This window comes from Sphingopyxis sp. (assembly GCF_016793825.1).
Classification (GTDB): domain Bacteria; phylum Pseudomonadota; class Alphaproteobacteria; order Sphingomonadales; family Sphingomonadaceae; genus Sphingopyxis.
Genome location: NZ_JAEULM010000014.1, coordinates 1 through 55,173, shown reverse-complemented (window position 1 = coordinate 55,173; position 55,173 = coordinate 1). Strand labels below are relative to the sequence as shown.

Sequence of the window (55,173 nt, the reverse complement as noted above, 5' to 3'; positions counted from 1 at the left end):
TATCTGACGATCGGTGCAGGCGCCCGCCGCCTGCGAAGGCCCGCCGTCAGCCCGCTTTCGCGAAGACGCGCTCCTTGGTGGCGGTGAAGCGGATCGCGGGGTGGCGCTGCGTCACATAGCCGACCTCCCAGACGTCCTTCGCCATAAAGACAGGTGCGCCGTCGCGGTCGGTCGCGGAGGCGCCGCGATGATCGGCCTGAAAGGCCTTCAGTGCCGCGGCATCGTCGCTCGCGATCCAGCGTGCGGTGTCCCACGGCGACGCTTCGAGCCTCGCCTCGACCTTATACTCGGCGTCGAGACGGCTGATCAGAACCTCGAGCTGGAGCTGGCCGACCACGCCGACGATCATGTTCGACCCGATTTCGGGATAAAAGACCTGGATGATGCCCTCTTCGGCCATGTCGTCGAGTGCCTTGCGGAGTTGCTTTGTCTTGGTCGGATCGACCAGCGCGACACGGCGCAGCAGTTCGGGCGCAAAGTTCGGTAGGCCCGTCACGGTAATGTCCGTGCGTTCGGACAGCGTATCGCCGACGCGCAATGTGCCGTGGTTGGGGATGCCGATGATATCGCCCGGGAACGCCTCTTCGGCCATCTCACGGTCCTGCGCCAGGAACAGCATCGGGCGGCTGATGGCGATCGCCTTGCCCGTCCCGCCCTGCATCAGGCGCATGCCGCGTTCGAATTTTCCCGAGCAGAGCCGCATGAAGGCGATGCGGTCGCGGTGCGCAGGGTTCATGTTCGCCTGCACCTTGAACACGAATCCGGTCACCGCATCGTCGGCGGGGTGCACCGGCGCGGGCTCGGCCGGCTGCGGCTGCGGCCCCGGCGCATGGTTCGCCAGTGCGGTCAGCAGGTCTACGACGCCGAATTCCTTCAGCGCCGAACCGAAATAGACCGGCGTCAGATCGCCATTGCGGTAAGCAGCAGCGTCGAAGGGGGCGTAACAGGCGGCCGCAAGCTCCGTCTCCTCCCTGAGGTGCGCGAGGCCATCGGCCGACAATTCCGCCGCCAATGCCGGATCGTCGAGGCCCGCGACGCCGACGCGATGTCCTTCATACATGCGCGACGCATCGCCGTCGGGCTTCATGATCGCGGGGTCGACGAGGTCATAGATACCTTCGAACTGCCCCCCCATGCCCGCGGGCCAGTTCATCGGACAGACGTCGAGCGCAAGCCTGTCGGCGACTTCGTCGAGCAGTTCGAACGGCGGCAAGCCTTCGCGGTCGACCTTGTTGACGAACGTGATGATCGGAACCGACCGCAGGCGGCACACCTCGAACAGCTTCAATGTCTGCGGCTCGATACCCTTGGCGGCATCGATCACCATCACGGCGCTGTCGACGGCGGTCAGCGTGCGATAGGTATCCTCGCTGAAGTCTTCGTGGCCCGGCGTATCAAGCAGGTTGAAGACAAGCCCCGCATGTTCGAAGGTCATCACCGACGAGGTGACCGAAATCCCGCGCTGCTGCTCGATCTTCATCCAGTCCGAGCGCGCACGCCGCGTCGCGCCGCGCGCCTTCACCTCTCCCGCCATGTGGATGGCCCCGCCCGCGACGAGCAGCTTTTCGGTCAGCGTCGTCTTGCCCGCGTCGGGGTGCGAAATGATGGCGAAGGTACGACGTTCGGGATGGATCTGGGGCATGGCGCGGGCGGTTAGCAGGAAGGGCGGATGGTGGAAAGGGGCTGGCGTCGGTTCCGTACCCGACGCATGATCGCCCGATGCGCATCCTGCTCCTCACTGCGGCCCTGATCGTCGCTCCCGCAAGCGCCCTGGCCGCCGCCGGTGATTCGCCCTTTGTTGGCGAATATGGCCTTGCCGAAGGTCCCGACGTCGGCGGCGGCCTGCTGATCCGCAACGACGGCCGCTTCCTCTACATGCTCGCCGCCGGGGCGCTGGATGAACGCGCCGAAGGGCGCTGGGAAATCCATGGCGACAGGGTCTGCCTGACGACCGACCCCAAACCCGTGCCGCCCACCCTCGAAAAAGGCACGCCCATGGCTGTTGAAGGCAGCATACCCACCGTGCTCGTCACCTGGCCCAACGGTCGGGGCATCCCGGGAGTCGATTTCACGATCGGTTTCGACAGTGGCGATCCGATCGAGGATTACACGCAGACCGACGGCTGGACGATGCCCGACGAGGACAAGCGCATCCCGCGCTGGATCGAAGTGCGCGAGCCGATCTATGACATCACCGCGCCGCGTTTCGAATTGACCGACGCGGACGGCGGCAAGCTGCGCGCGATCATCGTTCCGAACGATATCGGCGTCGTGGATTTCGATGGCGCCTGCGCAGAAAAGACCGAACGCGGCCTCACCCTCCACCGGACCGAGGGCGATATGCGGTTCGTGCGGCTGCGTGACGATCCGGAGTAGGATGAGTTCGACAGCTTTGGGGGGAGCGGACGTTTTCGGATCCTCCCCACTTGTGGGGAGGTGGCAGCGCGAAGCGCTGACGGAGGGGGGTGGCGTTCTCAAGCGACGTCGCACCCCCTCCACCACGCCCTGCGGGCGCAGTCCCTCTCCCCGCAAGCGGGGAGGATCGCATGGCCGCTATCGGTCGTAAGCCGCCGCCACTCCTCGCCCCCTTGCGCTAGCCGTCCAAATGGGTCACACCTTACGTGAACGTAAAGGTAAAGCAGCCGCGAGAGGATTCTTCCCCATGACCGATGCCCCCAGCTTTGACACGATCAAGCTCGAAGTCGCCGACAATGTCGCCACGATCAACCTCAATCGGCCCGATCGTCTGAATTCGATGCCGCCCGCGATGGCGGACGATATTCGCACGGCGCTCGACTACCTCCCCGTTCTGGGCGCGCGTTCGCTGCTGATCACCGGCGAAGGGCGCGGTTTCTGTTCGGGCGCCGATCTGGCGGGTGACCGCAGCGGGTCGGCGGTCGGCGGCGGCGCGAACAGCCGCAAGGCGCTACGCAACCATTATAACCCGATGCTCCTTGCGCTTGCCAACCTCGATATTCCGGTCGTCGTCGCAGTCAACGGTCCCGCCGCGGGCGTCGGTTGCAGCTTCGGCCTGTCGGGCGATTTCACCATCGCCGGCAAAAGCGCCTATTTCCTTCAGGCTTTCGTCAATATCGGGCTCGTCCCCGACGGCGGATCATCATGGCTGCTGCCGCGCCTGATCGGCCTGCCGCGCGCAACGCAGATGATGATGCTGGGTGAAAAGATCGGCGCCGAACAGGCTGCCGAATGGGGCCTCATCTATAAATGCGTCGAGGATGCCGACCTGATGACCGAAGCCAGGGCACTAGCCGCGCGCCTCGCCAAGGGTCCGACCGTCTCGCTCGGGACGATGCGCAAGGTGCTGCGCGACGGCCTGTCGCAAAGCTATTCGGAAACGCTCGACGCCGAAGCGAAGGGCCAGTTCATCGCCGGCAACAGCGCCGACGCGATGGAAGGCATTCTGGCCTTCCAGCAAAAGCGCAAGACCGAATTCCAGGGGAAGTAGGCGCGCCACGTCATCCCGGCGAAAACCGGGGTGACGCGCCCGCGCGGGTCGCTACGCCGCCGCTTCCTCCACCATCACCTTCTTGTAGATGCTCTGGCGCGGATAGGAGCAAAGCCGCATCACCATCGGCTCGAAAAATTCCAGCGGCAGCGTGTCGTAATCGGGATCGAAAGCCGGTGCGTCATACTTCTCGCAGAATTCGGCACACGCCGCAGCATAAGGGCTGTCGGCGAACTGATCGCGCATGTCGCGGTCGAGCCCGATATAATGGAAGAAATAGTGCCCCTGGAAGACTCCATGATGCTGGACGATCCAGAGATTCTCTTCCGACAAGAACGGTTTCAGGATCGCGGCGGCAACGTCGGGATGATTGAACGCGCCGAGCGTATCACCGATGTCGTGGAGCAGCGCCATCACGACATATTCCTCATCGCGGCCATCGCGGTGCGCGCGGGTCGCGGTCTGCAGGCAATGCTCGAGCCGATCGACCGGAAAGCCGCCATAGTCGCCGCCGAGCAGCTTCAGATGGTCGAGGATGCGCCGGCCATTGTTCGGAGCGAACTCCTTCTGCTCGCGCGCAATGATGTCCCAGTCTTCCTGCGTCCCGTCGATCATCGAGCGGAAGGTCGCATGCTCGTGCGTCATGTCATTCATGGCAGCCTCTCCTGATTTTGGAGAGAACCTATCCTATTCGTTGTTATTTGCAACGTTATAGGCTTTGACCTCGGCCTGCGTCAGGCAGCGGCGCGTCGACTTGTCCTCCGAATTGGCGAGCGCTTTCTGCTGGTACATCACTTCGGTCAGCAGCTTGCGCGACACGCCCATGCGGATCAGGAAATCATTGTCCTCGCTCGCCAGAAGAGCGGCATCCTGTTCGATATCGCCGATCAGTTCGCGCGTCGCGTCGGTCCCCATCGCGACGCTCATGTCGATCGACTGGCGGTCGCCGGTGCGCGTGAACATGTGGACGATGAACAGCCCGCCCGGATCAATCACGCGCGGCTGGCCGCCCATGAAGATGAAGTTGCAGGCGCTGAAACAGGCCCAGCCTGCGGGTATCCGCGTCATCAGCCCCATATTCTGGCGAATGACACGCCCCGCCGCGTTGCCCGCGCGCGCATCGCCGCCCGGCGAACGCAGCCACACCTCCGCAACATCCGGATTCGCCTCGAGCGCTTTCTTGAGCCGGTCGGGCACGCCCGCGTCGATCCGTCCTTCGGCCAGCAGAACCTTGGTGCCGTTCCGAACCACCGGGGTCAGTTGCATCGTCGTGTTCGCCGACCAGTCGGGGCTGAGCGGGCACGTCGGGTTCGCCGGGTCCATCTTGGCCTTCGCGGCGCCGGTCAGGCACGCAAGCGCCGCGCTGGCCAGCGCGATCCGGACCAGCCTATGCCGCGAGGACATAGCGCGACTGACCGGGGCCCCTGCACATCTTTTTGGAGACGCGCGTTTCTTCGCCCTCAACGATCACGATGTCGGTGACGTTCATGCAGCTCGTGCCGTCGGCGAGCTTGTTTTTCGACTGAACGGTCGATGATCCCGTGACATTCTCGCGCGTCTCGCTCGTCCAGTTCGCCGTCGCGCCAACCGCCTCGCCGCGCGTGACCTCCTCGGTCGCGGCCGCCGCCTGTACCTGTTCCGCCGGATCGAGCTTGCAGGCGATCGCATTCGTCAACGTTCCGCTGACCTCGGCGATCGGCACATAGCTGTACACCCCGGCGCGGCTCGCCGCGCTGCCGATCGCTTCGTCGAGGACTCCGCCCAGCACCTTGCGCCCGGCGCTGCTGCCCTTCTTACCCTTGGGACAGCCGCCATTATCGTCCTCGCTGGGTTTCGGCGTCGGCGTCGTCACCTTGCGCAAGAGGCTGCCGAACTGCGCCTCGGCGGGTGTTACCGCCAGCATGCAGGCGGCAAGAATCGCCGGGGCCCATAAAATCCTGTGCTTCATCATACCCACCCTAGTCGCGCCCGAATTCGGGCAGCCGCACGACCCCTGTACGGCGGGTTCATGCCACTCGCTGTGATTTTCATCAACTCTTGACGGAATCTCATGCACACAGGTTGAATTAAGTATGAATATGTCACACTAACCGCTTCATGCTGTCGCAAAAGACCCGCTACACGATCCGCGCTTTCCAGCACCTTGCCGACCATTGGGGCAAGGGGCAGGTCCAGCTCGCGGATATTGCGGACGCCCAGAATATTCCGCCCAAGTTCCTGACGGTGATTTTGTCGGAAATGGCGCGCGAGGGACTCCTGATATCGCAGCGCGGCCGCGACGGTGGATATCAGCTCGCGCTGCCGCCGATCGACATCAGCTATGGCGACCTGGTCCGGTTGACACGCGGTTCGCTCGCCCTTGTGCCCTGCGCCGCCCGCAACGCCCACGAACATTGCAAGAATTGCCTGCCCGAATCCGAATGCCGGCTCCGCAGCCTGATGCTGAAGGTACGCGACGACACCGCGTCGATCCTCGACCGGATCACGCTGGCCGACCCAATCGAGCTGGAACCCCTCTTCGAGAAGGAAGAAGCGGCCGCATAGCCACCCGCTTCGCCGGACACCATGATCGGACAACAAAAAGGCCCGCTTTCGCGGGCCCTGTGGGAAATGGTGGAGCCTAGCGGGATCGAACCGCTGACCTCTACAATGCCATTGTAGCGCTCTCCCAGCTGAGCTAAGGCCCCGTGCCATTTCATACGGCCGCGCTGGGGAGTGCGACCGGGACGCCGCCTTTACCAGCGCACGTCCGTTATGCAAGGGGCCAAATGCACCGCCAGGTGCTTTTTTGGCCCCCGTGGATGATCAGCTTTCTTCGTCGCTGTCGTCGCCGGTGTCGACGCCCAGATCGTCGTCGCCGCCAAGGTCGACGTCATTGTCCGGCGAATCGCTGTCCTCGTCGACATCGACGTCCAGATCCAGATCCTCGTCGACGCTCTCTTCCTTCGCGACCTTGCCGGGCTTTTCGAGCTGTTCGAACGGCATCGGCTGCTTCGATTTCAACACCGATTCCGGAAGCCAGGCGTAACCGCAGTTGATGCAACTAACTGGATCGTCCTTGGTCAAATCATAGAATCGGGTTGCGCATTTCGGGCAGCTACGCTTCGTGCCCCATTCAGCCTTTACCATATATGCCTCGTAACCCTTTAAAAGAAGGATATTAATCTAGGAAAAAAGACGCCACCGCATGGGGCATCCGTCAAATCGGCGTGCGCCTTGCCAGATTGTCGGGCCGCTGTCAAAAGCCGCACGCCATGACCCATCAGACCGCAACAACTCGCAGCTTTTCCGCTTCCGCTCCGCTCAAAGGTAGGATCGCGATTCCCGGCGACAAGAGCATTTCGCATCGTTCGTTGATGCTTTCGGCGCTTGCCGTGGGGACAAGCCGCGTGACCGGCCTGCTCGAAGGGCATGACGTTCTTGCCACCGCCGCCGCGATGCGCGCGATGGGCGCCACGATCGAACGCCGAGATGATGGAGAGTGGGTGATCGACGGCGTTGGCGTCGGCGGCCTGCTCCAGCCGCGCGAGGCGCTCGACATGGGCAACAGCGGCACGTCGACCCGACTGCTGATGGGCCTTGTCGCAAGTCATCCGATCACCGCGACCTTTGTCGGTGACGCCAGCCTTTCGGGCCGTCCGATGGGCCGCGTCATCGATCCGCTGGCGCAGATGGGCGCCGACATCACCGCCTCGCCCGGAGGCCGCCTACCGCTGATGGTCCGTGGGCTGGCGCCTGCCATCCCCCTCTCCTACCGCCTGCCGATGGCGTCGGCACAGGTGAAGAGCGCGGTCCTGCTCGCCGGCCTCAACACGCCGGGGATCACCGAAGTGATCGAGCCGGTGCCCACCCGCGATCATAGCGAACGAATGCTGCGGGGTTTCGGCGCCGACTTGTCCGTAGAAACCGACGGCGACGGCACGCGCCATATCCGTATCCGCGGCGAAGCCGAACTACGCCCACAGACGATTGTCGTCCCGGGGGATCCGTCGTCAGCCGCCTTTTTCATCGTCGCAGCGCTGATCGTCCCCGGATCGGATGTCACGATCGCCAACGTCGGCCTCAACCCCACGCGCGCCGGCCTTGTCGAGGTGCTGAAGCAAATGGGCGGCGACATCGAACTGCTCGACCAACGCACCGTCGGCGGCGAACCCGTCGCCGATCTTCGCGTCCGTCACAGCACCCTCAGGGGGATCGAGGTCGATCCTGCCATCGTCCCGAGCATGGTCGACGAATTCCCCATTCTCTTCATGGCCGCGGCGCTTGCCGAGGGGCGGACGACGACAACCGGCTTGGACGAACTGCGCGTCAAGGAAAGTGACCGTATCGCTGTTATGGCTACCGGCCTCGAAGCCATCGGTGTGCACGTGGAGGAAAGCGCGGACGGCCTCATCATCGATGGCACCGGCGGCGATCCGCTTGCCGGCGGCGCGACGATCGCAGGCCATCTCGACCACCGCATCTGCATGAGCTTTGCCATCGCCGGCCTCGTCAGCAGAGCGCCCGTCGAAATCGACGATATCGCGCCGATTGCCACGAGCTTCCCCAATTTCGAGGATCTGCTCGCAGGGCTGCAGCAATGATCATCGCCGTCGACGGTCCGACCGCATCGGGCAAGGGGACGATCGCGCGCGCGCTCGCCGACCATTTCGGCCTGCCGGTGCTCGACACCGGCATGCTCTATCGCGCGGTGGGCTATCAGACGCAGCTCAATCACGGCGATCCCGACGACAGCGCCGATGCGCTGGCCGCGTGCGACTTTCCCGACGGGCTGCTGCACGACCCCGCTCTCCGGTATGAAAGTACGGGCAGCCTGGCGAGCCGCGTGTCGATTCATCCCGCCGTGCGCAAGGCGCTTTTCCAACGGCAGGTCGATTTCGCGAACCAGCCGGGCGGAGCGGTGCTCGACGGCCGCGACATCGGTACCGTCATCGCGCCGCACGCCGATGCCAAGCTGTTCGTGACCGCATCTCCCGAAGAACGCGCGCGTCGCCGCCATGCGGAGATGCTGGGGCGCGGCGTCGACGTCACCTACGACGCGGTGCTCGCCGACATTCACGCCCGCGACGCGCGCGACACCGGCCGCGCCGACGCGCCGCTGCTCCGCGCCACGGACGCGCTGCTGCTCGACAACACGACGCTCGACCGCGACGCGGCGGTCGCAGCGGCGATCGCCTTCGTCGTGGGCAGGGTGGGCAAGCCCGGCTGAATCACAACTCCGCGCCTCAGCGCGGATCCAATCCGCCTGCTCCCCTATTCGAAGACTTCGAAAGCTCAACCGCCTCGACCGGCACGGCCTTTTTCCTTGCCGACTGCGGCTCTCACGCCTATACGCGCGCCGTCCGACGGGCTTTTTGCCGGTCGAGGCACGAGTGAACCGCCGCTTCTATTGGAGCGTCGGGCGTGACGGGGTGACCTCGTCGCGCCCTTTTTGTTTTGCCCGTGCGTCGTCCGCGATCCGCCTCGAGGATGTCTTGCCTCGCATTCGGCGGGCAGGACGGATCGGCCACAAGACCAGCGGAACCAACCGCTTGGCCGGAACAAATGAAGTAAGGAAACCATCCATGGCCACTACGGCTTTCCCGACGCGCGACGATTTCGCCGCGATGCTCGATGAATCGCTTGGTGGTGCCGACGGCGGCTTTGAAGGCCGCGTCGTCAAGGGCACCGTGACCGCGATCGAAAATGACCTGGCAGTGATCGACATCGGCCTGAAGAGCGAAGGCCGCGTGCCGCTTCGCGAATTCGCGATGCCGGGCCAGAAGGCCGACATCAAGGTCGGCGACGAAGTCGAAGTCTATGTCGACCGCGTCGAAAACGCCAATGGCGAAACCATGCTGTCGCGCGACCGTGCTCGCCGCGAAGCCGCGTGGGACCGCCTGGAAGAAGAATTCAACAAGGAAGCCCGCGTCGAAGGCGTTATCTTCGGCCGCGTCAAGGGCGGCTTCACCGTCGATCTCGGCGGCGCCGTGGCCTTCCTTCCGGGTTCACAGGTCGATATCCGCCCCGTGCGCGACGTCGGCCCGCTCATGGACCTGCCCCAGCCGTTCCAGATCCTGAAGATGGACCGTCGCCGCGGCAACATCGTCGTGTCGCGCCGCGCCATCCTCGAGGAAACGCGCGCCGAACAGCGTTCGGGCCTGATCCAGAACCTCGAAGAAGGCCAGATCATCGAAGGCGCGGTCAAGAACATCACCGATTATGGTGCGTTCGTCGACCTCGGCGGCATCGACGGCCTGCTCCATGTCACCGACATGAGCTACAAGCGCGTCAACCACCCGAGCGAAGTCATCAACATCGGTGACAATGTCCGCGTCCAGATCATCCGCATCAACCGCGACACGCAGCGCATCAGCCTCGGCATGAAGCAGCTCGAAAGCGATCCGTGGGAAGGCGTCGCCGCCAAGTATCCCGTCGGTGCGAAGCTGTCGGGTACGGTCACGAACATCACCGATTATGGTGCGTTCGTCGAACTGGAAGCCGGCATCGAAGGTCTGGTCCACGTCAGCGAAATGTCGTGGGTCAAGAAGAACGTCCACCCCGGCAAGATCGTTTCGACCAGCCAGGAAGTCGACGTCATCGTCCTCGAAGTCGACAGCGACAAGCGCCGCATCAGCCTCGGCCTCAAGCAGGCCCAGTCGAACCCCTGGGGTGCGTTTGCCGAAGCCCATCCGGTCGGTTCGGTCGTCGAAGGCGAAGTCAAGAACGCGACCGAATTCGGTCTGTTCGTCGGCCTGCCGGGCGACGTCGACGGCATGGTTCACATGTCGGACATCGCATGGGGCATCTCGGGCGAAGAAGCGCTGCACCTCCACCGCAAGGGCGAGGCCGTGCAGGTCGTCGTTCTCGACGTCGATGTCGAGAAGGAACGCATCAGCCTCGGCATCAAGCAGCTTGAAAAGGGTGCGCCGGCCGTTGGCGGCAGCGCCGCCGCAAGCGCGGGTTCGCTGAAGAAGAACGACATCGTGACCGTCTCGGTCCTCGAAGTCCGCGACAACGGCCTCGAAGTCCAGGCCGGCGAAGACGGCGCGACCGGCTTCATCAAGCGTGCCGACCTTGGCCGCGACCGCGACGAACAGCGCGCCGAGCGCTATCAGGTCGGTCAGAAGTTCGACGCGATGGTCATCGGCTTCGACCGTTCGAAGAAGCCCAGCTTCTCGGTCAAGGCGATGCAGATCGCCGAAGAGAAGGAAGCCGTCGCTCAGTACGGTTCGTCGGATTCGGGTGCGTCGCTTGGCGACATCCTCGGCGAAGCGCTGAAGGCCGGCAAGAAGGACTGATAGTTTCAGCCTTTCGCCGCAAGGCAATGCAAAAGGCCCGCAGAGTGTCCCTCTGCGGGCCTTTTTCTTTCAGTGATATATTTTGACCGAACAGTGATTCATGATAGTCTTCCCACCGCGTAGGGAGGGGTCCTCACGCATACCGAGCCGGCAAAGACCGGATGGCCTGCATCCTGCGGGGTGCGCGTGTTTATATTAGGGGAAGCCCATGATCCGGTCGGAACTGGTGCAAAAGATCGCGAGTGAAAACAGCGACTTGCGTCTTGAAGAGGTCGAAAGAATCGTCGATGCGTTTTTCGATTCCATCGTCGATCAGCTTGCTGCGGGAGGGCGCGTCGAATTGCGCGGCTTCGGAGCATTCTCGACCCGCGCGCGCGAGTCGCGCACCGGCCGCAACCCTCGCACCGGCACCCCCGTCGCCGTGAACGCGAAAAATGTTCCCTATTTCAAACCCGGTAAGGAAATGCGTGAACGCCTGAACGATTAAGTTCGGACGTCCGCCAACCTTTGTATTCCGTCCTTGCAGGCGGCGCAGGCGCGCCGCGATCCGGCGTGGAAAGGCCCGTGCCGGACCAGCGGACGTGCGTCCGCCGCATGCTCAATTCTTCAGGCGGTAACCCGTGCGGAACATCCAGAAGATCACCGTCAGACAGAGCAGAAGGAAAAGGGCCACCGCCCCCATGCTGACTTCGATCCCAACGTCGCCCTGCCCGAAAAAGGTCCAGCGAAAACCGCTGATCAGATAGACGACCGGATTGAAGAGCGTCACCACGCGCCAGGCCGCAGGCAGCATGTCGAGCGAATAGAAGGCGCCGCCGAGAAACGTCAGCGGATAGACGACAAGCATCGGGATCACCTGCAACTGCTCGAAACTCTGCGCCCAGATGCCGATAATGAACCCGAACAGGCAAAAGGTGACCGCCATCAGGATCATGAACCCGACCATCAGGACCGGATGGGCGACCTGGACATCGACGAACAGATGGGCGGTCGCGAAGATGATCGATCCGATGATGACCGACTTCGTCGCCGCCGCGCCGACATAGGCGATCAGCAGTTCCAGCGGCGACATCGGCGACGACAGCATCTCATAGATCGTGCCGGTCCATTTGGGCATGTAGATACCGAAGCTCGCGTTGCCGATGCTTTCGGTGAACATCGTCAGCATCATCAGTCCGGGCACGATGAACGCACCATAGGGCACCGTGCTGACGTCGCTCATCCGGCTGCCGATCGCCGAACCGAACACGACGAAATAGAGCGTCGTCGTGATCACCGGCAGCAGCAGACTGGTCCAGACCGTCCGCCCGAACCGCGCCATTTCGAACCGATAGATCGCCCGGATACCCCGGAAATTCGAAATCATGCCGCCTGCTCCGCCCTGGGTTCGTGGACCAGTCCGACGAAGATATCCTCCAGCGAACTCTGTTCGGTGTGGAGATCCTTGAACTGCACCCCGATGTCGCTCATCCGGCGGAGGAGCGATGGCACGCCCGTCGCCTCTGCCTGACTGTCGAATTCATAGACAAGCTCATACCCCTCGCCGCCCAGCCGCAGCTTCCATTCGGCAAGCGCTTCGGGGACCGCCGCAAGCGGCTCGGCCAGATTGAGCGTCAGCGTCTTGCGACCCAGTTTCTTGATCAGCGCGACCTTGTCTTCGACCAGGATCAGCCTGCCCTTGCTGATCACCCCGACCCGGTCCGCCATTTCCTCGGCCTCCTCGATATAATGGGTCGTGAGGATGATCGTCACGCCGCGTTCGCGCAGCGACCGGACCATGTTCCACATGTCGCGGCGCAGTTCGACGTCGACGCCCGCCGTCGGCTCGTCGAGAAAGAGGATCTCGGGCTCGTGCGACAGCGCCTTCGCGATCATGACGCGGCGCTTCATGCCGCCCGACAGTTCCATGATCTTGGAATTGCGCTTGTCCCAGAGCGACAGGTCGCTCAGCAACTGCTCGATGAACGCCGGATCCCTGGGCTTGCCGAACAGTCCGCGTGAAAAGCTGACCGTGGTGATGACCTTTTCAAAGGCATCGGTGTGCAATTCCTGCGGCACCAGCCCGATCATCGAACGCGCGGCGCGATAGCCTTGCCGGTGATCGTGCCCACCTACGACGACCGTCCCCACGCTCGGCGTCACGATCCCGCATACGATGCTGATCAGCGTGGTCTTGCCGGCGCCATTGGGCCCGAGCAGCGCGAAAATCTCCCCCTTGTTGATCGTGAGGTCGATGTCGCTGAGCGCCTGATGCCCGCTCTTGTACGTCTTTCCGAGGCCGGAAATCTCGAGGACTGGTTGCATGCATCCGGCTCTAGCCGAGCGATCGCGCAGGGTGAAGCCCGCAAAGGAGGCTTGACCTCTCTCCGGCCATCGGCTCTTGCCGGAAACGGCGCGGACGTGGCGAAATCGGTAGACGCAGCAGACTTAAAATCTGCCGGCCTAGTGTCATGCGGGTTCAAGTCCCGCCGTCCGCACCATCCATCCCCTTGCCCGGGCGCCGTCCTTCATCTTTTGTCCGGCCCGGCACACAAGGGCATGGCCTTGCGCGCAAGCGCGTCTTAAAGTGGCGGGAATGTACGCCCTCCGCCCCGCCGCCACCGTCCTGCTTGCCGCCACCGCCGCGCTTGCGTTGACAAACTGCGGTCTTTTCGGCGCGCGCGGCCCGGTGAGGGTTGCCGCGATCGGGCCGATCACGTCGGCCGCCGCGCCGCTCCGCGGCGAATTGTCGGCGGGCAACGCCGCGCTGCTCGACCTGTCGGCGCAGGGACTCGTCAGCTTCGATGGCGAAGGACAGATCGATACCGGGCTCGCCGAACGCTGGACCGTCACCGCCGACGGCCGCAGCTATGTCTTTCGCATCCGCGAGGCGAAATGGACGAACGGCCGCAAGGTGATGGCGGAGGATGTCGCCGCCACCCTGCGGTCCTATATCGCCCCGGCCAGCCGGCACCTCCTCAAGAGCAATTTTCCGGAGATCGAAACGATCAAGGCGATGACCGACAGCGTCATCGAAATCCGCCTGTCGGTCCCGCAACCGAACATCCTCGAACTCCTTGCGCAACCGTCGATGGCGATCGTGTACAAGGGCATGGGATGGGGACCGATGCGCGCGAAACGGACGGGGCGCACGGTCCTGCTGTCGCCCGTTCCCGACCCGCTTGCCGAAGACCCTGCCGCGGCGGAGGCGGCGGCGAACGACCCCGCCGCGTCGATCGAACTCGTCGGCACCACTCCGCAAGGGGCGCTGGCGCGTTTCAAGAACGGCTATGCCGACGGCGTCATCGGGGGGCGTTTTTCGACCCTGCCCTATTTCGTCGCCTCCAATATCGGCCGGTCGCGGCTGGTCGTCGATCCGGCGCCGGGCCTTTTCGGCCTCGCCTTCACCCGCACCGACGGCTTTCTCGGGATCGATGCCAACCGCGATGCCCTGTCGCGCGCCATCCGGCGCCAGCGCCTGATCGACGCCTTCGGGCTGGCCGAATGGCAGCCGCAAACGACCCTGCGACCGGCAGCCTTTCGCCGCGACGGCGGTCCGGAGCCGCTCGCCCCCGCATGGGCGGACTATGACGACAACTCGCGCCTCGTGCAGGCAAAGCGTGTCGTCGATGCCTGGCGCGCCGGCGGCCGCGACATCGACCCGCTGCGCATCGCGGTCCCCGCGACGCCGGGCGGCCGCATTCTCTTCGCCTATATCGCGGCCGATTTCGCACGGCTCGGCATCGAAAGCCGGCGCGTCAACATGGCATCGGCGGCCGACCTCCGCCTGATCGACGAAGTCGCCCCCAACGACGACGCACTCTGGGCGCTGCGCCGGCTGTCCTGTCAGCCGGGCACGCTCTGCAACCGCGACGCGCAGGAGATGATCGAAGCGACGACCGCGAACATCGATGCCGGCCAGCGCGCGCAGCAGGTGGGGGAGATCGAGGCGATCCTGGCGCGCTACACGCCCTTCATTCCCCTTGCCTCGCCGCTCCGCTGGTCGGTCGCTTCGCAGCGGCTGACCGGGCTGCGTCCGAACGTGCGCGCGATCCACCCATTGAATCGACTGATTGCCTTACCTAACTAATACAGTGGCGTCTGTTCCCGACGCTGCGTGAAAGGACCCCGATGGCCCCTTCGACCCCGAACCCCGATGCGATCTTCGATGCCCTGATCAACAACAGGCGCGACCCCGCCGCGTTGCGCAAGCGCGTGGAGACGCTGGAAATCCTGCTGGAACGCAGTTTCGTCATTCCCGGCATCAACCGTCCGGTCGGCCTCGACGCGATCGTCGGCCTTGTCCCCGTCGTCGGCGACGTGATTACCGCGACGATGGGCGCCTATATCATCTGGGAAGCGCGCAATCTCGGCATGCCGAAATGGAAGATCTGGCGCATGATCGGCAATCTGGGGGTCGATACGGCGCTCGGCGCGATCCCGATCGCGGGCGACGCGTTCGACTTCCTGTTCCGGTCGAACACCCGCAACCTCAAGATCATCAAGAAGCATCTCGACAAGCACCACCCGGGTACGATCATCATCGACCAGTAAGGCGGTGCGTCGCAAAGCGCGGCGCGGGCGATGGTTTCGCCTGCAACCTCTTCCCCTCTGGTGTCTGGTGATGCTAGCACAGCGGCACCACACCCCAGGGGAGACTTTCCGACCATGATCCGCGCCACCCTCGCTGCGCTCGCGCTCAGCTCATCCTTCGTCGCCGTCGCGACGGCCGCGCAGGAAACGAAAGACCCGTATCTCTGGCTGGAAGATATCGAGGGTCCGAAGGCGCTCGACTGGGTGAAAAAGGAAAATGCGGCGACCGACAAGCTGATCCGGGAACGCCCCGGATTCGAGAGCGATCGCCAGCGCGCCAGGGCGATCCTCGACGACGATCGTCAGATCGCCGATCCCGGCGAGGTCATGGGCGACACGATCACGAATTTCTGGCGCGACGCGAACAATCCGCGCGGCATCTGGCGCCAGAGCCCGCTCGACGCCTATCTCGCCGGCAAGCCCGTCTGGACGACGCTGATCGACGTCGATGCGCTCGGCAAGGCCGAAAAGCAGAGCTGGGTCTGGCACGGCGCCGACTGTCTCGCGCCGGAATATAAGCGCTGCCTCGTGTCGGTCAGCCCCGGCGGCACCGACGCCGACATCGTCCGCGAATGGGACCGCACGACGAAAAGCTTCGTCGCGGACGGCTTCACGCTGCCGCAGGCCAAGAGCAGCGTGACGTGGGAAACCGGCGACACGCTGCTGGTCGCGACGGATTATGGCGCGGGCAGCATGACCGCATCGGGCTATCCCCGCATCGTCAAGCGCTGGAAACGCGGGACGCCGCTCGCCGCGGCGGAAACGCTTATCGAGGGCGAGGAAAACGACGTCGGCATCAATGTCAGCGCCGTGATGGACGGCGACAGGCGCTGGACGATGATCAGCCGGAACAAGACCTTCTATACCAGCGACGTCTATCTCCCCCACCCCGTCACCGGCACCTACAGCCGCAGCGTGATCCCCGAAACCGCCGACCTTCGCGCCGTGATCGACGGACAGGCGATCCTGTTCCTCAACGATGCCATCGGCGATTTCGCGGCGGGTTCGCTGCTCGCCCTGCCGCTCGACACCATGGCGCGCGGCGATCAGGTGCCGTTCGTGCCGGTGATGATGCCCACCAGATCGCAGGCGATCGAGAATGTCGCCGCGAGCCGGAATATCCTGTGGGTCAAGGCGCTCGACGACGTAGAAGGCAAGCTGTTCGCGCTCCGCCGCGACCAACCGAACGGACGCTGGAGCCAAAAGGAGGTTCCGGTCGTCGCCAATGCGACGATGACGATTTCGGGCACCGTCGACGACCGCGATCTCGCGTTCGTCACTGCCGAGACGATGCTGATGCCGCCGACGCTCTACGCCGTCGCCGAAACCGGCACGCCGCCGACGGTTCAAAGCCTGCCCGCAACCTTCGACGCAAAGGACATGCGCGTCGAAAAACGCTTCGCGACATCAAAGGATGGCACCAAAGTCCCCTATTTTCTTGTTCGCAAGGCCGGCGCGACCGACCCCGTCCCCGCGCTCGTCCATGCCTATGGCGGGTTCCGCGCGGCGCAGACGCCCGGATATCTTACCGGCCAGCCCTATCGCGCCGGTCCGCTCGGCCTTTTCTGGGTCGAGGATGGCAATGCCTATGTCCTCGCCAACATCCGCGGCGGCGGCGAATATGGGCCGGGATGGCATCAGGCCGCGCTGCGTGAAAAGCGCCAGAACAGCTTCGACGATCTCCACGCCGTCGCAGAGGATCTGGTTGCAACGGGCGTCAGCAGCAAAGGCAAAATAGCCATTTCGGGGCGCTCGAACGGCGGCGTCCTTGTCGGTGCGGCGATGGAACAGCGCCCCGATCTTTACGGCGCCGTGATCTCGGGATCTCCGCTGAAAGACATGCGCCGGTACAACAAACTGCTGGCGGGCGCATCATGGGTCGCCGAATATGGCGACCCCGACAATCCCGCCGACTGGGCGTTCCTGTCGAAATATTCGCCCTATCAGAACATCCGCAAGGGCGTGAAATACCCCCCGATCTTTCTCTATCTGTCGACCAAGGACGACCGCGTCCATCCGGGCCACGCGCGCAAGTTCGCGGCCCGCCTGATGGAATATGGCAACAGCGTCTATTATCACGAATATCTGGAGGGCGGCCATTCGGTGGGGGCCGATCATGCCGAAGACGCGGTCCGCGCCGCGATGCTCCACGCCTTCCTGTTGCGCGAACTGGTCGAGAAGAAATAGCGCGGTCTATTTTTGCGGCGCCGCGCTCTCATCCTCCAGGCGAATACGAAGTTCGCCTTCCTGGCGGGTAAGCAGCGCGGTGTACGACAGGGTAATGGGTGCCCTGCCCTCGCCAAGGCCCCAGTCGAACAGGCCGACGATCGCGACCGCATCGGCACCGATCGGTTCATAGTTAGGGTCAGGACCCACTAATTCCACGTTCGAGGCGTCGAAATGGCGAAGATATCGGGCCTGTGCGGGTGCAGCGGGTAGCATCGCTACCCGCAAGGCCGCGCAGGTTCGAGATCGAAGCCATTTCGGCGTCCCTGCGGGATTTGACCGATTTTGCCCATGGCTTCGTCAAAAAGTCTGGAAATATCGACATATTCCTGCGCCTTTTCTCCTCGCCCTGAACAAAATCGCTTCAAACCTCGAGCGCGGAATTAGTGGGTCCTGACCCTAAAATCGCGCCATTCGAATGTCGCCGGCTTGTTCCAGCCTTCGGCGTAGTAACGCCGGATCGCATTCCATTCGTCGAAGGTCTTTTCACCGCCGCCGACGCGCCACGCGCCACGCCGGTCGTACCGGTTGGCGATCGCCGCACGGTCGCCCGTCAGCAGATCGTCGGCATAGCCTGCCATGAAGGTCTTCGCCTCGATCACCACCGGCGCATCATCCGCCGGCGCCGCGGGTGCCTCCTCAGCCATCGCTGCTCCCGGAACCATCGCCGCCGCCAGCAGCGCCGCCATCATCATCCGCTTCATCGCCGTTCCCCCGAAATGAAGGCAGGATCGTACACCGGCATCGGACGGCGCACAAACGAACCTGTCCGCCTTTCGCTCGTATCAGCGCAAACGAAAGGGGCCACCCTCGCGGGCGGCCCCTCCATTGTCTTGGCTGACGCGGGATTGCTCAGGCGAGCGCGGCCCCCGCGACGGAGGCCATGCTCAACTGATCTGCCGCGTGCGGCATAGGACAATGAGACATCGGACCACCTCCTTTCGCTTGTTGACGATGACGCGACTATGCGCGCCTGCGCCAACGCGCGCAAGGGCGCTGATCCGCACAAGTCACGGCAGCGTCCGGCGGCCGCGACCAAAGACGAACGCGACGACGACCAGCACGACGCCGACGATCAGCAGAATCTTCGCGAAATCGGCCGAGAGGCCGGCAATGCCGCCAAAACCGAGCAGCGCCGCAACCAGCGCGATAACCGCGAAGATAAGAGCATATCTGAACATGTCGGTCTCCTTCCGGGACGCGCGACCTTCCCTCCCCCACCGCCCTTATGCGGGGATGAACGAAAGCCGCCGTCGATATCCTTCGTGGATGTGCCGTTAACGCTGGTTAGGGTCGAAAGTTCCGGAACGCCCGCTCCACCCTTCGCTGCACGACAACAGGCGTTGCAGCCTGCTCAGACCATATTATGCTGACGGCATGACCATTTCCGATCTGGGCCTGGGCCTGATGTCCGTTGCGATCCTGCAATATATGGTGGGACCGTTGTTCGCCGACCTGAACCGCAGCCATGCCGCAAACCCGGCGTGGCCCGGCCATGCGCGCTTTCACGTCGTTGCGCAGACGCTCGCCGGTTCCGCGATCGGTGGGGTCGCCTTGTTCTTTCTCTGGTCGGGAAGAGTTGATCTGGCGCTTGGCACCTGCATCGCCACGATATTGAGCCTCGCCGTTCTGGGAAGCTTCTTCATCGCCCTCTTCAGCGCGCCGATCTACGGCGGGTCGGGCTATGCGGGATCGGGGCTGGCATCGACCCGGCTGGGCCGGATCGACGGAAACGTAGCGAATTTCGGTTCGTCTCTGGTCATCCTGCTGATCGGACGACTCCTCATCGCATAAGGGTCGGCCTGCCGCCTGCGCAAGCACGCAAGCGGCAGGCCGCGCGATCATTCCTCGCGCTGCCCCATGAAGTTCAGGAGCAACTGGAACAGGTTCACGAAGTTCAGGTACAGCGAAAGCGCGCCGAACACGGCAAGTTTGCTGTTGGTTTCCTGCCCATGATGTTCGGCATATTGCGCCTTGATGTTCTGCGTATCCCACGCGGTCAGGCCGGTGAAGACGATCACGCCAACGATCGACACGACCATCTGCAGCGCGCCCGATTGCAGGAACAGGTTGACGAGGCTCGCCAGAACGACGCCGATCAGGCCCATGATCAGGAAGCTGCCGATCTTCGACAGGTCGCGGCCGGTGGTATAGCCATAGAGGCTCATCGACAGGAACATGATCGCCGCGACGAAAAAGGTCTGGGCGATGCTCGCGCCGGTGAACACCAGGAACACCGACGCGAGCGACAGCCCCATCAGGCCCGAAAAGACCCAGAAGAGCGCCTGCGCGGTCGATGCCGACATTTTCTCGATCCGGAAGGACAAAAGAAAGACGAAGGCGAGCGGGGCCAGCATCACGACCCATTTCAGCGGCGTACCGAAAATCGGCTGGTACAGCGCCGGGGTCGACGCGACCAGCATCGCGACGATGCCGGTCAGGAGCACACCCGACGCCATATAGTTGTAGACCCGAAGCATGTGGCGCTTGAGGCCCGCATCGAACTCGGCGGCGCTCTCCGCGCCGCGGGTCCGGTTGAAAGATTGCTGTTCGAACATATCCATCCTCGTTGATCGATCCAACGAGCGGCACGAACAGGTCCCAGGATAAAGAAATAGCAAAAGACCTGCATCGAGCTCACTCGATGCGGTCCGACATCACGCCCTTCGAAATAAGGGTCGCCAGAGGGGCCCGGCCCGCACGACCATCTTATAGGCTGGTTCCGATGAAATTTCAATGAACCCGCACCGCCCTGCAAGGCGGGCGCTGCCGATCGACAACGGGCTCATCAAACAACCGGGTCCAGCCAGCCCCCTGCTGTTGTATTCAGCGCGCGCGACCGCGGCGCTCAAAGCCCCCCTCGGCTTATACTCTTCATGACGACAAAACTGTATCAAATCGGAACAGATTCGATTGTATCGATTGCTTTCCTGTTAAGTTTGCTTAGGAAAATCAACGAATCTTTTCAAACCGGTTGCCGAGGGGGCGCCGATCCACGGACCAGGAGACGCGAAAATGAAGAAGACGCTTTTATTGGCGATGTCGGCGCTCAGCGCGGTCGCGGCACTTCCAGCTCAGGCTGCAACGGTTTTCGTGGGGAGCTGGACCGTCGATCAGGGCCCTAATTGGTTAGCGCCCCCCAACGGCCCTCTGGCCTATACGGGCCAGGAAGCGGCCGCGCTGCTTTTCGGCGGCTCCGCTTCCGATTATGCCATTTCGACGGTCGACAACCTCGTCGCCAATATCAACAACATGGCCTGGTATTCTATCCTCGGCGTTTCCGGAGGTTTCGAGCTTAGCGAGAATTATTCCAGCAAGTATCTGGGCCAATTCTATGGCCCAACGTCGGGATATACGCTTGGTGACCAGACCAATTCGGCATCCGCATACGTGTTCGATAACGCTCGGGGATCGGAATTCACGAACTACGCCTTCCGTATCGACAACGCTCCGGCGGTTCCCGAACCGACCACTTGGATACTGATGCTGGCGGGCTTCGGTGCCGTGGGTGCAGCCATGCGGCGGCGCACGTCGCAACCCCGGGTTTCTGTATCGTTCGGTTAAACGAGCCTACCTTGTCGAAATATGAAGCGCCCGGGCCTGTTCCCCGGGCGCTTTGCTTTGGTCACCGGCTTTTCGCGGGAATTTTGCGCATTACGTCCAGTGGGCGATAGCTGTCGGGCATTCGAGACGATCAATCCGCCTGGCGCAAACGTGTCAGACGGCATAATATCGCCCGCGCGAACGTCCCCTTCCCTAAGAGCCGCTTTGACGGCCAACTAAGCGTTGCCGTGGCCTCCAGTACCCATTTTTATATTTTGGTTCGCTTTTCCGCGCTATGCACGGATCACACAGCGTGAAACGAGAGGGCACATTCTTGGGCATATTTGATCGCTTGCTTGGTCGAAGAGCGGATACTCCGCTCGAAATTCAAGTCTATCGGCGCCTTAAACTTAAAGGCTTCGAACCGGCAGGCATAGTCGACGTCGGGGCGTATGAGGGGAATTGGACCAGACTGGCCCGCAACGTGTTTCCCGACGCGCCGGTGCTTATGGTCGAGGCACAAGCTGCGAAGGCCGCAGCCCTCGTTGCCGAGTTCAGTCTCATAGACAATGTTACAATCGTTAACAGCCTGCTTTCCAACCGCGCCGGCGAAGAAGTGATATTCTATGAGATGGAGTCCGGTTCATCTATCCTGCCGGAAAATAGCAATGTTCCCCGAACCGAACGCCGGCTGACCTCCAGTACGCTGGACGACGTTGCTGCGGATCTGGCAGGCCCCCTTCTTCTGAAGATCGACACGCAGGGCTCTGAACTAGCCATCCTCTCTGGCGGAGCTGCGACGCTCGCCAGATGCGAAGCCGTCCAGCTCGAGACCGCGCTTCTGCCGTACAACAAGGATGCTCCACAAATCGTCGAGCTTTTGGTACAAATGAGGGCCTGGGGGTTTGTCCCCTACGATTTCGCCGGCTTCATCCGGCCGAATGGTTCGGACCTCGTCCAGACCGACATAGTATTCGTACGGGAAGCGTCAGGATTTCGCACCAGCGAATTCAGGTTCGATATTTGAGGACATCGTCGCCAGTGCATCCGCCGAGCGCGCGATCGGATCGGCTGGCAAACGCAACGACGGTCGGCCGATCAAAATTCTACCCTGTTTGACTACCTGCTCGCCAGAAAGTTTCGGAGCTGTCCATGCGAGTGACGGGGTTTTCATCCATTCCCTCTTGGTAGTTCCGGATCATTGACAGCACGAAACAGGCCCGATCCACCGAGCCCCAGATATACGAGCCCGAATTCCTGCATGTCGGCCGCCATGACTGTCCCGTTATCGAGGCTCCCTTCCGGATAACGCCCAATCGTCTCCCAACTGGCTGCGGACGGTCGCGATGGGTCGAAATTCAAGCATCGATGTAACCCACGAACGTCCGACAAGCCTCCCCATGCGTAGATCGCAGGGTAAGCCCCCTCTGCAACCGGCTTTCCAAACGCAAAATCGAGAGGCTCGCGTACCCCGGCGATGCTCCTCCAGCTCGCGCCCTCGTCACCGCTGTAGAAAAGACCAATATTGGTGTGCGTATCATCGGCATCGACGTCGCCGACACAGAAGAAGAGATCCGGGGATTTTCCCGGCGGCATCCTCAGCTTGCAGTTGAATGCATCGGTCCCGTAAATCGGTCCGATGATATCCTTTCGCTTTCGCGAGAAATTCGCGCCTCCATCGACCGACTTCCAGAAACCGCGAAACCGCTGGCTGGCTGCATCGTGGATCTGATTGCCAACATGATAGAGATAAAAGGTGCCTGGGTTTTGCTTGTCCGCGAGCAGTTGAATCCGCTGGTATGAATATTGATTGTGCCAGCGCATGCCCGAATTTTCCGGTTCCGCCCCTTCAAACCTGCAAAAGGCCCAAGTTTGGCCGCCATCGAGCGTATAGCTAGGCTTGTTATTTCCTGTCGGTAACCAAACGATATTACCGGCAGCCCCTACCGCTACATTTCCGCCAAATCCTGCTCCCGATCCCGTTTGCGGCGGCGTAGGCAGTACGTTGGCAGGAACGCTGGATACCGGCTGCCAGCTTGCCCCACCGTCAGTCGAAATGTTGCAGCGACCGTTCTTGCTGCTCACAACAGCGAGATAATTCTCGTCTCCCGCGGCGAAATCGATACCTCCACCATGATCGATCGGAACCGAGTTGCTGACGCCGACGTGATTTGGGAAAAGCTTATACTGCCACCACTCGCGCGTGATGACATTTCTATCCTGCGACACGTAGTGGATCCGGCTATTTTGCGGCGGCACGAGAATTTGCATCGAAACCAGATTCTCGATGCCGACACTATCCTCCAGATAGGTCGGGATGCTCCCGTCAGCAGGGGGGCTGATACATTTCCAGCAACCGATCCCTTCGGCAATGTAAAGAATATCCTCCTCGGTGTCCCACACGCAGGCTCCATTCGACATGTAATTTTCATTCGTGGTTTCATGCCATCCGATATGGACCGCCTGTCGCTTCATCCTGGGTGTCAGCGGGGAAAAACTCTCCCCGCCATCCTTCGACATCCGGTAGGCGCTCGAGGGGATCATGGAGACGATCTTCCTGCCGTCAGGCGAGATGGCAATATGTTTGCAGTCTCCCACGCCGCTTACGGCGTTCCAACCGGTGCGTTCGGTCCACTTGCGAAGCGGAGCACTCGCTCCGCCGCTGGTGCCTCCGACCCACAGCGCGCCCAGTCGTGCAACCATATGGCCGATATCGACGGGGCTTCCATCGATCAGCGCAAAACTTCCATCGATCCCCGTGCTTGATCGATAGATACCATGACCGAACGACCAAACGTAGACTGTCGCAGTCTTGCGACCAGGCACGCTGCTTTCCGGATCAAAGGCCACCGCCATGCCCCGATCAACTTCCGTTGGTGCGGGAATATCCTGACGTGACGTCCAACTGATGCCGCCATCCAACGTGTATTTCAGTCCTCCTTGCGCACCGATATCCGGATTCCCGAGACCGACGATCAAGTGATTCGCGGGATCGACCGCCATGCGTTCGTTCGTCGCGCGCGATCTACTATTGGCACCATAACCAGCAAACGCAGGAAGGCTGGTGCGGCTCCAGCTAGAGCCGCGATCCGCCGAGTGATAAACATAACCGAACTGGCAGACGTAGATGTGATTGGTAGCACTTGGCGCGGTGACGACATCGTAACAACCGGCGCCGCGGGCATAATTGTATTTTACCAAACGCTCGGAGATGTTGATGCCGACCTGAAGAAGGGGTTGCCATGACTGGGCCCGTTCACTCCAAATGAATGCCCCGGCCGTGTCAGTGCGACACACCCGTACCTTGTTTGCGCCCATGCCCGCTATGCGCATGCCGGTGACATAACCACCACCGCCGATACAAACGCGCTCATATTTCAGCGGACCTGCTGGTTGGGACGAATCGTTCATAAGACAGACCTCGTAGTGCCAGAAGGGCCTGGAGGAGGTTTAGCATAAGGATCGTCCATGCCGAGCACGCTGTCCGTCACCCACCCTCACTTACGCGCGGCAGACGCCGAGCCAATCGCAGCCACATCGGGAAAGATATTATCCAAGCGCAAGGGCACCAATCTGCATCATAACAACACAATAATGCCAACTTGACGCTTCATGCGCGAGAAGTCGGCTTTCGAAGCTCGCGGCACCCTGCTAGGATTCGGCGCGCTGCGAAGTTCAAACGGGTCGGCCAGCCGCGCAGGATGGTGGGGAGAGGTTAGAGTGGAAACGATTTGGGATTGGGTCACGGTCATCGCGTTTTCCGGCCTCGCAACATTATTGCTGCAACGGTCGAGCGAAGAGACGCCACGCGACAAGCTGTGGCAATATGGCCCTCCGGCCGTTGGATGTGCCGTCGTCAATTATCTGGGTAACGAAGGATATGACTTGTTCGCCGCGCTGCTGTTTGTCGGTGTAATCATTTATATCTTCACGGTTCTCAAAGTTCCGATACCATTTCAGCAGCGGTAATCTTTTGAGCTATCTTCTTCCCATTACGGGACGTGCCTCTTTGGGCGCGCCGGCAACCATGATGTGTGCTTGACGGCAAGTCGCTAAATCAGGAGTTTGGGCGCGGGTTGCCGAACGCCAGCAGGTTGACGTAAGGGTATATGGACATCCGGCAGATCGAGATCGGGAGGGACTTGAACATCCCCGGCTACCCCAATCGGCCGCAGGGCAGCGAGGGTGGCGTGTTTTCGTCCGCGCGGGACAAGCGAACGCTACTCTATATTCTGTCGCTGCTGCTCGACGTGATTGCGCTCGTGCTGGGATATCTGTGCGCGCTTGAGACCCGCGATGCCCAGTGGTTAAGCGCTGGCGGTCATTCGATCATCTATGTCGCGCTGCCTATTTTCGTGATGTTCGAGATCGCCCGCGAAGCGCAGGAAGCGGAGACGCTGCAAAATCGGCTCCTAGGAACCCAGCGCGCACTCAGCGCTTTGGGCGCAACCGCGATCGTGATCATTGGCCTCGGCTTTCTGTTCAAGGCCGATGACGTTTCGCGGCTCGGATTGGCGATTACCTTTGGTGCCGGCGCCTGCTTCATCATTCTTGGAAAATTCTTGCTCGATATCATCGTCAAGGCAATGCTGGGGAATGCCGTCGTTGCGACCATCCTTCTCCTCGATGGCCTCGACGCCGAACCCGAGGGCCCGGCAATCGTCGTCGATGTCGAAGCCTTGGGCCTATGGCCTGACCTCGACCGGCCCGACATGATCGACACATTGTCGCGACTGATCGCCCCGTTCGACCGCGTAGTTGTCGCGTCGCGCTTCGAACATCGCGCCTTCTGGTCAATCTTTCTGAAGGGGCACGATATCGGCGGCGAGATTCTGCTCGACCGCGATCTGTTGCACGGCGCGGTTGCGCTGGGGCGATACGACAAGCGTGACACCATCGTTCTCTCGCGCGGACCGCTCAATTTGATGAACCGCGTCCAGAAGAGAGGACTCGATCTTGTTGTCGCGACTGCAGCGCTGATCCTGCTTTCGCCGATCCTGCTCGTCGTAGCCGCCGCGATAAAGCTCGAGACGCCCGGCACTATTTTCTTTCGTCAGTGGCGTGTCGGACAAGGAAACCGGCAGTTTCGAATTTTCAAGTTTCGCTCGATGCGCCAGGACAGCAGCGACGCGGATGGAACGCAGTCTACCGGTCGACAGGACGATCGTGTCACGGGTATCGGGCGCCTGATCCGCAGAACAAGCATCGACGAACTTCCTCAACTATTCAATGTGCTGCGCGGAGAGATGAGCATGGTGGGGCCAAGACCCCATGCACTGGGATCAACGGCAGGCGACGAGCTTTTCTGGCACGCTTCGCGTCAGTATTGGCTTCGACATGCGCTGAAGCCCGGAATCACAGGCCTTGCCCAAATTCGGGGATATCGCGGCGCGACCGAAAAAGTGGAGGATCTGGACCTGCGCGTTCGCTGCGACCTTGAATATCTGTCCAACTGGTCACTGTGGAGCGACATCATGATCCTGCTCAAGACCCTTCCGGTCGTCATTCACAAAAATGCCTATTGAGCGTCAGCAAGACCCGAGTGGCGTTCCCAAGCCTGTGCGAACAGGAATATTGCTGCCACCGGTCTGTACCGCGTAAATCCGATCTATGCGCATCCTCGGCATCCTTCTGATCCTTATATCGCTTCCCGCCTTCATCTGGTGGATACGTTCGTTTCCGCGCCAACGAAAATGGGCGTACTTCGCGATGGGCATATTGCCCTTCACGATGAGTTGGGCGAACCTCGACGTCGCCTTTATCAACTGGGACACCTGGCCGGGTTTCGCGCGCGGTCTGGTGGTTTCCATTCTTGATACGCTCGCCATCGCCGTGATCGTTATTGCTCGTGCACCATTCCGCCGTTTGCCGTTTCTGGGGCTGCTAACGGCCTACATGCTCGCGGCTGCGCTCTCGATGTTCTTTTCAGACCAGTGGATGAGTTCAAGCTTCTACGCTTTTCAGCTTATCCGCGTCATCCTCGTATTTGTTGCCGTCGCTTCCATCGCCGGAAAACCTGAGGCCGTGCGGTGGCTCGCGTTCGGCCTCGCTGCGGGAGCGATCTTTCAAGGTGTCGTAACGCTCGATCAGCGACTATCGGGCGCGGTCCAGGCCTCGGGAACCATGGTTCATCAGAACCTGCTCGGGTTGATGCTTCATTTCGTTACCCTTCCTCTCATCGCGCTGCTGCTTGCTGGCGAGCGGAGCAAGTTCATAATGCTCGGGGTCTTTGCGGCGTTGCTTGCCGTTGCACTCGGCGCCTCCCGCGGAGCCGTTGCTTTCGTCGCCGTTGGGCTCGCCCTCCTGTTCCTGCTCTCGTTGGTGCGGCGCAGCACGCCTCATAAATGGAAAATCGTCGGTCTGGGCGCTCTCGTGCTGATGGTCGTGGCACCGATCGCCGCCGTATCCTTTGGCGAACGCTTCGCGGTTGCCCCAGTCGCCAGCGGACCCGACGGCGAACGCCAAGCATTCGAACGCGCCGCAAAAGCGATGTGGAAAGACCACCCAATGGGCGTCGGCGCCAATCAATATGTCGTCGTCGCCAACTCGAAAGGATACTCGCAAAACGCAGGGGTCATCTGGAATTATCGCAGTCGGTCGGCAACCGTTCACAATATCTATTTGCTTACCGCCGCGGAGACCGGTTGGCCCGGGCTGCTGGCGCTTATAGCGCTTTTCACATGGCCGGTTCTGCGCGGCTTGGCCTTTGCTTTCTCCAATCGGAAGGATCCCAGGGGAGATATCGTCATTGGCGCGAGCGTCGCGATCTTTGCAGCGGCACTGCATTGTTTTTGGGAATGGGTCTTCGTTGTATACAATACGCAATATGTGTTTGTGATATCGTTGGGAATCATTGCCGGAACCATCAGGCAGGCTCGCGTCGAAAAGTTGGCTGATGCGCGCAAGAAACGACAGGTGCCCGGCGCAAATAGCGAAATTTCCAGCAGCGTATCAAACTCGAGCAGGTCAGCGCGGACGAAATGAAACGCCTTCGTTTGTCGCTACCGCATTCCTGGCTGGGGCATTTCGGTTCGATGGGGTGGATCACCGCCACTTACGTTGCCCAACAAATCGTCCGCCTCCTGTCGAACATTCTGCTCGCCTGGCTTCTCGCGCCCGCCCTGCTCGGCACGATGCTGTTGATCAACGCGCTGCGGACCGGCGGAGAACTGCTGACCGATGTCGGTGTCGGGCAAAGCATCGTCAACAACCCGCGCGGCGAAGACCCGGTCTTCTTCAACACCGCCTGGACAGTCCAGATCGTGCGTGGGCTGCTTCTATTTGCTGTGGCGCTCGCACTTACGATTCCCATCGCGCACGCCTATGAAAAACCGGACCTGCTGCTGTTGCTTCCCGCGGCGGCGCCAATTTTCATCCTCACGGGGCTGACCTCTCCGTCGCGCTTCCTCCTTCAGAAGCGCCTGGAGATCCGAAAGCTCGCGCTGTTCGACCTCGCCTCGGCGATATTCGGGGCCAGCGTTCAGCTCCTCCTCGCTTTTCTCATGCCGACGATATGGGCCCTGATCTGGGCCTTGCTGATCGGCGTCGCGGTTCCCGCCATCGCGAGCTTCTTTCTGATCGACTGGCGAATGCACCGCCTGCGCTGGGAGAAAGAGGCAGTCCATGCGATCGTCCACTTCGGCAAATGGATATTCCTGTCTTCGCTGGTCTATTTTCTCGCGATGAACTTCGACAGATTATACTTCGCGGACATGATCCCATTGGCGCTGCTGGGCGTTTACGGAATTGCGCGAACCTTTGCCGATGCGGTCACAGAACTCTTCCAACGCGTGGGCAGCTTTCTGATCTTCCCCAAGATTTCCGCAACAGGGCTGCGCGGCGCCGAGCTTGGCGCGGCGATCGGACCAATGCGTTTCGCACTGCTAGGCGTGGTCGCGATCGGCCTCGCGGTCGGCGTGGTGCTTGCCGATCGATTTATCTATCTCGTCTACGACGCCCGATACCATGACGCCGGTTTCTTCCTCACGGTCCTCCTCACCGGGACCTGGTTCTCCATTCTCGCGTCGATGGCCGAGGCCATGATGATGGGGCTCGGCAAACCCTCTGGTGTCGCCCTCGGTAATGGCGTCAAATTTGCCGCGATCGCCTGCACGCTTCCAATCCTGCTACCCCGCTATGGCCTGAACGCAGCAATGGGAGCGTTCGTTGCGGCCGAAGCCATACGCTATGCTGCCCTCACCTGGCGGAAGCGGCGGGCCGGGTTGAGCTTCGTGCGTCAGGACGTGATTTTGACGATTGCCTTCTTTGCGCTGATCCTGCTCTTTCGAGAGGCGAGCAGTTTCGTTGGCCTGACCGGCGGCGTCGGCGACTGGATTCGAGAGGGGGCACAAGTCCATGGCTGACGAAGGGACGGGCCGATTGGGCCTGGTCGCCATCGGGCGAAACGAGGGCGAGCGGCTGAAGCGCTGTTTTCGTTCGATCCCGGACGGTCTTCCGGTCGTCTATGTGGACAGCGCGTCAACCGACGACAGCGTGAACTTTGCCCGTGAACATGGTGCGCTTGTCGTCGCGCTCGACATGCGATTGCCCTTTTCGGCCGCGCGCGCCCGCAATGAGGGCTTCGACAAGCTCCTCGCCTCCTATCCCGACATCGAGTATGTGCAATTCGTCGACGGCGATTGCGAATTGGAAGAAGGTTGGCTCGACGCTGCCACGCTCTTTCTCGACCGCGAACCCGAATTCGCTGCGACCTGTGGTCGCCGCCGCGAGCGCTTTCCGGGTGCAAGCTTCTATAACGCCATGGCCGATGCGGAATGGAATACGCCGACTGGAGAAGCAGGCGCGTGCGGCGGCGATGCGATGATGCGGGTCAAGGCTTTCGTCGATGCGAAAGGTTACGACCCGGCGATCATTGCCGGTGAGGAGCCTGAACTTTGTCAGCGCATGCGTGGGAAAGGCTGGCGGATCTGGCGTCTCGACGCCCCGATGACGATCCACGACGCCGATATGCATCACTTCAGCCAATGGTGGATGCGAGCGGTCCGTAGCGGTTTCGGCTATGCGCAGGTGTGGTGGAAGACGAAACGAACGGGCGATCGCCTCTATGGGCGGCAAGTGATGAGCTCGCTCTTCTGGACTGTGGGGATTGTCAGCCTTGCCATAGCTCTCGCCTTCATTTTCGGCCCGCTTGCGCTTCTCGCGGCCCCCGCGCTGTGGAGCACGCAGATCTTGCGCCTCGCGCGCCGCGATGGCGCCGCGAGGGCCTGGCATCTGATGGTCGGTAAATTCGCCGAGATGCTCGGCATCATGCGGTTCCTGTTCGCGATGATGGCACGGCGTACGCAGGGCGCTATATTCTACAAATGAGCATCGCCTATCTGGTCAGCGATTACGGCGCTGCGTCGCACACCTTTGTTCGGCGCGAGGTCGCGGCCTTGCGCGCAACCGGACACAACATCCTGACCTTCAGTGTCCAGCCATGCTCGGACCGCGAGGGTACCGAGAGCCTCCTCGGCCGCCCTCTTCTCGATTACGCTCTGGCCTTGCTGTGGGCGCTGTTCACCAGGCCGCGCAAACTGGCCGCAAGCTGGGTCTTGTCCCTTCGTCATCGGGTTGGCGGCGCGCGCGCACTGCTTTGGTCGCAGTTCCACTTTCTGGAAGCCGTGCTTCTCGCGCGCCGGATACGCGGGCGAGGCGTATGCCACCTGCACAGTCATTTCGCGAACAGCGGTGCGACCGTCGGGATGCTTGCCGCGCATCTTGCCGGGGTCCCATGGAGTCTGACGCTGCATGGCATTTCGGAAACCGATCACCCGGCCGGCGCGCTCCTCGCCGGGAAGATCGAGCGCGCGGTCTTTATCGCATGCGCATCCTATTTCATGCGCGCGCAGGCCATGCGCCTTGTCGAACCCGCACAATGGCCCAAGATGCATATCGTCCGCTGCGGCATCGACCTGGCGGCGCTGCCGGATCGCGCAGCAAAAGCCGGAAGATCGAGCGACGATCCGCCGCGGCTGGTTTGCGTGGGTCGCCTGTCACCCGAAAAGGGATACTCCGGCCTCCTCGCCGCTCTCGCCCGGCTTGTCGAGGAAGGCGTTGATTTCTCGCTGACGATCGTGGGGGACGGGCCCTCGGCGCAAGTCGTGCACGCCGACGCGGCGGCGCTGAACCTTGGGAATCGCGTCCATTTCACTGGCGCCCTGACCGAAGCGGAAACGCTGGCCGAAATCGTGAATGCGGACATGCTGGTTCTGCCGAGCCTCATGGAGGGGCTACCTGTCGTCCTGATAGAGGCGCTTGCGCTCGGCCTCCCGGTCATCGCGAGCCGGGTTGCAGGCATTCCCGAACTGGTGGAAGCGCGGCAGAATGGATGGCTGTTTGCACCATCGGACTGGAAGGAGCTTCAGACCCGGCTTCGCGACGCCATCGCCGACAGGTCCATCTGGGACAAAATGGGTGTCGAAGGACGAAGACGGGTCGTGGAAGAGTTTCGCGTGGAAGTATCCGCTGCCCGCATGGCGAATCTCTTTTCGACCGGCGTTTGAAACACCGTCGCGCGCCTGCTTCACTTTACCAATAGCGCGCGGCTCCCTTTCGCTTGAGCATCCGATTGGCCTCGATGCTGGGCCAGAGGTTCAGGATCGTGGCACCAAGTGAGAACGGCGCCCGCACAAGCGCCCGGCGCAAACCGACTCCCCTTAGATTGTGAAGTCGCCAGCTCAGCATCCGAGGCGGCAGCGCCCAAATCCTGTTTCCCACTCTGGCAGCGACAAGCCGGTCGATCCACTGCGGATCGTGGGCGTTCCAGTCACGAATCAGCGTGCCGACGTGATGTTCATGTCGACCCGCCCAAAGATGTTCGAATATCCATCCGTTGATCGTTGTACCGAGTGTCATGCGGCACTCGTGCTTGAAGAAGCCCGCGACATCATGCGCCTCGAAATAATGTGTCGGCGCCGGCATGCGCTCGATTCTCTGCAGGCACGCAGGCTCGGTGAAGCCGTTCGTGTGAAGCATGGCGGAAAGAACGCCATCTTCGCCCGGGGTCGGCACGGGCAGCCATATTTTCAGAAGCTCTCGCATCCACACGGCGTAAAGCGATCCATTGATCGCGTGCGGCGCCGGCGAATCGCTGGAAATCTTCAGCGAGAAACGGTCGATGAACGTCTTGCGATCCTTGCGCGCGATGTCCTTGACGGGGAAGCCCGAGACTGCGCGAAGATCCTGCCGACTGACGAGACGTTCGACGAGTCCGCTCAGCACTCGCTCATGCGCGAGTTCAATATCGGCGTCCAGAAAGATGACGATGTCGCTTGCTGGATCGATGAGGTCGTGGACGGCAAGATTCCATGACCGCGCCTTGCCGCCTTCCGTCGTATCATGCACAATACTGCGAACCCGCGTCGCACCCAATTCCGCGTCGATTGCCGCCCGGGCCTTTTCGGCAGTGCCGTCGTTCGATCCATTGCTCACGACAAACAGGTCGACGTTCTCATGATCGATGAGCAGGGTCTGCGTGGCAAGTTGTGCGACCAGCGCTCCGATCGTCGACGCTTCATTTCGCGCAATGACGCAAATAGCGATGCGCGGTGCGATCATCTCATCGCCGGGCATCATGTTCGCTCTGCAGCGCTGCCGAGTTCGGCCTCATTTGCCGCGCGCGCCACTTCAGACTTAATCTGAATGTCCCGAGGCATCGTCAACCTGCTCGTAATATTTTCCGTAGTGCGCGCTGCCGTAGCCATAGCCGTAGCTGTCGGTAAAACCGCCATTGTAGCGATTGAGGATCGATCCGATACAGGGCGTCGGATGAAGCATGGCGAGCACATCCTGCACGTGCTTGCGGGTCGTCTTGCCACTATCGACGACCAGCAGATAGCCGTCGAGATGTTCGAGGCTGATCATCGCGTCGTCGTTCGCGAATGCTGGCGGCAGGTCGAACAATATGATCGCAGCCTCACTCTTGCTGCGAAAAATCTCCACCATCTCGGCGAAACGCTCGCTCGCGAGCAACTCTGCCGTATTGCGCTTGCGCCGCACGGAAGGAAACAAACCAAGTTCGGTGCCTTCAATGCGATAACCGACGCGCCTCAGGTCGGACACTTCGCCTTCCAGAAAGCTTTCGATGCCATGCTCGGTGATCAGCCCGATCTCCTCGGCAAGCGACGCTCGCCTGATATCGAGATCGACAAGAAACACCGGTTGATCGGTGACACGCGCCAGTGAACTGGCAAGATTGAGCGACAAATAGGATTTGCCCGCCGCCGGCGTTGCCGACGTCACGCCGACGAGGCGCAGGCCGCTCTCTTTCACCTTCTTCGAAAGGCTGGTCCGCAAAAGGTTGAAGGGGCGCGCGCGAATATCGCGGCTGTCGAACCCGACAAGCTTGTGCGTGTTGATCGCAGACTTTTCGGGCGTGAAGACGGGCAGGTCTTCCAGCCGAAGCATGTCGCGCGTGCCAAGGGCGGTCGGGTCGGCGTCAGCCATGATCATACCTCAGAATATCGCGTGTCAGGATCGTCGGGACGGAAGAAAGCGACGCCATCCCTGGACCGGAACACGAGTCAGTTCGATGACGGGAATCACGCCGAGCGGCGACGCCCCAAGGATCGATTTCAGCGCCGAAGGATCGCGTATCGGTCTGAGAAAAATCTCGATCGCAAAGGCAAGAACGAAGCCGAGGCCAAGGCCTCCTCCCAAACCGAGGGCCGCAAGCAGGAGCCGGTTTGGCCAGCTCGGCGTATCGGGAATGACAGGAGGTTCGACCACCGAAAGCCGTTCGCTCAACTGTTCGTCTTCGGCGCGCACGCCCGAGCGAGCCGACATGAGCTGCTTTTGCACCTGCTCATATTGGGAATTGAGCGCCGTGAGCCGCTGTTGCAGCTCGCCAAGCTGTTGCTGCACCAGCGGCGCGCGGGCCTGCGCCGCCAGACGCGAACTCACCTGTGCAGTTTCCTGCGCCTTCGCGGCACGAAGTCCGGCAATCTGGGAATTGTTGAACGCGATCTGTTCGTCGATCGACTGCAATGGCAGCTTCTGCGTGTTGTCCTTGGCGAGACGCTTTGCTTCCGCGAGCGCCTGCTTCGCGATGATGACGTCCGGATGCGTTTCCGCGTAGACCGCGCGCACGGAAGCGAGCCGCTGCTCTGCACCGACGACCACCGGGTCGCGTTCGTCGCTTGTCTGCGCGTTGTTGCGTTGAAGAAGCAGCGTCTGATTATCGCGTTGCAGCGCGGCAATCTGAACGTCGTAGCCACCGGTGCCGCTGCCGATCATCATGCCGCCGCTCGTCAGCACGCCGCCGTTCTGCGCCGTCACCGTTGCGATCTGCGCCTGCAGACTGCCGATCTGCGTCTCCAGCCCGGTCGCCTGATCGGTGAGGAACTGCACCGTATTCGTGGCCTGTTCCGAATTGCCGCGTGCGTCGAGTTGAAGGATGCGGTCCATCAGGTCTTGCGCGACGGCCTGCGTCTGGGCCGGCTGCGAATATTCAAACGCCAGTTCGAACGCGATCGTGCGTTGGTCAGGTCGATTTGGCTGCGCGCTCCCCTGAGTAGGGGTCAGCTTTATCGATGAGCGCATCTTTTCGATGATTTCAGAAAGCGGCTTGCGCTTGCGTTCACTGGCATAAAGACCGTGACGTTCGATCAACTCGATGAGGTCGGGACGCGCGGTGACCTGCTGCTGAATCGCCGCGATCCGTCGGTCGATCACGTCGTTGCTCGTATCGATGCCGATGACTTCCTGCGGAAGCTGAGGCGATTCGACGAGCATGATCGCATTCGAACGATAGGTTGGCGGGATCAGGAAGATCGCCGCGAGTGCTGCGATAGTGCCAACAACGGTGGGGGCAATGACCCACCATTTTCGCTGCCACAGAATGACGGGAATCTGGCTCAGGAAGCCTCCTCCGCTACCGCCTTCCTCTACCGTGTCGATCATGTGGTCCATCAACCAAGCTTTCCGAAGCGCACCGTTACACCAACCATCAGTGAAGCATTGGAGCCCCGGCGCCCTTGCGTATCGCCATAAATCTTGGAGTAGCTCGGCGTTACTGTGAAGGTCATGCGATCGTTAAGCCGACGGCTGTATGTCCCGCTGACGCCGATGATGTCGGTTGCCCGGAACTGCGTCGGAAGGCCACTGTTGCCATTTTGATCGGTGCGGCCATAGCGCGCCGCGAACGAGACACGGTCTTTCTGGGACAGAACGACGTCAAAGTTTGCAGCAACCGCCGTCACGGACGAAACCCCGCCGAGCGCCGTCGGCTGCGCGCTACGGCTCGCTGACAGGCAAAAAGTCTGATCCTGTCCCCGATCGCAAAGTCCGACATTTCCGGAAAATGACGTGCGCTTGGCATCCTTTCCTGTGCCGACATCGGTGAGGACATAAGAGACGCCCGCGCCCGCCACGAAGATCAACCGAGAGGTCAATTGTTGCCGGATTCCGAGCTGAGGGGTAAATATCCTGCTGTCCCCGGTACCGCGACCAAGATAATTGACGGTGCCGCCTTGGACCGTCGCGGTAAGTGCAAACCGCTCGGAAAATCTCCGCTCATAGCCAATATGGCCCGAAAGATTGCGATAATCGAAGCCAATGTCGTCGTTGACGAAAGATGCTCCGAGTGAAACGCCGGCATTGATCGAGCTGACCTCGTCGATGACGTGCGCAACCCCGACCGATCCGCTGGCAGCCTGTGTCCGACTGCGGATACCTGCAATCGTCGTATCGACGGGCGGGATGACAGGAATCGGATCATTACTGGGGTTAAGAGGGTCTTGCCCCGCCAGGAGGAAGTTGTTCTGGATCGCCGAACGCAGCGACTGATACGAAGACGAGAGGCTGAGGGTCGTTTTTTCATCAAGCCGGCGATTACTCGATACACCGATGCGGCCGGACAAGTCCGTCCCGTAGCGATTGGTGTATTGCGCAAGCCGCAAATCGCCCTCGATCGCGGTCTGACCGACCTCATCTTGCCAGAGGATCAACGGGCGCACGCCAACATTGCCCGCCGCCGCCGTCCCTTTATCCGCGTAAAGAAACGGGTTCGTCGACACCGAACCCCCGACCGAAACATCGACGGTCACCTCGGGTTGCTGTGCAAATGCCGCCACGGGCATGCCGCACCAAGCCAGCAAAAATATCGAGGATGCGAGCTTCCTCATCATAAATCCCCCCAACGCCTCAAGGAACGATAACGGTATCACCCGTTTCAATCCTAAGGATGTTTGCCCGCGCGATATCGTTGGCATCGGCGCCCATCTTGAACAGCGGAGCAAGGCGCACGCGGACCGTCCGCAGGTCCTCGCCCGCCTTGCGAATGATGACCACATTGTCAAGATTGGCAAATTCACTTGGACCACCTGCCATACTAAGTGCTTCAAGAACATTAATATAGCGGCCCGGCGTAAAGGTTCCCGGCGAGCGAACACGCCCCATCACGGAGAACTGAAGGCCCGCGGGCTGCACCACCGATACGGTAACCTGGGGCACCTGTCCGCGATACTGGTCCCGCAGCCCGGCCGTGATCAAGGTTTCGACTTCGCTCGGCATATAGCCCTGTGCGACAATCTTGCCGACGAGCGGGAAGGCAATGGTTCCGTCGGGGAGAACCTTTACCTTTCGCTGTAGCCGCTCCTCGCCCCACACATAAATTTCAAGCTCGTCGCCCGCGTTGATACGATAGGCGTTGGCACGCACGGTGATCGGCGGTGGTGGAACGGTCGTCGGGGATGCCGCGGGAGCAACGCCTGACGGCGCGCTAACGGGCACTTCGGCAGTCGCCGCGGGATCCTGTGCGGCAGCCAATACGGGCACGACAAGCGTCATGGCCATCCCGACCGAAAGCAGAAATCTCATCATTCGGAAAATTACCTTGTAAACGCTCAGCGTGGGCGGTCGACATAAAAGCTTGCAACATTATAAGGCGCTGCATGGTGTTTGGCTACAATGTTAACCCTGAACTTGCACTTCGGGCACGCGCGTTCCGGCCGGGCGTCCTGTTCGCGCTCGCCGCGGCCCTGCTGGCGACCCCGACCTTGTCGGCCTGTTCGCGGTCCGAGGCAGCCGCTGCGGCGGATGCGACGCGCGCGCAATCCCTTTTCGAACAGCGCCGGTTCGCAGAGGCCAGGATGGCGATCAAGGAGGCCATCTCCGAACAGGATGATGAACCGCAATATCATATACTTAGGGCACGCATTGAATATGCCGTGAACGCGATTCCTCAGGCTTATGACGCTTATAATGACGCGCTGGCCCTCGATCCGAGCAATATGGAAGCGCTGCAGGCAGTCTCGCAGCTGGGGTTGCAGACGGGGCATTTGCGCGAATCGCTCGATGCGACCGATACCATCCTCTCGCTTGCTCCCAATGACCTCTCCGCGCTCCTCACGCGCGGACTGCATTCGATCGTTCGCAGCCGGTTCGATGAGGCCGATGGCTACGCCGACAAGATTCTTGCGATCGATCCGGCGAATGAAGGCGGCGCGATTCTAAAGGCGCGCGCCATTTTCCGGAAAGGACAGTCGCAGGTCGCTCTCGCGGCGCTCGACCAGTTTACGGCAGCGCACCCGGCCACGGTTGGCATTGCGTTGACGCGGCTGGAAATTTATCGCGCGCTCGACAATGCCGATGGGATGCGCGCGGAGTTCGCCAAGCTTCGCGGTCTGGCGCCAGACAATGACGCCGTCCGCGTCGACGAGGCGAATTTCGCCTTCAAGGACGGGCGCCCCGCGGACGGTCTCGCGATTACCGCCGCGCTGCTGGCCAATCCCAAGCTTGCCAGGGATCAGGTTCCGGTTATTCTCAATCTGTGGCAAGAATATAGCCCAAGTGGTCCTGATGATGTGCTTCTTCGTCGAATTGTCAGCGAAGGATCATCCGCCACCCGCACTGCGGTCGCCGGATATTTCCTGGAAAACGGGCAAATTGCGAAAGCCACTTCTGCGGCTACGAGCCTGCGCGGGGCCGACAGGGTGGCGCTCGACGCGGGCGCGGCGCTCGAGCAGAAGGATTGGCCAAAAGCACTCGAACTGGCGAACAGCGTCCTGAGCGAGGATGCAACACACTGCCTCGCCCTTACCGTACGATCCGAGGTGCGCCTGCATAATGGGAATTTGCAGGGCGCCTTGCGATCGGCGCAGGAAGCGGTCAGCCAGTGCCCCGGCCAGATTCGGGGCTGGCGACTGGCCGCGACAAGCTATTCGCGGCGTGGCGATCTGGAAAATGCCCAGCGGATGTGGCGCCAGGGTATCGCGGCCAACCGTCAGAATTCGACGATCGCCGCCGCCGCGATCGGCTGGCTGGAAGCGAACGGCCAGGGACGCGAGGCAGTCGCGATCGGCCGCCGCCTCACCCACGATGCTCCCGCGTTGATGAGCGGATGGCGGCTCTATGCAGGAGCCTGCACGCGGAACGATGCGAAATGTGTCGCCGACGCGCAGCGAGGACTTGCCGTCGCGGCGCGCAGCTATGGGATCGACCTCCTGCCGGGGCAGCTCCCCCCGAACGGCCTGTTCGGCCGCATCGTCACGCGATGAGGGTCGCCGCACCGGACCGTATCGATTTTCTGGGGCTGCACTTCGACGCTCTCGACGCGGCTGCGGTGCGCCGTTCGGTCGTCGCCCTCGCCCGCTCGTCGTCCTTTTCCTATGTCGTCACGCCCAACGTGGACCATATCGTGCAGCTCCATCGATCTCCGGACCCTGAGATCATCCGGATTTACGACGCCGCAGCGCTCTGTATTTGCGACAGCCGGATCATCGCACGCCTTGCCGCATTCTCGGGAATATCGCTCGCTGCGGTTCCGGGCAGCGATGTGACGCGCGACCTCTTGTGCGGTGAGTTACCCGATTGCCGGGTCGCCGTTATCGGTGGCGACAGCGAATTGCACCGAAACCTCGAAGCGCTCTACCCCCGCTTCGCCTGGACCTTCCACATACCTCCGATGGGGGTTCGGCGCGATCCGGAAGCGCGCGATGCGATCGCCGTATTCGTCGAAGCGATGCAGGCGGATGTCATATTGTTTGCGATTGGTGCACCGCAAAGCGAGATCGTCTGCGGAGAGATCGCGGCGCGCGGCCGTTCGCGCGGTATCGCCCTGTGCATCGGCGCATCGCTGGAGTTCCTGACCGGCGCGAAGCAGCGCGCCCCGCGATGGATGCAGCGCGCCGGTCTCGAATGGTTGTTTCGGCTGGTCAGCGAACCCCGGCGGCTGTGGCGGCGCTATCTAGTCGATGGTCCAGCCATATTCCCGATCTGGTGGCGTTGGCGGACGCTTAACGCGGATCGCGCTCGGTCCGGTTCCAAACCGTCTGACGACGCCTGAAAAAGGCAAGATAGATCGGTATCTTCCACAAGATATAGAGAGGCGCCCGAACAAGATCGCGGAACGGCAGGATCGCGCGTGCACCGCGCCACCAGGCCGCGAAAAGCAGTAGGATGACGACGAGGAACAATGTGCCGAGCACCAGCACAGGCATGGCGTTCCCGGACCAAAGGCCAAGCGCCGCCGCGAACGCGAGCGCCAGCGTCGCAAGGGCCATCAAGAGCGCGAGCGGCGGTATCAGCAGATGCGCGCCGAGCGCCGCCAGGTGCCGCGACCGATGCACGACCGCCTTCGCAACCAACGGCCAGGCCTGCCGAGCGGCGGTCTGAATAAAACCATGCTCCCACCGGCTGCGCTGTCCCCGCCCCGCGTCCAGCCCGGCAGCAGGGCTCGTCACGAGCACCGCATCGTCGAGCCGGACCCGGATCCCATCACGCGCAAGCCCTATCCCGAGATCGAGGTCCTCCACCATATTGGCTGTCGCGAGCGGAATATGCCTGAATAGCGCCCACGGAAAGGCCATGCCGGTGCCAAACAGCAGCGCCCCGCCACCGATCCGCATCAAACCGCGCGCACGCACCAAATTCTTGATGAACATGGCAAAATTGGAAATGGACACGAGCGGCGATGCCCCGCGAGGCGCGACGAGCAGATTGGCAGCCTGGACCGGCGCGCCCGATTCCAGCGCACCGGCGGCCAGACGCTCGGCCCCGTCCTTGGCAATCCGGCAGTCGGCGTCGAGAATCAGCACGGCCTCAGGCGGATCGAGCGCAAGATGATCCCGGCCGAATGCGAGCGCAAAACCTTTGCCGCGATGCTCGGCGTCCTGACGCTCGATGACCTCGGCACCGGCGGCCCGAGCAAGCGCGGCAGTGGCGTCGCCGCAATTGTCGGCCACAACCAAGAGCCGCGCCGTCGGCGCTGCTTCACGAAGAGCGACAATGGTGTCCGAAATGCCGGCCGCCTCGTCATGCGCGGGAATCAGGATGGCAAAGGACACGGAGCCGCCTGCCTCCGAAGGGGCCCGGAGCGAGGCAAGACCGGAAGCAAGCTCGATGGCAAGATAGGCAAGCGCCACGACAAACGGCGTCACGATCAACCAGGCGAGGATTCCCAACATGCCGCCCCGCGTTTAATCGATCTTCGTCGCGCGGCAAGCTTTGCGCGCTTGCCTGTACCAAAGTGCGACTTTGGTTGCTCCGGCCTATGCAATCACAAAGCGGCTGGATAGAGAGCAACCTCCAATTGGGGGAAAGATTTCAATGGCGCGTGAATATTCCATGGCCCGCAGGGTGCTTGTGACCGGCGGCGCGGGGTTTGTCGGTTCACACCTGATCGACCGCCTTATCGAGCGCGGCGACGAGGTTCTGTGCGTCGACAATCTGTTTACGGGTGCCAAGGCGAACATCGCGCACCTGCTGCCGCATCCGCGTTTCGAATTCCTCCGCCATGATATCTGCCTGCCGCTGTTCGTCGAGGTCGATGCGATCTTCAATCTCGCCTGCCCCGCATCGCCGATCCACTATCAGCACGATCCGGTTCAGACGACAAAGGTCTCCGTCATCGGCGCGATCAACATGCTGGGATTGGCCAAACGGACCAAGGTGCCGATCCTTCAGGCCTCGACAAGCGAAGTTTACGGCGATCCGACGCAGCATCCACAGACCGAAAGCTATTGGGGAAATGTCAACCCGATCGGCCTGCGCAGCTGCTATGATGAAGGCAAGCGCTGCGCCGAAACGCTCTTCTTCGACTATCACCGACAACATGGCATCGACGTGAAGGTCGCGCGCATCTTCAACACCTATGGTCCTCGCATGCACCCCGCCGATGGGCGCGTGGTATCGAACTTCGTCATGCAGGCGCTGCGTGGCGAGGACATCACCATCTATGGCGACGGGTCGCAGACGCGCAGCTTCTGCTATGTCGACGACCTGGTGGAATCGCTGCTCCGTTTGATGGATTCACGCGAAGGGTTCACGGGGCCGGTCAACCTCGGCAATCCGGTCGAGTTCACGATCCGCGAGCTCGCCGAACTGGTGATCGAACTGACGGGCGCGCGATCGAATCTGGTTCAGCACCCGCTACCCTCAGACGACCCGACGCAGCGTCGCCCCGACATTTCGCTGGCGCGCGCCGAACTCGGCTGGGAACCGAAGATCAAGCTGCGCGAAGGCCTGGAAAAGACGATCGCCTACTTCCGGGCTCTCGGCAACTGATCAGCGCGCCGCGATCAAGCCGGCGATGAACTCGCGATACTGACTGGCGATCGTCGGCCAGGCGAAGCGTTCGATTCCGGCGGCGGCACCCTGTCGCTGGCGTCCGGTTGCAAGCGCGGCGCCGATCGCCGTTTCCAGCCGCACCGAATCTTCCGTATCGCAAAGATAGTCGGAGTTCTTGCCAAGAATCCAGCGGAGCCGGTCGCTGTCGTGACCGATGATCGGCAGGCCGCTGGCCCATGCCTCCAGAAAGACGTTACCGAAGGATTCGAGCAACGACAGATGGAGGAATGCATCGGCTGACCGATAGAGCGACGGCATTTCGGTGGCCGGCAGGCTGATTCTGCGATAGCGTCCGGGAAGCAGATCCGCGGCAAGAGCCTCGGCGTCGTCGCGAAGCGGGCCGTCGCCTGCCACCACAAGATACGCATCGTCCAGGCGGGATACTGCCCGGATGCCGTCGACGACGCGCTTCGTCGGAATATAGGCGCTGACCATCAACACGATCGGCTTGTCGACAGGAAGGCCAAGACGCTCGCGCTCGTCCTCTCCGACGCGAAACCGCGCAAGGTCGACGCCGTTGGGTATGAGGGCCGAGGCCCAGCGCTTGCTGTTTCGCTCAAGATAGTCGGGATTGGTGCACACCAGCCCGTCGCACGCAAAGGTGCGATATTCCGAATTGTCGGAAAATGCAGGCCAGTCGCCATTCTGAGTCACGAAAATCTGGAGCGGATTGGTGCGCGAAGGGCGACGGAGCGCCCAGTGCGTGAAGGGAAAGGAGCAGGTGACAACCGCATCGAAATCTGCCGGCCGATAGGCGCGAAGAAGATTCGCCGCGAACGTCATGTCCTCCCACGCCGTCTCGCTCCGCAGCGGCGGAAAAAAGGGGAATTTCTCGAATCGCTCGCGCCGCGCGGACGATACGTGCCTGAAGGCGTATGACGTATCCGTCCGGGCCTCGCCCGATCCCATCACGGTTACCGAATGCCCTTCCCTCGCAAGCTCCTCCGCGACCGAAAGAAGCGCCACTTCGGCTCCCCGGTCAAAGCGATGAAATCCGGGCAAGGCGAAAAGCAATCTCATTCGGTATCCATTCAAGTCAGGAGGAAAGCATCCGCCTGTGGTTCCATCGCAGGCGGAGCGGAGGCAATCAACTCGCCCTGCCAAAGGGGACCATAGATGCCAAACCGTTTCCAACTGCTTTTCTGAAGGCGCGTCGAGACGCAAATCGGTCTATCTCACTGCCCCCGCATATCAGATGACGGCTGTGCCGTGCATAAATCGAAGATGTCCAAATTCGCAAAGACGGACAAACCACGATCGAACGTTGGTGCGGATTGCCGCCGCTTTGCCTTTGCCAGAAAACGGACACCCGGACTTGACGGGTCGCACTGCGAAAGCCAAGCGGGAGGTGGGTCGATTATCCGAAGCTTCGTAGGTTCAAAACGAGACAACGCCCTTGCCTCAATCGGTAGACCTTCAAGATTCGCTGACATACAGCGATAATGGCAGTCGTGGATTCGAACGCCTTTTCTGCGAGTTGGAGAGATGATCTTGCGATCGCCGACAAGGATAGGGTTATGGCTGGCCATGGTCCTGCTTTATTCTTGGCCCGCCCTGTGGAATGGTGGCCCGTTCTTCTTTCCGGATAGTAGTCATTATATCCGGTCCGCAGACGCTGCCGTCGTTTCGCTGACCGGCGTTCGGTCCGAATGGTCCGATCGCCTGATCTTGACCGACGGTCGAGAAGGAACCGCCGCGACAGCGGATGGCGGCAACGCCGGATCGACCCCGATCCGGTCGACCCGAACCGTGCTCACCGGTCGGTCGATCTATTATGGGGCGTTACTCTACGGCGGCTTCGCATTCGGGAAATACGGCCCGGTGTTCATCCAGTCTGCTATTGCGGTGACCGCCGTCGGCTTGTTCCTGTTCGGGGCCTCGCAATCAAGCGACCCGAGTCACCGAGGGCGATGGATCTGGGGGGGGCTGCTTGCGATTGGCACCCTGACCCCGCTCCCCTTTTTCCTTTCGCGATTGATGCCTGACGCCTTTACCGGACTGCTGGCGGTAGCCTTGGTCGCGCTGCTTGCCTTCTGGGATCGATATACTCGTATCGCGCGGGCGTTTCTTGTCGCCCTCGCCAGCGCTGCCATTCTTTTCCACACATCTCATATCTTGCTGACTGTCGCTATTGGTGCGGCCGCGCTTCTTTTGACCATAGGAAGTAAGGCGTCGTGGACCCGGGTCATCGTCCTGCCTGCGGTGCTGATGTTGCTTGCGGCTGGTGGACAGATGCTTTTCTCGGCGGCTGTGACGCAAACGCTTGGCGCGCCGCCGATATCGCCGCCGTTCATGTCGGCGCGACTGATCGCCGATGGTCCGGGTTATGCCTATCTGAAGACGCACTGCGGCGAAGGCCACTTCGTCCTGTGCCGCTATCTGGATCGAATGCCAAAAGGAAGCGACACACTCCTTTGGAGCGAGGACCCGCGCGACGGGGTCTTCAGCACGGTATCGGATCCCGTCAAACGCGCGCTGGGCCGGCAGGACACTGCTTTCTATATTGCCGTGCTGAAAGATCGCCCACTCGAGGTTATCGGTTCGATGGCTGGCTCAATCGCAAAGCAGACCGTCGAATTCGACCTTGATCATTTCAACTACATCCCGATTCATCGCGAAGGTGCGCGGCTTCATCTCCCTGATGCAACGTTTCGCTGGGTTGAACAATCGGCGGCCTACCGCGGATCGGTTCCCATCGCCCCGACGGTCATTCTATCGATCGCAACGACAATCGCATCGTTGCTGATCATCACGATTGCGATCATCCAGGCTGTGCGCCGCAAAACCTGGCGCTCACCCGTCATCACCGCCACATTCCTTCTGGTCCTCGCCGTCGCGGCGAATGTTGTGATCTGCGGAGCTCTATCGACCCCACACGCACGCTATCTGATGCGTATCATCTGGCTTTTGCCGCTGGTCGTTGCCGCGCTCGGCGCATCCGGCTTTCAATTTCGCCTCACTCGCTTCATTCCGACCGGAGAAACGGCCGCGCCATGAAACTCATTATCCAGATTCCATGCTTCAACGAAGCCGACACCATCGGACCCACGGTGGCCGATCTGCCGCGCCATATCCCCGGCATCGACGTGATCGAATATCTTGTGATCGACGATGGATCGAGCGACGGCACCAGCGAGATCGCAGCGGCCTGCGGCGTGCACCATGTCCTGCGAAACCGCCGTAACATGGGGCTTGCCCGCAGCTTCAGGCGTGGTCTCGATTTCGCCCTTGGCGCTGGCGCTGACATCATCGTCAACACCGATGGCGACAATCAATATTGCGGTGCAGACATCGAAAAGCTTGTCGAACCCATCTTAGCGGGCCGCGCCGACGTTGTGATCGGCGACCGCCAGACGCAATCGATCGTTCATTTTTCACGGACAAAACGCCTCCTCCAGCGCTTCGGCAGCTGGGTCGTCCGTCACTTTTCCTCCGTTGACGTCCCGGACGCGGTCAGCGGCTTCAGGGCTATCTCCCGCGCCGCCGCGATGCAGGTCAATATCGTTTCGTCGTTCAGCTATACGATCGAAATGCTGATCCAGGTCGGCCGCAAGGCGATGGCCTATGAAAGCGTGCCGATCAGGACGAATGCAAAAACCCGCGATTCGAGGCTGTTCTCGTCGGCATTCCGCTTCATCGAGCGCTCGGGCTCTACGGCGCTGCGGATGTATGCCATGTATCAACCGCTTCGCACCTTCACGCTGATTGGCGCCGCCATCGCCCTCATCGGCGTCATTCCGATGCTGCGCTTCCTCTATTTCTACCTGTTCGTGACCGGCGAGGGAAAAATCCAGTCGCTCGTGGTCGGTTCGGCGCTGCTGACCGTTGGTACGATCACGTTCGTCGTTGGCCTTATGGCCGATCTCATCAGCCACAACCGCCAACTCGTCGAAATGACGCTGGAGCGAGTGAAGCGGATAGAACATATGATGGCTGCCGCGAAGGGCGCCGATTCAGCCGATATTCCCAAAGAGGCGGCGGTAAGCGAAGAATTTCACTATGGTCGACGCGCCGAGGACAAAAAGTAGCGCTGCCGCGTAAGGTAATATTCCCCAGGCGCGCAGCGCCGAGAAACACAGAAACTCCGCGAATCGGAAGGCGGCGTTGACGACGGCGTAAAGCGCCAGATCACGACGCCAACCCGTCTCGCTGGCGAAAACCAGCTTTCGCAGCGCAATGAAGTTGAAAGCGTAAGCGATCGCGAAGGAAATCGCGACTGACGCATGTTCGCCAATCCCCGCAAAACTGTGAAGAACAAGCGGCAGGAGAAACGAGAGGGTCGCGCTGGAAATCGTCGCCAACGCAAAGCGCACCAGAGTCGCCAACAATGGTGTCCGCTCACGCAGACGGGCCAACAGGCGACTCTCCTTTGGCGCATCGCCCGGCATCATTCTCAAGCTTCTCCGATCGGAGGCCCCGTATAAGCCCACTGACGCCCAGCACCAGTTCGATTGCGATCGCCGCTCGTGTGGGAGCTGAAGCCTATCGCTCGGACAGGGTGCGCGATCTTGCCCATGGCCCAATCACGGCCCGCTTCCGTTCTTAACACTCCTCCAGACCAACCTACTTCACAAACCCGAATCGGAAATGCGAACTCTCTCATATTGCTAGATATTCCTCCCTCGCACGGAAGAGTAAATTTTTCTTATGAGAACCCCCAGCGCCCCAAACCTCATAAAATTGGCATAATCCCCCAGATTTACGTGGTTAACATCATTCCAGAGTGGGACGGCGGCAACGCAACAAAGGGAGTTTCTCTTACGTGCAAATTAAGATACTTAGCCTGAATGGGATGGTTCGTAACATATCTGAAATCGCGAAGGCGGATGGCGGCGGGCATCATCGCGATGTCGCTGCTTGCGCTGGCGTCGATCACCATCCCCGCCTTTAACGGCGACGGCGGATCGTTGATGGCGCAGACCTCGGACGCGATCAGCCGTTTTCTCGGCCGATCGCCGGGCGAACGCGGTGATGTCGATCTGATCAAGACCAAGATCAAGCGCGGCAAAGGGAAAGCCGGGGGCAAGCTGGTCGAAACCGCGCCCCGTACCAAACCCGGCGAAGCTGAAGAGCGCGCGTTGGGCAAGATTTTCGATACGCCGCCCGAGGAAGCTGTTCAGTCGCTGACTGAAGCGCCGCTAGGCCCGCTTGCGCTTGGCGACGTCGATCCTACCGATTTTGGTGATATCGGAAATGTGGGTGGACGACCGGGCGGCAGCCCGGGCTTTCCGGGAGGCATTACCACCGTCGTACCGCCGAACCCTTCGGTGGACCCGACCGATCCCACGACGCCGACTGACCCCACGACGCCGACCGATCCGACGACGCCCACCGACCCGGTCGGTGCGGTTCCCGAACCCGGGACATGGGCCTTGATGCTTCTTGGCTTTGGCCTCTGCGGCGCCGCACTACGCCGTCGTCGTCATGAAGGGTCGGGCAAACCGGGCATCGCGTGATGCGCGGGTGGATCGCCGGCGGAGCTATCGTAGCTGCGGCTTCGTTGTCCATGGCGGTCTTCGCCTTGCAGAGTTCGGCCGAGCCATCGGCGAAAAACCTTTCCGGCACCACGATATCGGCGAAGCTTTCCCCCGCCCTCTCGCCCGACCGGGATTTCCTGACGGCTGCGGAAGCCGATGCCGCAAATCGCGCCAACCTTCTGCCTCCGGGCGCAAAGTCGCTTCTCAAAACCGACAAGCCGCTCAAGCACGGCGAATATCATTGGGACGACAAGAATGTTCCCGCCGGGAAAATTGTCATCTGGGTCGACTTGCGCCGGCAAATGATCTCGGTCCTGCGCGGCGGTCACGAAATCGGCACTTCGGTCATCGTTTACGGTGCCGACGGGATGGCATCACCGCTCGGCCGGTTCCCCATCATTTCCAAGTATCGTGATTATCATTCGCGTGCTTATGACGCGCCGATGCCCTATTCGATGTTCATAACAAGGGACGGGGTGGCGCTGCATGGAAGCCCGATGTCGAGCCGTCACGCAACACATGGGTGCATCGGCCTTCCGATAGAATTTGCCCGCCTCCTGTTCGCGACAGCGAAGACGGGCGACGAAGTCGATGTCGTCAATTCGGATCCAGCGGCGGCTCGCCAGTTCGCCGCCGGGGTCGGAAGTTAATGCTGCTTTAAGCTTAACTTCTCACCCGACCTTAGGACCCACCGCCGTAGGCATTTCCCGAAACTTGGGGAAATGCCATGCGAGGAGTCACGGAAAAGGCCTGCAAAGCCGGCGTCCTGCTGGCGTCGGCGCTGTTGCTGACGGGCATGCAGACACGCCTTGGCGATCTGGATACCCGGCTCCTCGAAACCCACAACCGCGAGCGCGCGCTGGCGGGCGTGCCCGGACTGAAGTGGAACGACGATCTCGCCCGCGGCGCCCAGGCATGGGCCGACCACCTGTCGGCTACCGGACAGTTCGAACATTCGCCGAATGTCCCGGGAAAGCCGCTCGAGGGCGAGAATATTTGGGGCGGGACACCCGGCGCATTCCTGCCCGAATCGATGGTAAACCTTTGGGTGGAAGAGAAAAAATTCTTCGTCTACGGGACCTTCCCGGCAAACAGTTCCACCGGCCGGCCGCAGGACGTAGCCCATTACACCCAGTTGATATGGGCCCGCTCGGCGGAAGTCGGTTGCGGCCTCAGCAGCCTCGGCCGGGAAGAGATTCTCGTCTGCCGCTATTCGGAACCCGGCAATGTCCGTGGCCGCGACCCGTTCGCCGGTCCGAAAGCACCGGCTCCGCGCCTGCGCTACTCCGACTTCAATGTGCCTCTTGCATCGTCGGCTGCGAGGCGCCCCGGATTTTCGTCCGCCGCGACCGCGGCCTTGGCCCCCGCCGCAGCGGGTCCGACTGCATTGATCGACACGGTTCCGGCAACCTCGTCCGCTACAAGGCGCGGCGAAATCGGCGTGATACTCGGGCTGGGGACGATCGCCGCCGGGTCGAGGCCGCTGTCGTTCGGATCAAGCTGCGGCTGGTCCGCGAGCAACTGCTCCTGGCTGATGGACTGAGTGAACGCCGATCGTCGGCCCCAGCCGCCCGCCCAGCGATAGAAGATGTGATGGTCGACCTGCGTGATCTTCGCGAGCGTAGGCGCCCAATATGGCACCACATAATCGGCGTGATAATGCGTCGCCATCCCGACACTGGGTTCGACGACGCCCGATAACGCGGCCAACGCGATCCGCCGCGCCGCATCCCATCCTTGCCGGGACGGGCGCCGTGCCAGACTCCCATCGCACGTGAAAGTGAACTGGCAACCGGTCCGCCGTTCCGAGCCCTGATATACGACACCGCAAATCGTGTTCGGAAAGGCGGGATGGCGAGCCCGATTGAGGATGACCTGCGCCACGCCCCGTTTGCCCTGATCGGATTCCTGACCGGCTTCATAATAGATCGCGGCGGTGAGACAATCGAGCGACGACCGGCGGCCCACGATATCGGTCGAGCCAAGGGGCAGAACGAGCGGTGCGGCGCGTTCGATCGGCGCGGTGGAAAACGGCAGGGCCGCGTTTTCGGCCAATGCATCGTCGGGCGTCAGCGGCTTGTAAAGCTGGGGCTCCAGGGCCGGCGGCGCCGGCGGTGTGGCCGCGACCCTGCGGGACGACGGCGGACCACTCTCGCGCAATATCCACCAGCCCGCTCCAGCAAGAAGCGCGAGCGCAACCAGCACTGCGGCGACCGCGAGAATCTTGTCGCGAACATGATGAGCGCCGGAAGTCATTTCGACCATCGTTCCTATACCGTCCGGAGACTGCTCAGCGTCTAGGTCATAGGACGATCCGGGTCTAGCAGTGCAATGATCTCAAACCACATTGTTCCTTGTTGGCACGCTTAACGCTCTCTCTCCCACGGGCATTGGCAGCCGCGTCGGTTTACTCTATCGAGCATCAATGTTCGCGAAACTTCGGAGGATTGATGGCCACGCTCGTTGATCGGACGAAGAGTCCGGGATCAGGGCGCCCTGCCCGCGAGGTGCTGTCCGCCAGCGCGATCATCCTTGCCGTGGGGCTGGCGCTCTTCGCAATTCCGACGATGCTGTTCGTCATTCGCGAATCCTGGTCGAACGAGGCCGGCGCGCACGGCCCGATCGTCTTCGCCACCGGGCTTTGGTTGCTTCATCGCCAATGGACCGACGCCAAACATCTGCGCGAGGATTCAAACCCGCTGCTGATATGGGCTGCGCTCCTCGTCCTCGTTCCGCTTCTTGTCTTTGCGCGCATTACCCAGATCGTCGAGATCGAGGGCTATATGATGTACGCCACTCTGCTGGTCGTCATGTACAGCCTTGTCGGCGCGCGGGTCATGAAAGCCCTCTGGTTTCCACTATTCTATCTGGCATTCATGTTTCCGCCTCCGGAAACGATCGTGGCGACCGTCACCGTGCCGATGAAGATGTGGCTGTCCCATGCCGCCGTCGCCTTCCTTCAGCTCTTCGGATATCCGATCGGGGGCGAAGGGGTTCGCATCTACATCGGCCAATATGAATTGCTGGTCGCGGCCGCCTGCTCGGGTATCAACTCGATCATTTCGCTCGCCGCGATCTCGCTGTTTTATATCTACATGCGGCACCAGGCCGAATGGCGCTATGCGCTGCTGCTGGTACTGTTCATCGTCCCGGTCGCGCTGATCGCCAATTTCTTCCGGGTGTTGATCCTGATCCTCCTTACCTATCATGTCGGAGAAGCTGCCGCACAGGGCTTCCTGCACAACTTCGCTGGCCTCGTGATGTTTGCCATCGCATTGGTAACGATATTCGGGATCGATATCATGCTGAAACCGATCTGGGATCGCGTCATGACCCCGAAAACGGAGACCGCCCATGCCTGATGACGGCCAGACCGCGCGCAGTGGCGGGATATCGCGACGCAATGCGCTGATCGGCGGCGTTCTTGCCTGTGCATCAGGTTTTGCCTTCCTGCGTCAGCCAGCCATCGCCAATCCCGCCATCCCGGAGGCAGCCTTTGAAAAGTGGGTTCCGGACAGCTTTGGCCGATGGAGCAGCATCTCACAGGCCGGTGTCGTCCTCCCCCCCCCGGACAGCCTGCGCGACCGGCTCTACGACAATCTGGTCACGCGCGTGTATTCCGCGTCGGGTTCGCCATCGGTGATGATGCTGCTGGCCTACAACAATGTCCAGGATGGCGTGCTGCAGGTGCATCGTCCCGAGGTCTGTTATCCGGTCGGCGGATTCCAGCTCAGCGATACGCGCGCGGTGGACGTCGAGGTCAGCGGCCGAAGGATCCCTGCAAATTTCTTTACCGCGACAGGGCCTGATCGGCTTGAGCAAGTCCAATATTTCACGCGCCTCGGCGATGCCTTCCCGCGCACCTGGGCCGAACAGCGGCTCGCGGTTATTCGCGCCAACCTGGCGGGCGACATTCCCGACGGCATGATGATGCGCGTCTCGACACTTGGCATCGGCGCCAACGAGGCTGAAACCCTGCTCGACAATTTTACGCGCGCTTTCATCCTGCATTCCAACAGCAAGCTACAACATCTGCTCCTTGGGGGCAGCTCTTCAAAAGGACCTTCAGCATGACCCGTAAACCCTTGGCAGTGATTGCGTTCAGCCTCTTTGCCCTCGCCGCGTGCGACAAGGAACCGACGGGTCAGGTCGCGGCGGTCGTCAATGGTGACGAGATCACGTTGCAAGAGATCAACGCAGAGCTTGGCAACGCCGCGATACCTGAAGGCGTCGACAAGAAGGCGATCCAACAAGCCGCGCTCCAGCGGATTCTCGATCGCCGCCTTCTCGCTCAGAGCGCTCGCGAAGAAGATCTCGACAAGAGCCCGGAATATATGCTGCGCGAACGCCAGCTGCAGGACGCACTGCTCGTCCAAATCATGGGCCAGAAATCGCAGCGCGCGCTTCGCGTCCCCGGCCAGAGCGAAATCGACAAGTTCATTGCGGAGAATCCGTCGATGTTCGCCGACCGCAAGCTCTATGCCATTGATCGAATCCAGTTCGCCTTCCCGAAAGATATGTCGCAATTAAAGGCGCTCGAAAACGATCACTCAATGGATGCCGTTGCCGCGAGACTGGAAAGCCTGGGGATCAAATTCGTGCGATCGGCAGCACAGATGGATTCGGCGCAAGTGGGGGCTCAGCGAATCCAGCAGATCAAATCGCTACCGGCAGGCGAGCCTTTCATCGTTCCCGAAAATGGCATGGTCACGGTCGGTGTGATTAAGGGCGAGCAACCGACCCCGCTCGTCGGCACCGAAGCCCGTCCGCTTGCCGTACAGGCCATTCAAAACAAGCAGCTTGGAGATACGCTCCAGCAGAAGTTGAAGCAGGCGCGCACGGCAGCCGAAATCACCTATCAGCCTGGCTTCGCTCCCGAGGCGGCCAAGAAGCCGGCCCCCGCCGCAAAGAAATAGCCCCGCGTCCACAGGTCGCGCGCCGGAGCACGCCACCATTCCAACCTGCGGCACGATCGCGGCGGGCCGATGCGGTGCGTAAAAGCGTACCCGCTCGCGTCCAACCGAGGTGTGGAAACGCAGCGCGGCGCAGTCATGACCGTGCGACCCGAACCGACGTTGCGACGACATATGGTCCCGCCCAGCCGCGCGCCCGGCGAACGCGAACAGCTCGCACAGCCACAAACGAAAAAGCCCCCGCGTAATGCGGGGGCTTTCCAGAAAGCAGATAGCCTAGGATTTAGGCGTAGCGAACAGTGGTGCGGACGTCACCGCTAGAGCGGCGGCGCATCGCAAAGCCGGCCAGTGCGAAACCGAAGAGCATCATCGCCCAGGTCGCCGGTTCAGGAACCGCGGCAATCGACACCGCAACCGAGTTCCTGTTGTCGCCGCTGTTGCTGTCCCAATAGAATAGTTGAAGCGATCCCGTATCCCAAGCCGGGCCGTTGTACGACGTGCCGAGGAGCTTGTAGGTATTTCCGATCTTGCCCACCAATGCTCCATAAGGGGCGGTAAAGCCATCCTGCGTCCACGTTCCGAAATTCACGCCGATCTGGGTTCCAGCCGCTTCGCCCGACTCATCCGTTCCCGTCGCGAACAAATCGCTTGTCAGGCCATCGGCGTTCGACCAGCGAGGAAGCGCGCCCGCACTCCACAGATCGGTGAGCGCGACGCTCGTCGAAAAAATCTCGCCGGCCACAAAGCCGAGGCCGGTGTTGTATCCGGTTCCGCCGGATGAGCTGTTGCCCTGTGCATTGACATTGACGACCTGAGTCGCTGCCTGGCTGGCCGTGGCGGTGCCGATGGCCGCAAGCGTCGCCGCTGCTAGAATCAAAGTACGCTTCATGGGGTGAGCCTTCCGTCTTTTTTGGTCCGAAATGGCGGTATCAGCATCTTAACAAGATACAAGCCTAATTGCGCGCAACTTAACTCACAAAGCAGGCGGCCCAACGGCAGCCCTCCCTGCGAAAGACGAAGCAATCAGACAATAGTCCTTTCCTCGCAGAATCCGTCCTGCGAAGATCGTACGCTGTCGATCAGCGATCAGGCGCGAACGAGACGAGCGAACGGACGAAACGTAACGCGCCGGCGACGCATCGATCCGCCAATAAGGCCAAAGCCCAGGATCATCATCGCCCAGGTCGCCGGTTCGGGAACCGCCGCTACCGACACGTTGTCCAGCGCCGCGCCAAAGGACGTCGCGTCCTTCGAGGCAAACGACAGGGTCGTCGAGGGGCCCGCAGCGACGAAGCTGTAGGTGTAGTTCTTCCACCCCATATTCGCCTTGTTGAAGCCGGTGAAGGTGAAGGTGTATGTCGCGCTATTTGCGCCGCTTGCGCCGACCAGCACGCTTTTCGTGACCGGAGCACCATCGGGGTTTCCAGCCAGCCAAAAGCTCACATTATAAAGAACGCCCGCAACCGTATCGAAGGTCTGCTGGATGCCGCCCTGCCCATTGCCATTCAAATCGATGCTGCGCGACAGATTCTGCGCCGTCCAATAGCTGCCGATATAATCGACGCTATTCCCCGTGACCTCCCAACCCGTGATCGAGGTCGTATTTCCTCCTGCGACGGTCGTGAAGGAACCCGGTGCGATGCCGGACTCAAAGCTTCCGTTGACGAAGCCCGCCGCGCTGGCGTTGGCGGGAAGCAAGGCGACGGCTGCTGCCGCGACAAGAAGACTGCGCATTGTAAGGCCCCCAAAAATAGCACCGCGCGGCCAGAAATCCCACCAACCATCGCAGACGATTCGAAGTTTCGGCATAACCCAAGTTTACAGGGTCGTAAACGATTGTTAATTCAGGGCGACCGGGAAGTGCTCGGAATAATGGCGCCTTAGATGTCTCAAAATGAAACGGAAATCGACGGCCGCCAGGCATTGGGAAATGGGTCGATGCCCTTACCGACTGCCGAACCGAGCATCCCGCTCCAAAGCCATCGGCGCTCTCGCGGTTGGCGCCCGCCCGTCCGCCATCCGCAGCCTCGTTGACAAGCAGCCGGAGATGTGGCTGCTGCGAGCCAACATCTGGCACCACTGCCCCCACACGTTGATCGCACCTCCAGCAACAGGAGACCCGGCCCCCACATGGTGAAGACAGTTCCGACGATCTCGCCGCTTCTGTCGCTCTATCTCGACATCGTCCGCTTTGCGGCTGCGGTTGCGGTATTGGCCGATCATCTCGTGTCGTTCCCAATCACCGGCGATGGCTCCCCTCGCACCGGGTGGCAGTTGATCGGGAACTACGGACAGACGGCCGTCACGCTCTTCTTCGTCCTTTCGGGATATGTCATCGCACTTGTCGTGACGACGCGCGAGAAGGACGGCTTCAGCTATGCCGTCAGCCGGATATCACGTCTGTACTCCGTGGTCGTTCCGGCACTCCTGATCACATGGCTGTGCGACCGCGTCGGACAGGCGATCGACCCGAGCTTCTATGCCCATCCGAAAATATTGATGAAGCCGCCTAGCGGCGAAGGATATCTGGCCTCACTTCTGTTCGTCAACGAGTTCCGAATTTTTCAGTTTGGGGGCATTGTACCGGGGAGCAATGCGCCATTTTGGTCGCTGAGCTTCGAGGCGACATATTATCTTGTGGCCGGACTGATATTGTTTGCCAGGCGCACGGTCGCCGTGCCCCTGTCAATCCTGATCCTCGTTTGCGCGGGACCGACGATCGCCGCCCTGCTCCCGCTCTGGGCGCTCGGCTATGTCGGCTATCTGTACCGTGACGCGGCCGCGAGGATAATCCGATGGCCTGTTGCGACATTCGTCGCGTCCGGGCTTTGCATCCTCCTCATCCCCCTGTTCATGGAGCCCTTCACCGGCTCGTCGCTCGGGCTTGATCTGCCGTTTGGGCGCGCCGAAATACCGCGGGATATCGGCAAGGACTATGCGACAGCCATCGCCTTCGCTCTCCATATCGCCGCCGCCAAGGCGATGTTTGCGGATTCCGACGATGCCGCCCACCTATTCCGATCTGATCGCGCCCACCATTCCGAGCTGATGCCGCCCGGGCGAGAGTGCCTGATCGATGGGCTGGTTTGTCACTGATTTCGGCTTCTGGTCAAGCGGCTGCTGGCACG

Annotated in this window: 54 protein-coding genes, 2 tRNA genes and 1 pseudogene (1 of these 57 only partly in view); 33 read left to right on the top strand and 24 right to left on the bottom strand. The window is 61.4% G+C overall.

Features of this window, described 5'->3' with window-relative positions; translation table 11 throughout:
* Positions 1-7, top strand: the end of a protein-coding gene (gene dinB, locus JNM03_RS02950) for a DNA polymerase IV (RefSeq protein ID WP_294034215.1). Its footprint begins 1,118 nt before the window's first position; the window shows 7 of its 1,125 coding nt (coding positions 1,119-1,125); the start codon falls outside the window, past its left edge; the stop codon is at positions 5-7.
* A 39-nt stretch (positions 8-46) separates the two neighbouring features.
* On the opposite strand, the gene JNM03_RS02945 is transcribed toward dinB, so the two are convergent.
* Entirely contained in the window at positions 47-1,642 is a 1,596-nt protein-coding gene (locus JNM03_RS02945) for a peptide chain release factor 3 (RefSeq protein WP_294034214.1), read from the bottom strand.
* A gap of 77 nt (positions 1,643-1,719) precedes the next feature.
* On the opposite strand from JNM03_RS02945, the gene JNM03_RS02940 reads away from it, so the two are divergent.
* A complete protein-coding gene (locus tag JNM03_RS02940; RefSeq protein ID WP_294034212.1) occupies positions 1,720-2,376 on the top strand; it encodes a hypothetical protein in 657 nt (218 codons plus the stop codon).
* 286 nt (positions 2,377-2,662) lie between these two features.
* Positions 2,663-3,466 carry an enoyl-CoA hydratase-related protein gene (locus tag JNM03_RS02935; protein ID WP_294034210.1) on the top strand — a complete coding sequence of 268 codons (804 nt, stop codon included), beginning with the start codon at positions 2,663-2,665 and terminating at the stop codon, positions 3,464-3,466.
* A gap of 51 nt (positions 3,467-3,517) precedes the next feature.
* Here the strand turns inward: JNM03_RS02935 and JNM03_RS02930 are convergent, their stop codons facing one another.
* Genes JNM03_RS02930 through JNM03_RS02920 form a run of 3 tightly spaced genes read right to left on the bottom strand, consistent with a single transcriptional unit; the run spans position 3,518 to position 5,369 of the window.
* Positions 3,518-4,120 carry an HD domain-containing protein gene (locus JNM03_RS02930; protein WP_294034208.1) on the bottom strand — a complete coding sequence of 201 codons (603 nt, stop codon included), beginning with the start codon at positions 4,118-4,120 and terminating at the stop codon, positions 3,518-3,520.
* Positions 4,121-4,153: 33 nt separating this feature from the next.
* Complete coding sequence (locus JNM03_RS02925) at positions 4,154-4,870, bottom strand: hypothetical protein (protein WP_294034207.1); 717 nt, start codon at positions 4,868-4,870, stop codon at positions 4,154-4,156.
* On the bottom strand, positions 4,854-5,369 hold the full coding sequence (locus JNM03_RS02920; RefSeq protein ID WP_294034205.1) for a hypothetical protein: 516 nt from the start codon (positions 5,367-5,369) through the stop codon (positions 4,854-4,856). Before JNM03_RS02920 ends, JNM03_RS02925 begins: the two co-directional genes overlap by 17 nt.
* Before the next feature lie 194 nt (positions 5,370-5,563).
* On the opposite strand from JNM03_RS02920, the gene JNM03_RS02915 reads away from it, so the two are divergent.
* Positions 5,564-6,010 (top strand): Rrf2 family transcriptional regulator, encoded by a 447-nt coding sequence (locus JNM03_RS02915; protein WP_294034203.1) that lies wholly within the window; start codon positions 5,564-5,566, stop codon positions 6,008-6,010.
* Between the two features lie 67 nt (positions 6,011-6,077).
* On the opposite strand, the gene JNM03_RS02910 is transcribed toward JNM03_RS02915, so the two are convergent.
* A tRNA-Ala gene (locus tag JNM03_RS02910) sits at positions 6,078-6,153 on the bottom strand.
* Between the two features lie 118 nt (positions 6,154-6,271).
* Positions 6,272-6,595, bottom strand: a complete 324-nt coding sequence (locus JNM03_RS02905) for a TIGR02300 family protein (RefSeq protein ID WP_294034201.1) — start codon at positions 6,593-6,595, stop codon at positions 6,272-6,274.
* A gap of 125 nt (positions 6,596-6,720) precedes the next feature.
* Here JNM03_RS02905 and aroA point away from each other — a divergent pair, with 125 nt between their 5' ends.
* The 4 genes from aroA (at position 6,721) to JNM03_RS02885 (ending at position 11,233) form a co-directional block, all read left to right on the top strand.
* Entirely contained in the window at positions 6,721-8,049 is a 1,329-nt protein-coding gene (gene aroA, locus JNM03_RS02900; protein ID WP_294034199.1) for a 3-phosphoshikimate 1-carboxyvinyltransferase, read from the top strand.
* Positions 8,046-8,675, top strand: coding sequence for a d(CMP) kinase (locus JNM03_RS02895; protein ID WP_294034197.1), 630 nt, complete (start codon positions 8,046-8,048; stop codon positions 8,673-8,675). The genes aroA and JNM03_RS02895 overlap by 4 nt, the downstream gene beginning before the upstream one ends.
* 355 nt (positions 8,676-9,030) lie before the next feature.
* Positions 9,031-10,746 (top strand): 30S ribosomal protein S1, encoded by a 1,716-nt coding sequence (gene rpsA / locus JNM03_RS02890; protein WP_294034195.1) that lies wholly within the window; start codon positions 9,031-9,033, stop codon positions 10,744-10,746.
* Positions 10,747-10,954: 208 nt separating this feature from the next.
* Positions 10,955-11,233, top strand: a complete 279-nt coding sequence (locus JNM03_RS02885) for an integration host factor subunit beta (protein ID WP_294034193.1) — start codon at positions 10,955-10,957, stop codon at positions 11,231-11,233.
* Positions 11,234-11,344: 111 nt separating this feature from the next.
* Here JNM03_RS02885 and JNM03_RS02880 read toward each other — a convergent pair whose 3' ends face one another.
* Together JNM03_RS02880 and JNM03_RS02875 are read right to left on the bottom strand one after the other, a co-directional pair.
* On the bottom strand, positions 11,345-12,112 hold the full coding sequence (locus JNM03_RS02880; protein ID WP_294034192.1) for an ABC transporter permease: 768 nt from the start codon (positions 12,110-12,112) through the stop codon (positions 11,345-11,347).
* The gene (locus JNM03_RS02875) at positions 12,109-13,050 is read right to left on the bottom strand and encodes an ABC transporter ATP-binding protein (RefSeq protein WP_294034190.1); all 942 of its coding nucleotides are present in this window, start codon (positions 13,048-13,050) and stop codon (positions 12,109-12,111) included. The genes JNM03_RS02880 and JNM03_RS02875 overlap by 4 nt, the downstream gene beginning before the upstream one ends.
* A 90-nt stretch (positions 13,051-13,140) precedes the next feature.
* Between JNM03_RS02875 and JNM03_RS02870 the strand changes: the two genes are divergently transcribed.
* The 4 genes from JNM03_RS02870 to JNM03_RS02855 all read left to right on the top strand — a co-directional run bounded on the left by JNM03_RS02870 (position 13,141) and on the right by JNM03_RS02855 (position 17,505).
* Positions 13,141-13,226: transfer RNA gene (locus JNM03_RS02870), tRNA-Leu, on the top strand.
* Between the two features lie 95 nt (positions 13,227-13,321).
* Positions 13,322-14,815, top strand: a complete 1,494-nt coding sequence (locus JNM03_RS02865; RefSeq protein ID WP_294034189.1) for an ABC transporter substrate-binding protein — start codon at positions 13,322-13,324, stop codon at positions 14,813-14,815.
* A gap of 41 nt (positions 14,816-14,856) precedes the next feature.
* Positions 14,857-15,279 carry a DUF4112 domain-containing protein gene (locus JNM03_RS02860; RefSeq protein WP_294034188.1) on the top strand — a complete coding sequence of 141 codons (423 nt, stop codon included), beginning with the start codon at positions 14,857-14,859 and terminating at the stop codon, positions 15,277-15,279.
* A gap of 114 nt (positions 15,280-15,393) precedes the next feature.
* Positions 15,394-17,505 carry a prolyl oligopeptidase family serine peptidase gene (locus JNM03_RS02855; RefSeq protein ID WP_294034186.1) on the top strand — a complete coding sequence of 704 codons (2,112 nt, stop codon included), beginning with the start codon at positions 15,394-15,396 and terminating at the stop codon, positions 17,503-17,505.
* 6 nt (positions 17,506-17,511) lie between these two features.
* Here the strand turns inward: JNM03_RS02855 and JNM03_RS02850 are convergent, their stop codons facing one another.
* The 3 genes from JNM03_RS02850 to JNM03_RS02840 all read right to left on the bottom strand — a co-directional run bounded on the left by JNM03_RS02850 (position 17,512) and on the right by JNM03_RS02840 (position 18,725).
* Positions 17,512-17,703: a hypothetical protein gene (locus tag JNM03_RS02850; protein ID WP_294034184.1), complete on the bottom strand. Its 192-nt coding sequence runs from the start codon at positions 17,701-17,703 to the stop codon at positions 17,512-17,514.
* 224 nt (positions 17,704-17,927) lie between these two features.
* Positions 17,928-18,248 (bottom strand): hypothetical protein, encoded by a 321-nt coding sequence (locus tag JNM03_RS02845; protein WP_294034182.1) that lies wholly within the window; start codon positions 18,246-18,248, stop codon positions 17,928-17,930.
* A 306-nt stretch (positions 18,249-18,554) separates the two neighbouring features.
* Positions 18,555-18,725, bottom strand: coding sequence for a DUF1328 domain-containing protein (locus JNM03_RS02840; protein WP_294034180.1), 171 nt, complete (start codon positions 18,723-18,725; stop codon positions 18,555-18,557).
* A 196-nt stretch (positions 18,726-18,921) separates the two neighbouring features.
* On the opposite strand from JNM03_RS02840, the gene JNM03_RS02835 reads away from it, so the two are divergent.
* On the top strand, positions 18,922-19,338 hold the full coding sequence (locus JNM03_RS02835) for a DUF6640 family protein (protein ID WP_294034178.1): 417 nt from the start codon (positions 18,922-18,924) through the stop codon (positions 19,336-19,338).
* Positions 19,339-19,385: 47 nt separating this feature from the next.
* Here JNM03_RS02835 and JNM03_RS02830 read toward each other — a convergent pair whose 3' ends face one another.
* The gene (locus JNM03_RS02830) at positions 19,386-20,102 is read right to left on the bottom strand and encodes a Bax inhibitor-1/YccA family protein (protein WP_294034176.1); all 717 of its coding nucleotides are present in this window, start codon (positions 20,100-20,102) and stop codon (positions 19,386-19,388) included.
* A 457-nt stretch (positions 20,103-20,559) separates the two neighbouring features.
* On the opposite strand from JNM03_RS02830, the gene JNM03_RS02825 reads away from it, so the two are divergent.
* Together JNM03_RS02825 and JNM03_RS02820 are read left to right on the top strand one after the other, a co-directional pair.
* Positions 20,560-21,108 (top strand): PEPxxWA-CTERM sorting domain-containing protein, encoded by a 549-nt coding sequence (locus JNM03_RS02825; RefSeq protein ID WP_294034175.1) that lies wholly within the window; start codon positions 20,560-20,562, stop codon positions 21,106-21,108.
* Between the two features lie 313 nt (positions 21,109-21,421).
* Positions 21,422-22,114, top strand: a complete 693-nt coding sequence (locus JNM03_RS02820) for an FkbM family methyltransferase (RefSeq protein ID WP_294034173.1) — start codon at positions 21,422-21,424, stop codon at positions 22,112-22,114.
* 143 nt (positions 22,115-22,257) lie between these two features.
* Here the strand turns inward: JNM03_RS02820 and JNM03_RS02815 are convergent, their stop codons facing one another.
* Positions 22,258-24,498: a hypothetical protein gene (locus JNM03_RS02815; RefSeq protein WP_294034172.1), complete on the bottom strand. Its 2,241-nt coding sequence runs from the start codon at positions 24,496-24,498 to the stop codon at positions 22,258-22,260.
* A gap of 201 nt (positions 24,499-24,699) precedes the next feature.
* Here JNM03_RS02815 and JNM03_RS02810 point away from each other — a divergent pair, with 201 nt between their 5' ends.
* The 6 genes from JNM03_RS02810 (at position 24,700) to JNM03_RS02785 (ending at position 31,592) form a co-directional block, all read left to right on the top strand.
* Entirely contained in the window at positions 24,700-25,056 is a 357-nt protein-coding gene (locus JNM03_RS02810) for an XrtV sorting system accessory protein (protein ID WP_294034170.1), read from the top strand.
* Between the two features lie 140 nt (positions 25,057-25,196).
* Positions 25,197-26,612: a sugar transferase gene (locus tag JNM03_RS02805; protein WP_294034168.1), complete on the top strand. Its 1,416-nt coding sequence runs from the start codon at positions 25,197-25,199 to the stop codon at positions 26,610-26,612.
* Positions 26,613-26,697: 85 nt separating this feature from the next.
* Complete coding sequence (locus JNM03_RS02800) at positions 26,698-28,071, top strand: O-antigen ligase (RefSeq protein WP_294034166.1); 1,374 nt, start codon at positions 26,698-26,700, stop codon at positions 28,069-28,071.
* Positions 28,068-29,450, top strand: a complete 1,383-nt coding sequence (locus JNM03_RS02795; protein ID WP_294034164.1) for an oligosaccharide flippase family protein — start codon at positions 28,068-28,070, stop codon at positions 29,448-29,450. Before JNM03_RS02800 ends, JNM03_RS02795 begins: the two co-directional genes overlap by 4 nt.
* Positions 29,443-30,414 (top strand): glycosyltransferase, encoded by a 972-nt coding sequence (locus tag JNM03_RS02790; RefSeq protein WP_294034162.1) that lies wholly within the window; start codon positions 29,443-29,445, stop codon positions 30,412-30,414. Before JNM03_RS02795 ends, JNM03_RS02790 begins: the two co-directional genes overlap by 8 nt.
* Complete coding sequence (locus JNM03_RS02785) at positions 30,411-31,592, top strand: glycosyltransferase family 4 protein (protein ID WP_294034160.1); 1,182 nt, start codon at positions 30,411-30,413, stop codon at positions 31,590-31,592. The genes JNM03_RS02790 and JNM03_RS02785 overlap by 4 nt, the downstream gene beginning before the upstream one ends.
* A gap of 25 nt (positions 31,593-31,617) precedes the next feature.
* On the opposite strand, the gene JNM03_RS02780 is transcribed toward JNM03_RS02785, so the two are convergent.
* The 5 genes from JNM03_RS02780 to JNM03_RS02760 are packed head-to-tail and all read right to left on the bottom strand — an operon-like array spanning position 31,618 to position 36,882.
* Positions 31,618-32,664 (bottom strand): glycosyltransferase, encoded by a 1,047-nt coding sequence (locus JNM03_RS02780; RefSeq protein ID WP_294034158.1) that lies wholly within the window; start codon positions 32,662-32,664, stop codon positions 31,618-31,620.
* 57 nt (positions 32,665-32,721) lie between these two features.
* Positions 32,722-33,534, bottom strand: coding sequence for a CpsD/CapB family tyrosine-protein kinase (locus tag JNM03_RS02775; protein ID WP_294034156.1), 813 nt, complete (start codon positions 33,532-33,534; stop codon positions 32,722-32,724).
* Positions 33,535-33,558: 24 nt separating this feature from the next.
* Entirely contained in the window at positions 33,559-34,989 is a 1,431-nt protein-coding gene (locus tag JNM03_RS02770) for a Wzz/FepE/Etk N-terminal domain-containing protein (protein ID WP_294034154.1), read from the bottom strand.
* A gap of 8 nt (positions 34,990-34,997) precedes the next feature.
* Positions 34,998-36,215 carry a hypothetical protein gene (locus JNM03_RS02765; protein ID WP_294034152.1) on the bottom strand — a complete coding sequence of 406 codons (1,218 nt, stop codon included), beginning with the start codon at positions 36,213-36,215 and terminating at the stop codon, positions 34,998-35,000.
* A 16-nt stretch (positions 36,216-36,231) separates the two neighbouring features.
* The gene (locus JNM03_RS02760; protein WP_294034150.1) at positions 36,232-36,882 is read right to left on the bottom strand and encodes a polysaccharide biosynthesis/export family protein; all 651 of its coding nucleotides are present in this window, start codon (positions 36,880-36,882) and stop codon (positions 36,232-36,234) included.
* A 98-nt stretch (positions 36,883-36,980) separates the two neighbouring features.
* On the opposite strand from JNM03_RS02760, the gene JNM03_RS02755 reads away from it, so the two are divergent.
* Positions 36,981-38,585, top strand: a complete 1,605-nt coding sequence (locus JNM03_RS02755; RefSeq protein ID WP_294034148.1) for a tetratricopeptide repeat protein — start codon at positions 36,981-36,983, stop codon at positions 38,583-38,585.
* The gene (locus tag JNM03_RS02750; RefSeq protein WP_294034146.1) at positions 38,582-39,373 is read left to right on the top strand and encodes a WecB/TagA/CpsF family glycosyltransferase; all 792 of its coding nucleotides are present in this window, start codon (positions 38,582-38,584) and stop codon (positions 39,371-39,373) included. The genes JNM03_RS02755 and JNM03_RS02750 overlap by 4 nt, the downstream gene beginning before the upstream one ends.
* On the opposite strand, the gene JNM03_RS02745 is transcribed toward JNM03_RS02750, so the two are convergent.
* On the bottom strand, positions 39,324-40,493 hold the full coding sequence (locus tag JNM03_RS02745) for a glycosyltransferase family 2 protein (RefSeq protein WP_294034144.1): 1,170 nt from the start codon (positions 40,491-40,493) through the stop codon (positions 39,324-39,326). The genes JNM03_RS02750 and JNM03_RS02745 overlap by 50 nt on opposite strands.
* Positions 40,494-40,653: 160 nt before the next feature.
* Here JNM03_RS02745 and JNM03_RS02740 point away from each other — a divergent pair, with 160 nt between their 5' ends.
* The gene (locus tag JNM03_RS02740) at positions 40,654-41,592 is read left to right on the top strand and encodes a UDP-glucuronic acid decarboxylase family protein (protein WP_294034142.1); all 939 of its coding nucleotides are present in this window, start codon (positions 40,654-40,656) and stop codon (positions 41,590-41,592) included.
* On the opposite strand, the gene JNM03_RS02735 is transcribed toward JNM03_RS02740, so the two are convergent.
* Positions 41,593-42,675: a glycosyltransferase family 4 protein gene (locus JNM03_RS02735; protein ID WP_294034141.1), complete on the bottom strand. Its 1,083-nt coding sequence runs from the start codon at positions 42,673-42,675 to the stop codon at positions 41,593-41,595. It lies immediately after the preceding gene.
* A gap of 507 nt (positions 42,676-43,182) precedes the next feature.
* Between JNM03_RS02735 and JNM03_RS02730 the strand changes: the two genes are divergently transcribed.
* Entirely contained in the window at positions 43,183-44,652 is a 1,470-nt protein-coding gene (locus tag JNM03_RS02730) for a hypothetical protein (protein WP_294034140.1), read from the top strand.
* A complete protein-coding gene (locus tag JNM03_RS02725; RefSeq protein WP_294034138.1) occupies positions 44,649-45,683 on the top strand; it encodes a glycosyltransferase family 2 protein in 1,035 nt (344 codons plus the stop codon). Before JNM03_RS02730 ends, JNM03_RS02725 begins: the two co-directional genes overlap by 4 nt.
* Here JNM03_RS02725 and JNM03_RS02720 read toward each other — a convergent pair.
* Positions 45,609-46,046 (bottom strand): GtrA family protein, encoded by a 438-nt coding sequence (locus tag JNM03_RS02720; RefSeq protein WP_294034136.1) that lies wholly within the window; start codon positions 46,044-46,046, stop codon positions 45,609-45,611. The two genes, JNM03_RS02725 and JNM03_RS02720, sit on opposite strands and share 75 nt — an antisense overlap.
* Before the next feature lie 435 nt (positions 46,047-46,481).
* Here JNM03_RS02720 and JNM03_RS02715 point away from each other — a divergent pair, with 435 nt between their 5' ends.
* The 3 genes and pseudogenes from JNM03_RS02715 to JNM03_RS02705 form a co-directional block, all read left to right on the top strand.
* Positions 46,482-47,111, top strand: a complete 630-nt coding sequence (locus tag JNM03_RS02715; RefSeq protein WP_294034134.1) for a PEPxxWA-CTERM sorting domain-containing protein — start codon at positions 46,482-46,484, stop codon at positions 47,109-47,111.
* A 50-nt stretch (positions 47,112-47,161) separates the two neighbouring features.
* Positions 47,162-47,782 carry a L,D-transpeptidase family protein gene (locus JNM03_RS02710; protein ID WP_294034132.1) on the top strand — a complete coding sequence of 207 codons (621 nt, stop codon included), beginning with the start codon at positions 47,162-47,164 and terminating at the stop codon, positions 47,780-47,782.
* Positions 47,783-47,859: 77 nt separating this feature from the next.
* A pseudogene (locus JNM03_RS02705) lies at positions 47,860-48,333 on the top strand (CAP domain-containing protein); the annotation flags it as partial.
* Between the two features lie 80 nt (positions 48,334-48,413).
* On the opposite strand, the gene JNM03_RS02700 reads toward JNM03_RS02705, so the two are convergent.
* Positions 48,414-49,397 (bottom strand): cell wall hydrolase, encoded by a 984-nt coding sequence (locus JNM03_RS02700; RefSeq protein ID WP_294034130.1) that lies wholly within the window; start codon positions 49,395-49,397, stop codon positions 48,414-48,416.
* Positions 49,398-49,582: 185 nt separating this feature from the next.
* Between JNM03_RS02700 and xrtV the strand changes: the two genes are divergently transcribed.
* From xrtV to JNM03_RS02685, 3 genes are read left to right on the top strand one after another with little or no spacing between them, the layout of a single operon-like run.
* Positions 49,583-50,494 carry an exosortase V gene (gene xrtV / locus JNM03_RS02695; protein ID WP_294034128.1) on the top strand — a complete coding sequence of 304 codons (912 nt, stop codon included), beginning with the start codon at positions 49,583-49,585 and terminating at the stop codon, positions 50,492-50,494.
* Complete coding sequence (epsI, locus tag JNM03_RS02690) at positions 50,487-51,206, top strand: exosortase-associated protein EpsI, V-type (protein WP_294034126.1); 720 nt, start codon at positions 50,487-50,489, stop codon at positions 51,204-51,206. Before xrtV ends, epsI begins: the two co-directional genes overlap by 8 nt.
* Positions 51,203-52,048 (top strand): EpsD family peptidyl-prolyl cis-trans isomerase, encoded by an 846-nt coding sequence (locus JNM03_RS02685; protein WP_294034124.1) that lies wholly within the window; start codon positions 51,203-51,205, stop codon positions 52,046-52,048. The genes epsI and JNM03_RS02685 overlap by 4 nt, the downstream gene beginning before the upstream one ends.
* A gap of 280 nt (positions 52,049-52,328) precedes the next feature.
* On the opposite strand, the gene JNM03_RS02680 is transcribed toward JNM03_RS02685, so the two are convergent.
* On the bottom strand, positions 52,329-52,934 hold the full coding sequence (locus JNM03_RS02680) for a PEPxxWA-CTERM sorting domain-containing protein (protein ID WP_294034122.1): 606 nt from the start codon (positions 52,932-52,934) through the stop codon (positions 52,329-52,331).
* Positions 52,935-53,131: 197 nt separating this feature from the next.
* Positions 53,132-53,779 (bottom strand): choice-of-anchor C family protein, encoded by a 648-nt coding sequence (locus tag JNM03_RS02675; protein WP_294034120.1) that lies wholly within the window; start codon positions 53,777-53,779, stop codon positions 53,132-53,134.
* A gap of 396 nt (positions 53,780-54,175) precedes the next feature.
* Here JNM03_RS02675 and JNM03_RS02670 point away from each other — a divergent pair, with 396 nt between their 5' ends.
* Complete coding sequence (locus JNM03_RS02670) at positions 54,176-55,141, top strand: acyltransferase family protein (protein ID WP_294034118.1); 966 nt, start codon at positions 54,176-54,178, stop codon at positions 55,139-55,141.
* The last annotated feature ends 32 nt before the right edge of the window (positions 55,142-55,173 follow it).

Bases quoted from the DNA above. Each gene is read 5' to 3' on its own strand.
- JNM03_RS02945 (WP_294034214.1), bottom strand. From the start codon at position 1,642: ATGCCCCAGATCCATCCCGAACGTCGTACCTTCGCCATCATTTCGCAC.
- JNM03_RS02940 (WP_294034212.1), top strand. From the start codon at position 1,720: ATGCGCATCCTGCTCCTCACTGCGGCCCTGATCGTCGCTCCCGCAAGC.
- JNM03_RS02935 (WP_294034210.1), top strand. From the start codon at position 2,663: ATGACCGATGCCCCCAGCTTTGACACGATCAAGCTCGAAGTCGCCGAC.
- JNM03_RS02930 (WP_294034208.1), bottom strand. From the start codon at position 4,120: ATGAATGACATGACGCACGAGCATGCGACCTTCCGCTCGATGATCGAC.
- JNM03_RS02925 (WP_294034207.1), bottom strand. From the start codon at position 4,870: ATGTCCTCGCGGCATAGGCTGGTCCGGATCGCGCTGGCCAGCGCGGCG.
- JNM03_RS02920 (WP_294034205.1), bottom strand. From the start codon at position 5,369: ATGCTGGCGGTAACACCCGCCGAGGCGCAGTTCGGCAGCCTCTTGCGC.
- JNM03_RS02915 (WP_294034203.1), top strand. From the start codon at position 5,564: ATGCTGTCGCAAAAGACCCGCTACACGATCCGCGCTTTCCAGCACCTT.
- JNM03_RS02905 (WP_294034201.1), bottom strand. From the start codon at position 6,595: ATGGTAAAGGCTGAATGGGGCACGAAGCGTAGCTGCCCGAAATGCGCA.
- aroA (WP_294034199.1), top strand. From the start codon at position 6,721: ATGACCCATCAGACCGCAACAACTCGCAGCTTTTCCGCTTCCGCTCCG.
- JNM03_RS02895 (WP_294034197.1), top strand. From the start codon at position 8,046: ATGATCATCGCCGTCGACGGTCCGACCGCATCGGGCAAGGGGACGATC.
- rpsA (WP_294034195.1), top strand. From the start codon at position 9,031: ATGGCCACTACGGCTTTCCCGACGCGCGACGATTTCGCCGCGATGCTC.
- JNM03_RS02885 (WP_294034193.1), top strand. From the start codon at position 10,955: ATGATCCGGTCGGAACTGGTGCAAAAGATCGCGAGTGAAAACAGCGAC.
- JNM03_RS02880 (WP_294034192.1), bottom strand. From the start codon at position 12,112: ATGATTTCGAATTTCCGGGGTATCCGGGCGATCTATCGGTTCGAAATG.
- JNM03_RS02875 (WP_294034190.1), bottom strand. From the start codon at position 13,050: ATGCAACCAGTCCTCGAGATTTCCGGCCTCGGAAAGACGTACAAGAGC.
- JNM03_RS02865 (WP_294034189.1), top strand. From the start codon at position 13,322: ATGTACGCCCTCCGCCCCGCCGCCACCGTCCTGCTTGCCGCCACCGCC.
- JNM03_RS02860 (WP_294034188.1), top strand. From the start codon at position 14,857: ATGGCCCCTTCGACCCCGAACCCCGATGCGATCTTCGATGCCCTGATC.
- JNM03_RS02855 (WP_294034186.1), top strand. From the start codon at position 15,394: ATGATCCGCGCCACCCTCGCTGCGCTCGCGCTCAGCTCATCCTTCGTC.
- JNM03_RS02845 (WP_294034182.1), bottom strand. From the start codon at position 18,248: ATGAAGCGGATGATGATGGCGGCGCTGCTGGCGGCGGCGATGGTTCCG.
- JNM03_RS02840 (WP_294034180.1), bottom strand. From the start codon at position 18,725: ATGTTCAGATATGCTCTTATCTTCGCGGTTATCGCGCTGGTTGCGGCG.
- JNM03_RS02835 (WP_294034178.1), top strand. From the start codon at position 18,922: ATGACCATTTCCGATCTGGGCCTGGGCCTGATGTCCGTTGCGATCCTG.
- JNM03_RS02830 (WP_294034176.1), bottom strand. From the start codon at position 20,102: ATGTTCGAACAGCAATCTTTCAACCGGACCCGCGGCGCGGAGAGCGCC.
- JNM03_RS02825 (WP_294034175.1), top strand. From the start codon at position 20,560: ATGAAGAAGACGCTTTTATTGGCGATGTCGGCGCTCAGCGCGGTCGCG.
- JNM03_RS02815 (WP_294034172.1), bottom strand. From the start codon at position 24,498: ATGAACGATTCGTCCCAACCAGCAGGTCCGCTGAAATATGAGCGCGTT.
- JNM03_RS02810 (WP_294034170.1), top strand. From the start codon at position 24,700: ATGCGCGAGAAGTCGGCTTTCGAAGCTCGCGGCACCCTGCTAGGATTC.
- JNM03_RS02805 (WP_294034168.1), top strand. From the start codon at position 25,197: ATGGACATCCGGCAGATCGAGATCGGGAGGGACTTGAACATCCCCGGC.
- JNM03_RS02800 (WP_294034166.1), top strand. From the start codon at position 26,698: ATGCGCATCCTCGGCATCCTTCTGATCCTTATATCGCTTCCCGCCTTC.
- JNM03_RS02795 (WP_294034164.1), top strand. From the start codon at position 28,068: ATGAAACGCCTTCGTTTGTCGCTACCGCATTCCTGGCTGGGGCATTTC.
- JNM03_RS02790 (WP_294034162.1), top strand. From the start codon at position 29,443: ATGGCTGACGAAGGGACGGGCCGATTGGGCCTGGTCGCCATCGGGCGA.
- JNM03_RS02785 (WP_294034160.1), top strand. From the start codon at position 30,411: ATGAGCATCGCCTATCTGGTCAGCGATTACGGCGCTGCGTCGCACACC.
- JNM03_RS02780 (WP_294034158.1), bottom strand. From the start codon at position 32,664: ATGATGCCCGGCGATGAGATGATCGCACCGCGCATCGCTATTTGCGTC.
- JNM03_RS02775 (WP_294034156.1), bottom strand. From the start codon at position 33,534: ATGGCTGACGCCGACCCGACCGCCCTTGGCACGCGCGACATGCTTCGG.
- JNM03_RS02770 (WP_294034154.1), bottom strand. From the start codon at position 34,989: ATGATCGACACGGTAGAGGAAGGCGGTAGCGGAGGAGGCTTCCTGAGC.
- JNM03_RS02765 (WP_294034152.1), bottom strand. From the start codon at position 36,215: ATGATGAGGAAGCTCGCATCCTCGATATTTTTGCTGGCTTGGTGCGGC.
- JNM03_RS02760 (WP_294034150.1), bottom strand. From the start codon at position 36,882: ATGGCCATGACGCTTGTCGTGCCCGTATTGGCTGCCGCACAGGATCCC.
- JNM03_RS02755 (WP_294034148.1), top strand. From the start codon at position 36,981: ATGGTGTTTGGCTACAATGTTAACCCTGAACTTGCACTTCGGGCACGC.
- JNM03_RS02750 (WP_294034146.1), top strand. From the start codon at position 38,582: ATGAGGGTCGCCGCACCGGACCGTATCGATTTTCTGGGGCTGCACTTC.
- JNM03_RS02745 (WP_294034144.1), bottom strand. From the start codon at position 40,493: ATGTTGGGAATCCTCGCCTGGTTGATCGTGACGCCGTTTGTCGTGGCG.
- JNM03_RS02740 (WP_294034142.1), top strand. From the start codon at position 40,654: ATGGCCCGCAGGGTGCTTGTGACCGGCGGCGCGGGGTTTGTCGGTTCA.
- JNM03_RS02735 (WP_294034141.1), bottom strand. From the start codon at position 42,675: ATGAGATTGCTTTTCGCCTTGCCCGGATTTCATCGCTTTGACCGGGGA.
- JNM03_RS02730 (WP_294034140.1), top strand. From the start codon at position 43,183: ATGGTCCTGCTTTATTCTTGGCCCGCCCTGTGGAATGGTGGCCCGTTC.
- JNM03_RS02725 (WP_294034138.1), top strand. From the start codon at position 44,649: ATGAAACTCATTATCCAGATTCCATGCTTCAACGAAGCCGACACCATC.
- JNM03_RS02720 (WP_294034136.1), bottom strand. From the start codon at position 46,046: ATGATGCCGGGCGATGCGCCAAAGGAGAGTCGCCTGTTGGCCCGTCTG.
- JNM03_RS02715 (WP_294034134.1), top strand. From the start codon at position 46,482: ATGGCGGCGGGCATCATCGCGATGTCGCTGCTTGCGCTGGCGTCGATC.
- JNM03_RS02710 (WP_294034132.1), top strand. From the start codon at position 47,162: ATGGCGGTCTTCGCCTTGCAGAGTTCGGCCGAGCCATCGGCGAAAAAC.
- JNM03_RS02700 (WP_294034130.1), bottom strand. From the start codon at position 49,397: ATGGTCGAAATGACTTCCGGCGCTCATCATGTTCGCGACAAGATTCTC.
- xrtV (WP_294034128.1), top strand. From the start codon at position 49,583: ATGGCCACGCTCGTTGATCGGACGAAGAGTCCGGGATCAGGGCGCCCT.
- epsI (WP_294034126.1), top strand. From the start codon at position 50,487: ATGCCTGATGACGGCCAGACCGCGCGCAGTGGCGGGATATCGCGACGC.
- JNM03_RS02685 (WP_294034124.1), top strand. From the start codon at position 51,203: ATGACCCGTAAACCCTTGGCAGTGATTGCGTTCAGCCTCTTTGCCCTC.
- JNM03_RS02680 (WP_294034122.1), bottom strand. From the start codon at position 52,934: ATGAAGCGTACTTTGATTCTAGCAGCGGCGACGCTTGCGGCCATCGGC.
- JNM03_RS02675 (WP_294034120.1), bottom strand. From the start codon at position 53,779: ATGCGCAGTCTTCTTGTCGCGGCAGCAGCCGTCGCCTTGCTTCCCGCC.
- JNM03_RS02670 (WP_294034118.1), top strand. From the start codon at position 54,176: ATGGTGAAGACAGTTCCGACGATCTCGCCGCTTCTGTCGCTCTATCTC.